Below are 57,671 nucleotides of genomic sequence, written 5' to 3'. Positions count from 1 at the left end.
TTCCTCGTCAACAGTCTCATCCGGACTCTTTTCAAGAATAGCTCTTGGCGGCTGCTTTTCCAGCTCGGCACTCTCTTTTTTACGCTGAGCTTCGCGCTCTTCATCCTCTTTTTGCGATTTTTCTACAATCTCATCAATAGAAGCCGGGGGCTGTTCACTTTCAGCCTGCTTTTTATCTTCCTCCGCTTTTTTCATTGCGGCATCAGCTTTTTGACGCTTTTTAATTGCAGCTTTCTCCTCTTTCTCGCGTTTTTTCTCCGCTTTCTTCCGTTCCTTCTCCTTACGCTTCTGTTCACGTTTTCCCTTTAAGTCAGACTTCCAGCTCTGCAGCACCTCAAATGTTTTTTGCAGATCACGATCGGCAAGTATCAGCAACGATACAAACATCAGTACAAAGAGAAGGATGATAGAACCCAGACCCAGAATATTTTCCAGAATTCCCGCTACATAAATACCCGAGTTACCGCTCCATGACATCGAGTAAGCCTCAAACCGGTTGTAAAACCAACCAAATATTGTAGATGCCAAAACCATGACCCAAAGTCCGTAGGCTGCCGGCCATCCCAGTTCGGCCAAATCGTTCTGACGAAATACAAACCACCCAAGGGAAGCGATAATTATTGGAATGATGATACTGGTGTATCCAAACAGGGTGTGAACCAACGTGTAGGAAATGTACGCCCCCACTACACCCAGCCAGTTACTTATACGAAGTGCCGGACCCTGATCTATCTGAAACAGGGAACTTGAGTTCAGGGATTTAACAACAGCGTAATCCTCCGGATTGTATGAGGCGATACTCAGCAATAGCAGTCCTGCAACTGCCATAATTAAAATCCCCGCCACCTCCATTTTTCGGGAATAGTTGAAATTGCTGAAAAAACCGTTCTGCTTTTTTTTAGCCATATTATGTCGAGATAATTCCGTCGTGCAAAATAGGTAATTGGTCGGTAATGTCTGTTTGGCAACAGTAGTCAATGTCGTCGGTTCCCACCACATCCTTCAACCTTTGAGCATGATTCGACTGAAAGACTACCGACTTAATATCATCGGAATATTTTTCGTAGAGACCAAATGCCACTTTAGCCCCATCATTTGCTTCATCCGATAACTGAGCATCACATAAATTGTAGATTATATTCCCGGCAAGCAACATATCCTCCAATGCCAGCCTGCCTTTCCATCCGGCACATAACAGCACGATCTCATTTTTTTCCACACTGAGAGCCTTCACAATCGTGCTTAAATTCAGAAATGAGGCGATATAAATCGTTGCCGATCCAAGTGATTTTTTTATCGCCTTAGTGCCGTTGGTTGTATTGAAAATCAGGGTTTTACCCGATACCGTTTCGCGAGTATACTCGAGTGGCGAGTTTCCAAGATCGTAGCCGTCAATTTTAGCTCCGTCTTTCTCACCGCAGAGCATATAATTATCCGAATCCACACTTTGGGAAATCCGGCTGGCCTCACCCATATCCTCCACAGGAATTACGCCTTTCGCGCCATTCATCATGGCGGTTACTATGGTTGATGTTGCGCGAAGAACATCGATCACAACCACCGATTTATCCCTCAGCTCATTCTCCTGAAACGACTGTGCTGAAAAAAATACGTCTATATTCTTTGTACTGCTCATACTTCTTATTTCTTGTAAAATGGCGGCTTTGTAACCGTCGCTTTTACTTCTTTTTTCCGAATTTGAATTTGTATGGCTTCACCCTCATTAGCGTGATCCACATTTATATAACCCATCCCAATACCTTTATTCAAAGAGATGGATTGTGTTCCACTTGTTACAAAACCGATCTCATTTCCATCATTGTCAAGGATTTTATATCCCGAGCGAGGTACATTTCTGCCCTCATCTATCACAAATCCGGTCAGCTTTCGGCTTCTTCCCTTCTCTTTTACCTCGGCGATAGCTTCTTTACCAACAAAATCACCTTTATCCAATTTTGTAAGCCAACCCAGGTTTGCTTCAATAGGATTGGTCTCTTTTGTGATGTCATTTCCGTAAAGGGCAAAACCCATTTCCAAACGAAGAGTATCTCGTGCACCTAGTCCGGCCGGTTCAAGGCCAAGATCTTCACCCGCCTTCAACAGTTCATTCCAGATTTTTACGGCATCTGCTTTCACGGTATCGATATAGAGTTCAAAACCTTTTTCACCGGTATATCCTGTAGCGGAGATGATTACATCATCCTCACCGGCAACTTCTCCCTGCTCAAACGTATAGAATTTAATAGCGGAAACATCGCTATCGGTCAGCTTTTGCAGGATTTCGATTGAATTTGGCCCCTGAAGCGCGAGCAGTGCATATTCATCAGAACGATTCTCAATTTCAGCTCCAACCGTATTGTGCTTTTCGATCCAATCCCAGTCTTTTTCGATATTCGAGGCGTTCACCACCAGCATGTACTCTTCACCAGACAGCATATATACCAGCAGATCATCCACAATACCGCCATCTTCGTAGCACATTGCCGTGTACTGAGCTTTACCGGGCACCAGCTTCGAAGCGTCGTTGATTGTTACTTTTTGAATCAGATCCAGTGCTTTGGGTCCGCGGACAAAAAATTCGCCCATGTGGGATACATCAAACAGTCCGGCTTTTTCCCGAACGGCCATGTGCTCCTGCTTGATTCCTTCGTACTGAACAGGCATATCAAACCCGCCGAAATCAATAATTTTTGCTCCCAGTTTTTCGTGCTCCTGATGGAATGGAGTTTGTTTAGACATAAATTTTATAAACTGTTTCTCGTTATAAAGTTCCTTCGTTCACATTAACTGAGCTTTGAACTGATATATGAATTCATATTTAATTAATGAATTCCACGTACCTTAATCAGTCTTAGCCGTCTCTTTTCAATTAATCGTTTAAATTAGTCCTTATTCTGTTTATTTTTGAAAGGTAACAATTTCAAGCACGTAAAACATTTATGTCTATCCATAAAGAACAAATTAAAAGCGCCCTTTCACAGGTCATCCATCCTGAATACGAAAAAGATCTAATCACGCTGGATTTGATTCAAGATCTGATCATTCAGGATAAATATGTAGCCTTTACTCTTGAGCTGCCAAAAAAAGACGACAGCCTTACAGACTATCTGAAAAAGGAGTGTACCAAAGCCATTCACAAATTTGCCGATAAAGAGGCCATTCTCGATATCACGGTTGGAATTAACATTTCAAGACAGCGCGAACTGGACGGGGATGATGCTCCACAACAGGGGCAGCAGCAAGAGCAGCAACCTGAAAAGGAGCCGGTATTAGCCGGAGTTAAAAATGTGATCGCCGTTGCATCCGGAAAAGGCGGTGTAGGTAAATCAACAGTAGCTGCAAACTTGGCTGTAGCACTGGCTCAAACCGGGGCAAGAGTAGGCCTGCTGGATACCGATATTTACGGACCAAGCATTCCCACCATGTTTGATGTGAAAGAGCGGCCTAATATAACTACTCAGAAAAAATTGATTCCAATTGAAAAGCATGGCGTTCATCTCGTGTCCATGGGTTTCTTAGTGGATACCGATCAGGCCATGATCTGGCGCGGCCCCATGGTTACCAGCGCCGTTAAACAGTTTATGCAGGAAGTAGAGTGGGGAGAGCTTGACTATCTGATTCTGGATCTGCCTCCGGGAACCGGCGACATTCAGCTTACAATTGTACAAACCGTTCCGTTAACCGGAGCTGTTATTGTATCAACTCCACAAACGGTGGCTTTGGATGATGCACGGAAAGGTGTGGCGATGTTCAGCAAGGTAAATGTGCCCGTACTGGGAATCGTCGAAAACATGTCCTACTTCGTGCCTGATGATATGCCTGAAAAGAAATACTACATTTTTGGAAAACACGGTGCCAGAAATCTTGCCAAAAAACTTGAAGTTCCATTTTTGGGTGAAATACCCCTAAGGGAACAGATTCGTGAAACAAGCGACTCCGGTACTCCTGTTGTAGCTGCTGATCCGGCGTCTCCAGCCGCAATCGGCTTGAAAGAGATTGCCAACCGGGTTCAGCAGATTATCTCCATACAGAATCAGAGCGGAGATTCGGGAAGTAAAGTGGATATCAAGATTCGACCGTAAGATATCTCCTCACACAAATCCTTTACGCTGATAAGCCGGAGCAATATGCTTCCGGCTTTTTAGTTATGGACTAAAACTTTTGAAATGACAGAAAAAGAAGAAAAAGCTAAAAAGCGCAAGCGGTCACTCATTGAATGGGGAGCCATCATTGGGGTAATCGCGTTTCTATATTTCACAGGCCTTCACACTACGGTAATTGGGACACTTCAAAAAGGATTACTGGCAACCGGACTGATTAAGCCGTCCATACCGTCTGTTACGGATACATTTCCTGAAGCAAACCGGGATTTTTATATGGCTGATGAAGACGGACAGGTGATATCACTTGCCCATTTTGACGGTGAGGTGGTCTTTATGAATATCTGGGCTACCTGGTGTCCTCCCTGCATCGCCGAGATGCCCTCCATCCATAAGCTGTATCAAAAGTTTGAAGACTCCGACAATGTGAAGTTCGTACTTGTTTCGATGGATGATGAGTTCGACAAGGCGAAACAGTTTATGGAGAAACGCGGCTTTGATATGCCGATATACCACTATCGGACAAAGGTGCCCGGAACCTACGAGAGCAATGTAATCCCTACCACGTACGTGATTTCAGGCGACGGTAAGCTAATGATGGAGAAGCAGGGTCTGGCAAAATATGACACCCCGGAGTTTGAGCAGTTTTTGAGAGATCTTTCGGAGATTTGATATGGAGGTGTACTGACTTGCTTTAAACTTGGTTGATATCTAGTCCAACCTCCCCTTAATCCCCTCCTTATCTAAGGAGGGGAAATTCTTATACCAGCCTTTCGTATAACTTTCCCTGACCCCGCTTATTTAACCAGCAGGAATCTTTTTACAAACACGTTGTCGTTTACAATCAAGCGATAGAAGTACATTCCGCTGGCTAAACCACTGGCTTCAAACGGCTGATTATATCTTCCCTCGGGCTGCTGACTATTCACCAATGTCTGAACCAACTGGCCGCTTACATTGTAGATATCCAGGCGAACATCCGATGTCTCCGGCAATACATATGGAATGGTTGTAGTTGGATTGAACGGATTTGGGTAGTTATCCTCAAGCCGGGCAATTTCATCTTCACGAAGAGATTCACCAGTCAGATTAATGGCAAGGGGACTTGCAGCATTATTGGCGTTGTGCGTAATTCTTGCAACACCCTCATGAATTCGGTCATTTCTGGGAATGTATCGAATAATCACATTCACATTTTCTCCGGGTTCAAGATTACCTGTAGCCAATCCTGCCGGTGAAACCACAAAACTATTGCTATCAATTGTAATGCTGTATGATAGCGGATCTTCGGAGTTTACATCATTGCCAATACTTATGGTTCGCTCCACTCTGTCGCCAACATTGGCAACCCCAAAATTCAGGCCGCTCTCTGTGGCCTCATTGCTAAGTACAATCTGAGATTCACCGCCTACCAGCTCAAGACAGCTGCTTCCCAGCGGCCAGCCCCAATCGCTTAGCATACCGCAGAAAACCGGACCCGGTGAGTGCATTGCAAACTGACGGTCTATCCTTGGGCGCATCAAAGCACTGTTTAAGTTTTGGCTTTGAGAGAAAATATTTTGGTCTAAGTGTGAATATGAAGATCCTCCGTTCCATTCAGACGGAGCATAAAGGGGAACAAGCTGTCCACCAAAAACACTTCGTGCATCAATTCCGTTAAAGTAGACACCGTCTCTCTGACCGGTCAGAGCTCTGTAAAGCTCAACAGAGGGATTTGGAAATTCTGCTATATTTAATAGTTCGTTGCCAAGCCCATCTTCAGCAAATCGATCATAAATGAATGGCCAGTTGGTGCTAGGAATTCCATAGCTTCCTGAAGAACCATTACTTGCATCCATTGAGCCAATGAATCCAATACCATGACCAATTTCGTGAAGCACAACGGTCACAAAATCAATGAGACCGGCCGGAGTGTTTGCATCCGTTCCAAAATACCAGTCATCAAAGTTGCAGTTCATATTGATGTTGATATCATTCTCCTCTTCAAAGCTATTTCCTTCTAACTGATCTTCGCCGGACATCGCACTTGCCTGAGCTATCGTATACCAGGTATCTTCTTCACCATTTGATGGTCTCGCAACCAAAGTTGGCCCGGCACTGCCTAATACATTACCGTCTCTTTCGATCCAGCTCGCATTAATACGAATTGGAATTTCTGACTGCAAATAGGTCTCCCAAATACCCATAGCATACTCAAAAGCAGTTTGAGCCTCTGAAGGCCATTGACTGCCATCACTGCAGCTGTTTACATACGTAATTTCAAAGCTCGCAGATCGTGTTTCATTGTTCGCTTTTCTATATCGCTCTTCTGCCTTTTTAAAATAGTTTCTGTTGATATCTGTTGGCGGAAGCTTACAGATTTCTCCCATTTCCGGTGCTTCCATCAGAATGTACTGGTCGGATTGAGGAACAGTTTGTTGTGCAAACCCTGAAACAGCTGATCCAAAAATGATGAAAAGCAACAAGTAGAGAGGCTTGATTAATTTGGCAGACAATTCGGTTTTAACGTAACTTTGATTCATAGATATAGCATTACATAGTGAATAGTAGAGTCTAAGTTTAAGCAAAACATATCAATCATACGCAATGAAATTTTGTTAACCTTTCTTCAACGCAAGACGTGAATTTTTATTTATTAATTTTCTAGAGATATGAAAACCCTAAAACTTTCTCTCCCCGTTCAAATTACGGGTCTGATTTTATGGCTGGCCCTCTGTTACTTTGTCGCCTGGACCGGCGCGCAGGTTTCACCCGGAATTGCTTCGCCCGAATGGTATAGCTCTTTGAACAAGCCTGATTGGAATCCGCCGGCATGGCTCTTTGGCCCTATTTGGACTCTGCTTTACACCATGATGGCGATCGCGGCCTGGTTGGTCTGGAAAGACTTTGGGTTTAAAGCAGCAAAGATTGAACTGAGCGTATTTCTTGTTCAGTTAGCTCTGAATGGCTTATGGTCTCAAATCTTTTTTAACTTTCAGAATGTTGGATTAGCCCTTATTGAAATCCTCTTTTTACTGGTCGCTATTTTTATCACCACCTACCTTTTTTATCTGAAAAAAAGAGCCGCCGGATGGCTGATGGTTCCCTATATCCTGTGGGTAAGCTTTGCCACCGCACTCACGGCCGCAATTTGGGTATTGAATTGATTGGCTAGAAGCCAGATGCTAGATGCGAGTTAATAATTTTTTGTAAGGGAGTTTGGTTTTTTCGCTCTTATAATTAACCGCTAACATTACAATCAAATTCATCATGTTAAATTTAAGCCATAAAAAACTAACCGTTTGGGAATTTAGTACTGACCTCGTTGCTGAAGTTTACTTATTAACCGATAGCTATCCATCCAATGAACGATATGGATTGATTTCACAGATGAGAAGGGCTTCCATATCTATAGTATCAAATTTAAGTGAAGGAGCATCCAGGAAATCCAAGATTGAGAAGAGCAGATTTTATGAAATAGCAAGATCATCACTGGTAGAGTTAGATGCTCAAATTGAAGTATCGATCAAGCTTAAATTTGTACAAAGATCAGATTTAAGAACTTTATCAGAGAAAATGAACTCAACATTTTCACTACTAACAGGCTTAATCAAATCTTGCCAGTAAACTTCCAATCCGGTATACGTAAAATGGCATCTTACATCTGGCGCCTAACAACTAGCTTCTTGCATCTTTCTTCTAGCCAACAAAATTAGTCTTGCTTATATTTGAATAGATTCTCCGCACCTACTTTCTCTTCGGCCTGGCTCAGGGCATATGCACTTTCAAACAGAACAATCGGATTCTCTTCCATATCCTTGGTTACATGCGTAGAGTAGCTGCTCTCCAATTTTTTAATGATTTCATCTGATTCCTGGGGCAACCAGCGAGCTGCGTGGTAATTTACCGGCTGCATGTGGAGCTCAACACCATATTCCCCCTGCATTCTGTGCTGAACCACTTCAAACTGAAGAACACCAACCGTTCCTAATAAAAGTTCATTTCCAACACCGTTCGGCACCTCAAACACATGAACCACACCCTCTTCCGAAAGCTGTTTCAAACCTTCGCGCAGCTGCTTCCGCTTAAACGGATCTTTGGTAGAGACTTTCATAAAGTGCTCCGGCGTAAACAGCGGAATAACGTTGTAACGAATGGGTTTATCAGCATACAAGGTCGATCCTATCCTGAAAAATCCCGGACTAAAAAGCGATACGATATCACCCGGATAGGCTTCTTCCAGAATATTCCGTTCATCCCCCATTAAAGTATGAGGTGTGGACATTTTCACCTTTTTGCCGGTTCCTTCGTGAGTCACATTCAATCCGCGCTCAAACTTGCCCGATGTAATTCGAATGAACGCCGCACAATCCCGGTGATCCGGATTCATATTCGCCTGCAGCTTGAAAATAAATCCGCTAAACGGTTCATCAAGGTTACGCTGTTTGCCATCTGCATCTGAATATATTTGCGGTGATGGTGCCAAATCAGGGAAATACTTCAGGAAAACATCCAGGCCAAAGTTGTTAAGAGCTGAACCAAAGAAAACGGGAGAAGCTTCTCCGATCTGAAATTTATCCTGATCCATATCTGCAAACATATCCTCGATCAGCATCACCTCTTCTTCGAGCTGCTCTTTTTCCTGGTCAGACAGGTTTGTCTCATCCAAACCCTCTTCGAGAGAGAAAACTTCCATTTCTGCTTTTTGCGCACCATGCTTGGATTTACGATAAAGATGAAGCTCCTTGCCGATCAGATCATAAATACCCTGAAACTTCTGTCCGTATCCCACCGGCCAGCTTGCGGGAATCGCCTCAATACCCAACTTATTCTCTATATTGCTGAGCACTTCCAGCGGATCCATACCCGGACGGTCACACTTATTCACAAAGGTGATAACCGGCACTTTTCTCATCTTGCAAACTTCGAACAGTTTTTCGGTCTGCTCCTCAACTCCTTTTGCAACGTCAATCACCATCAGGCCACTGTCGGCAGCCACCAGGGTTCGCAGTGTATCCTCAGAGAAATCCTTGTGACCCGGAGTGTCCAGCAGATTGTATTTGATGTCATCTTTCTCAAACCGGAGAACCGATGACGTTACGGAAATCCCTCTGTCCTGCTCGATGGACATCCAGTCGGACGCGGCATGACGGGTGGCTTTACGGGCGCGAATGGATCCCGCCTCGTGCAGAGCGCCTCCATAGAGAAGCAGTTTCTCGGTCAGAGTTGTTTTACCGGCATCCGGGTGAGAGATGATGGCAAACGTTCTCCTGCGCGCTGCTTCCTGTTCGATGATATTTTCCTTGGTTTTGGTAGCGGCTTGTGACATATCCTGATATAAACTTCAATTTTTGAAAGACTTGTAATATAACGAATTCAACGTTTTTCTTCACTTATTTGCTTTCTGATTCTTCAATAATCTCATCCCGAATATTTTATACAATGTTTAACTCAATGAATCGAACCCAATTCTATACGGTCTGACAGGAAAATTATTTTTAAACGATGTTAAAAGAAGGCGAAAACAGGCCTCTATAGTCAATCAACAAGGATTTTAAGTGATACTCATAAAATATCATTCCCTCTGCCGCTTATAGTTTGAGACTCAAATCAAAACTTCACTCAGCCTCTCCACATCCTCTCTTGTATTATACACGTTCAGCGACACTCTCACTGCCTTTCCACGGACAGACACATGAATATTATTCTCTGACAATTTTTTATGAACCTGTTCCGGCTGAATCTCCTCCGGAAGATGAATTCCAAACAGATGGGCTCCGCGCCACTTTTCATCCTCAATTCTGAATCCCTGTTTTCTGAGTTTTTGAATCGCCTCTTCGGATATCTCCCTGCAATACTCCTGAATATTGGCCGGACCCCACTCTAAAATCTGCTCCAAAGCCTTTGCCATCATCGGCATATTGATGAAGTTGCTTCGCTGTCCCACATCAAACCGCCTGGCGCCGGATTCGTACTCCTCTTCATAATCCACAAGCGCGGCAAAATCACGGCTGTTTTTCCTGACAATCCATCCCTCTTCCAGCGGGGTTCCGTCTCTCAGTTTTTCACCAAAATATCCCAGTGCCGTTCCGTACGGACCCATCAGCCATTTGTAGCCGGCACAGATCAGCGCGTCGGGCTGAACCTTTTGAACATCAAACGGCAGTGCGCCCACCGACTGCGTCCCGTCAATCACAAACCAGGCATCCCGGCTCCTGGCAACTTCTCCGATTTTTTCGAGGTCAAATAAAGTACCGTCCGTCCAGTGCACGTTGGCCAGCGCCACCAGAACGGTTTCACCGTCAATCGCCTCTATTATCCGCTCATTCCAGACTTTCGCACGATTCTCAAATTCCTTGGGTGCTTCTACTGATTTTATATCGCACCTGTTCTCCTTGCAATATCTCATCCAGGGATAGACATTGCTTGGAAACTGATCTCCCGCCACAACGATATTCCCTCCTTTTTTGACCGGCAGATTCTTCGACACAATTCCCATTCCATACGAGACGGACGGCAAGATCGCCACGCTTTCAGGGGTTTCGGCATGAACCAACTCTGCAAACAGTGACCGAACTCTTTCAGAGTCCTTAAAAAAATGATCCGGAGTTACTTCCCACGGACGGTTTTTCATTTTCACACCGTCAATTCCGGCTTGTTCAACCGTTTTGAGCAGCGGCGAAAGAAAGGCGCCGTTCAGGTAGTGGTGATTTTTATCGAGCTGAAACAGGTGTTTCTGACACTTCATATCATGAAAAAAGTCCGAGTTGTTCATCTTTTTTATCGATCGGCCACGCCGGCATTGGGTTGAGCTCAATCAGCTTTGAGAGCTCATTGTGAAAGTAGCGGGCCAGTTTTGGAGCGTAAAGCGTGTCGGGAGAGTGAATAAAAATGTAAGGATGCTTGCCCTCGCGGATCCAGTCGGCCGTAATAATCGCCCACTCCTTCAGGTACGATTCGTTATTCAGAATATCATTGGCTCCCACAAAACGGATAAACGGCTTGTTTCCGGTGGTATCAAACCGGACCGGCATCTGCGGCTTTTTACCCTGAGCTGTCTTGATGGACGGATCATCACTTTTCAATGAGTGAAGCCTGCGCGTATCAAACACCACGCGATCAATCCGGTAGCTTTTCATCAGATTTTCCAGGTGATGTTCCTTCCGGCCCTTATCGTAAAAGTCGGGGTGGCGAACCTCAAGGGCATAGTGATGGTGCGGCGGCAGATTTTCAATCATCGTCTCCAGTTTTTCCATCTCGTTGTAGGAGAACTGTGAGCTGAGCTGAATGTGAAAAGGGCCGAGATTATTACGGATCGGATCAAACAGATCCAGAAAGGAGTTTACCTCATCTTCCACATCCTTCAGTCGCTTATAGTGGGTAATGGATTGCGGAAACTTGAAGCAGAATTTAAATTCATCCGTAACCTGCTCGCCCCACTTTTTCACCGTTTCAACAGTTGGTGCACGATAGAACGTGGTATTCCCCTCCACCGAGTTGAACACAGAAGCGTACTGCTTCAGAAACTGATCCGGCTTGGCATCATCCGTAAAAAAGTTGCCCTTCCACTCCTTGAATCCCCACTGGGTAAGTCCGATATGATATTTTCTGATCGCCATATTACGGTCGTTTATCCTTTACTGAGTCCAACCTGAATGGAATAAACAAAATTCCGATGGAAGATGTGGGGGATCAGAATAAATTTTCGGGCTGTTGTATAGATAACCTGAACACAGACAGTTATAATATATCCGGTTTCGGAGTTTACTCTGTAATTTTAAACCCCTGACGCTGACAGATCCGGTAGGTGCTGTCAGATCAAAACCTTTTACCTTTTCACTTTTCACCTAAACATTTGCTTTTCCCTTCTCATCTGCTAACTTCGAAGCTGTTAACATCATCAACCAAACAGTACGTTATACATGCCTTTCAACTGGCTCGATCTCACCGTTATTGCCGGCTACATCGCCATTATGGTTATTGTGGGCTACTACGCCCAGAAGCGCGGACAGGAAACTCTTGAGGACTATTTTACCGGAAGCAAAAATCTGCCGTGGTGGCTGATCGGTATCTCCATGGTGGCAACCACCTTCGCTGCCGACACCCCGCTGGCCGTTACCGGAATCGTGGCCAGCGAGGGAATTGCCGGAAACTGGATCTGGTGGAACTTCATGTTCTCCGGACTCATCACCGTGTTTCTCTACGCCAAGCTCTGGAAACGAGCCGATGTGATTACCGATGTGGAGTTTATAAGCATTCGTTACTCCGGCAAGCCTGCCCGCATTCTTCGAGGCTTCCGTTCGCTCTACCTCGCCTTCCCAATCAATTGTATTATTCTGGGATGGGTCACCGTGGGAATGGCCAAAATCATCACCGTGCTGTTTGGTGTGCAAAATCTTGTCATTGAAGTTGGCACTTTTAACCTGGCCGGTGAGTGGGTAATTATCCTGATAATGTACCTGATGATCGGAATCTATATCGCTTTCTCAGGACTTTGGGGTGTGATTGTGACCGACTTTATCCAGTTCATCATCGCCATGGGCGGATCAATCCTGCTGGCCTGGTTTGCCGTGGATCATATCGGCGGACTCGGCAATCTGAAAGCAGAGCTGACCGACATGTTCGGCACCGGTCATCACATGCTCTCTATTAATCCGCTCACAAGCCCTGACATTGCAATTGCAACGGCTCTGGTTTGGGTTGGGATGATGTGGTGGGCATCCTGGTATCCCGGATCTGAACCCGGAGGTGGCGGTTATATCGCACAGCGGATGTTCTCAGCCAAGGATGAGAAGAACGCGGTTGGCGGAACACTTCTTTTTAACGTCGCCCATTTTGCGCTTCGCCCGTGGCCTTGGATTTTGGTTGCCCTCGTGGCACTGGTGGTCTATCCAAACTTGGATGATCCCGAAACGGGCTACCCGCTACTTATGCTGGATCTGCTTCCACCCGGACTCCTCGGTCTGCTCGCCGTTGCATTTCTTGCCGCTTTTATATCTACAGTTTCCACGCACCTGAACTGGGGCGCGTCGTATGTGGTCAACGACTTCTACAAGCCGTTTTTGAAACCGGAATCTGAGTTTGAATCCAAAGAGAAAGCCCAGCTCCACTATGTGAAAATTTCCCGATGGGTCACACTGCTGATGATGGTTGCTGCGGCTCTTGTCTCCCTCATGTTTGATACCGTTCGCGGCGGATGGGAGGCGATTCTCTCGATCGGCGCCGGGACAGGCCTGGTCTACATGCTTCGATGGTTCTGGTGGCGAATCAACGCCTGGAGTGAAATTGCCGCAATGGCCGCTGCAGCCACCGGCTTTGCCCTTACCAAATTTCTTGGATATGACGACTTCGCCCAGCAGATGATTTTCACCACCATCTTCGCAACCATCATCTGGATCGCCGTTACGTTTCTGACCAAACCTGCCGACGAGGAAACCCTTCAATCCTTTTTTGATCGAGTCAAGCCAGGCGGACCGGGATGGAGCCGGTTTCAAACTGCAGGTGAGCAGACCTACTCACTTTTACCCGGACTGAGTTACGCCGCCATCAGTGCCGCATCGATTATCGCCATCCTGTTCGGGATGGGAGAGATCTTCTTTGGCTCAGGCTGGATGGGATCAGGATTCTTCCTTCTGGGAATGGGCGGATTGTGGTACGTGGTGAGGAAGATTTGATCTTTGGGTGAAACAGCAGAAGGCAAACGTGAAACATTGTCAAATAAATTGTAAGGATTGACAAAGATTCGTGTCATACAGATGAATCCAGAACAAAATCCAACATTTATGCTTAATCTAAATCACAAAAATTTAAAAGTTTGGCAACAAAGTATTATTGCCGTAAAAGAAACCTACCGACTAACAACTCGATTTCCAGATAATGAAAAGTTTGGATTAGTATCACAAATGAGAAGATCTGCTATATCAATCGCTTCCAACATAAGCGAGGGTGCAGCACGAAAGTCTAAAACAGAAAGAGCAAGATTTTACGAAATTGCAAGATCCTCTCTCGTAGAATTAGACACCCAATATGAAATATCTTTAGAATTAGGGTACTTAAAATCAACGGATCTATTAAGAATAGAGAATTCCCTAAACGCAACATTTGCTATGCTTAGCAAAATGATTAGCAGTACTTATTAATTTAAGTGATACATCATATTCTCCCGTGAACTATGTGAATCAATGTTTCACGTTTGCCCTTTCACTTTTGCCGTCTTTCGTTTTACATCTCACTCAAAACCGGAATCAAATCCTCCTCCAGATACCGAAACAGCGCCCGCTGGTGACCTCTCCCCTGAACCTGTGCCAAATTTGACGTAATCGCCATCACCACATCCAGTTCGGGAATCATCATGATGTACTGCCCGCCGTGTCCCCAAGCGAAGATTGCCTCGTAGCCATTAACCGGTCTGCGCCACCATAAATAGCCCATATCATACGGATTGTAATTGCTGCGGGTGTAGGTTTTTACTGAATCCAGAATCCATTCCTGCGGTACGATCTGCTCGCCCTGCCACTCTCCCATATTCATCATCATTCTGCCAATTTTCAACATATCAGCCGGACTCATCGCCATGTTGTTTCCACCAAAATAGTACCCCTGCGGGTCACGATCCCATCCGCCCAGGTTGATATCCATTGGATCAAAAAGATACCGGTTAGCAAAAACTCGCGTGCTCATTCCCGTAGCACGGGTCAGAATAACGGATAGCAAATGCGTGGAACCCGTGCTGTAGATCATTCGTCCGCCGGGCTCGGCAGTCATATCACCTTCGAGTACATATCGGTACCAGTTATCGCTCACCACCCAGCGACCGTAATTCCGAATACTCGTCGACTCCAAACCGCCCCGCATGGTTATCAGATCTCCAATTGTAATGGCTTCCTTTTCCGGATCGGGATTCTCAGAAAAATAGTCCTCAAAAAACTCCCCAATCGGCTGATCCACACCCTCCAGATATCCTTCTTCAATAGCGATACCTACAAGCAGTGAGACAATACTTTTTGATGCCGACTTAATATTTGTGGTTCGTTCCGGCCCCATCCTGCCCTCAAACTTCTGTGCAATGATCTCTCCATCTTTCTCAATCATCACACTTTCAACTGAACCGATCTCAAAAGCTGATTCCAGAACCCCATTCAGTTCATTGGCTGATTGGGCATTCACAACCTGAGCCGCGATAAGCAGCATTGGGATTACGAAAATTTGTTTAAAGTTGAACCGCATTTACTACAATTATTTAGTTTAAAACAATCTGCGAAACTTAGCGGAATTCTCAGCGAACCTCTGCGAGAAATACATTCCCTGAATTATATTGATGAACCATCTCAAAAACCGCCACTTAGGAATCTTCATTCCAAATCAACCGTTTCTTTTTTAAATATTTGAACCAGCCGACATAAAAATGAACGAATATCGAAACTCAATCGCACTTACGTTTACAATCATTTTCATCTTATTCATTTACGGCTGTGCCATGCCTGAAGGACCGATTCCCTTAAGCGGTGATGCTCCGGAAGCTGAAGGCTGGAAAACAGAAACCGTGATCGAAAACCTTGAACAGCCTTGGTCCATAACCTGGCTGACCGATTCCACTTTTTTGATTACCGAACGCAACGGAAATCTGCTCTACTTTGAGGACTACCAAGCTGAGCCGATGCAAATCAGCGGTCTGCCCGAAATCTACGTTGACGGTCAGGGCGGTTTGATGGATGTTTCCGTTCATCCTGCTTATCTCGAAAATCGCCGGGTTTTCCTTACCTATGCATCAGGTGATAAAGATTCCAACCGAACCGCAGTAGTCCGTGCAGTTTTAAATGTTGAAGAACAACGATTGGAAAATACAGAAGAGATCTTCAGGGTTACACCCAACAAAGACAGCAACCAGCACTTCGGATCCCGCATTGTCTGGACATCTGATTCGACCTTTGCACTCTCCGTAGGTGATGGCGGAAACCGTCCCGTTAAAACCGGAGATGTTTTGAGTCGCGAACATGCCCAGATGTTTGATTCTCATCTTGGAAAAATTCTGCATCTCACACAGAACGGTGAGCCCGCTGAAGAGAATCCGTTTTTGGATGATCCGGATGCGATGCCCGAAATCTGGTCGTACGGCCATCGCAATATTCAGGGTCTGGCATATGATGATGAGTCAGGCACTCTCTGGGCAAACGAGCACGGTTCACGCGGCGGCGATGAACTCAACCTGATCAAATCGGGAGAAAATTACGGCTGGCCTGAAGTTACCTACAGCCGGGAGTACTGGTATACAAAAATCACAAGTGAAACATCAAAGCCCGGCATGGTGGATCCCAAAGTAGTCTGGACTCCGGCTCAGGCACCCAGCGGCCTCCTGTTTTACACCGGCGATGCATTCCCTGAATGGCAGGGAGATCTCTTCAGCGGCGGACTTCAGGGCGAACAGGTCCGGAGAATTATTTTAGACGGAGAGTCAGTGATAGGCGAAGAAAAGATTCCAATTGGCCGAAGAGTACGGGATGTCAAACAAGGACCGGATGGATTTATCTACGTTTTAACCGCCCATGATGATGGAGAACTTATTCGGATTTTACCGGAATAGAAACTCCACATTAAATGTCTCAGAGAAACACCCCTCCCCGTCTCACGACGGTACTCCCCTCAAGGGGAGACTTTTTACTATCATATCCTGAAAAAAATCACAACACCCGATGCTCCAACGAAGGCAATTTTTTACGCACCTCTTTCAGATACTCCATATCCAGATCAGCGTAGATTACACCGGGTTCGGTTCCGGCATCCGCCAATATTTTGCCCCATGGGTCGATAATCATCGAATGCCCCCAGGTTTTTCGTTTTTCTCCATGCACTCCCGTTTGAGCCGCTGCAATCAGAAATGAACTGTTTTCGATGGCCCGGGTTCGCATCATTGGCTCCCAGTGTGCCTCACCGGTTGGCCGGGTAAAGGCAGATGGAATTGTAATGATTTCCACACCCTCATCTGCCATCTTTCGATAGAGCTCGGGAAAGCGAAGATCATAGCAGATCGACAGACCGATTGCAGGGAGATTATCAGATTTGTAAACCACCGCTTCACGCTTTCCTGCCTGTACCGTATCCGATTCCCTCCAGGTCTCCTCATCCGATATATCCACATCGAACAGATGGATTTTATCATAGGTCGCAACAATTTTGCCATTCGGATTCACCACAATCGAACGGTTATAGATTTTACCGTTGCCGGCCTGCGTGGGATATCCACCCCCGTTGATAGTCACGCCAAATTGCTTTGCCAGCTCCGGCAGTCTCTTTTCAACCTGTTTAGAAATTTCGGCAGACTGTTTCAGTTTTTCTCGCTCGTCACCCAGAAATGCAAAGTTCTCCGGCAGGCAGATTAGTTTCGCCCCGGCTTCTGCCGCTTCCCTGACTCGCTTTTCAACTTTGTTCAGGCTGACATTTACATCAGGCTGGCTATTTAATTGAATGGCCGCTGCTTTGATTTTCTTCATTATATAATCCTCTTTTTAATGCTGTCTCAAAACCAAGCTTAAATTTTTTGGTTCATAGAAATGCTGAAAATAAGCCTCCCCTCCTTGCAGTGCTCTTTTGCGCTGGAGGGAGGGGCAAGGGGCTGACATTACTCATGTAAACAAAACTTTATAATGTTCGATTGAATCCGCTTGAAATAGAATTCCAGTCTTCTTTACTTAAAGAACGAAGACTCGGCCTTGATGGTGAAGATCACTGTTTCCATCAGATACGAGAGGGATATAAAATCGCTCCTCGAAATTATGTTTTAACGCTCATTTACCCTAGGATCTCACTTCTTGGAAAGGAGGCAAATTTACACTTCAATATCCATCATAACATACTAATCATGTTAAGCCTATATGGGATTTTAGAGGGGTGAGTCAAATCTCATTCTTCAGGAATCGAAGTGGCCTGCCAGGCTATCACTTTCCAGAGGCCGTCTCTTTTCACAAACGTACCGGTGTTATAAAAGTAGAGGGTTGATTCATTCGGATCTTCAAACTCAGCCACCAGCTTAAAAGCCACAACCGCAGTATCATCAAACAGCATGATCTGAATTTCATCTGCCGAATACAGGGTTTCGGGTTCTTCACTTCGATCAGGATTTTCATTCACACCGCTCATGATATCCGATTTAGCAATACGGTTCCCATTTGATCCGGTGTAGATCAGATCCTCCGCCCAAAAACGATCATGAGTGGCAGCGTCGTTGTAGGATGCACCTTCCAGAAATTCATTCAGGAGTTCAGTGAGGGTCTCCCGCTCTTCCTGTTCAGTTTGGCCCAGAAGTGTTAAAGGAGTGATAAAAATCAGAAATAACAGCAGGTATCTTTTCATAATGAGTTGTTTTTGAATGTTGATTTATTCAAGTATAGGTAAACTCAAACCAATCTGACAACATCTGAATATTAACCGCAGAGGCGCGAAGGGCGCTGTGAAAGGCAAAATTCAAGAATTCTTACACCTTCATTATTCGACATTCTTCTGTTCATTATTCAATATTCAATCAACCCTCATCCCTTTCTGCCATTTCCAGCCATATCATCGACTTTTCATCGATCTCATCTGAAATCTCTCCATACCGTTCTGATTTTTTCTGAAGCTCTTCCGGATCAAGCGAACCGCCTGCCATCTCTTTTTCGAGCTTTGTTTTCTCCTCTTCGAGCTTGGCGATCTCTTTCTCGAGCTTGTTAAACTCCTTACGCTCTTTATAGGTCAGTCCATCAGACTCTTTCTTCTTCGGCTTTGGCTTCGCCTTTTTGTCCTCTTTTTTGGGAGATCTCTTCTCACGTTCAATACGCCGCTGTTCTACATCCTCGGCATCCTTCAGTGCCCGATATTCCATATAGGTACCGTGATGATCCCGAATCTCACCGTCTCCTTCAAACACAAAATAGTGATCCACCAGTTTGTCCATAAAAAACCGGTCGTGCGAGACCACAATCAGACAGCCGCCAAATCCCCTTAAGAAATCTTCAATTTTCTGCATGGTGGTGAGATCCAAATCGTTGGTAGGCTCATCCAGAATCAAAAAGTTGGGATTTTGTATCAGAACCATCATCAGGGCGAGACGCCGCTTCTCTCCACCGCTAAGTTTTCCAACCGGAGTGTACTGCAGCGAACCCGGAAACTGAAAATGCTCCAGAAATTGAGACGCCGAGATTTGCGAACCATCCGACATCTGAATAACCGAGGCGACCTCTTTGATCACATCAATCACCCTCTTGTTTTCATCAAAATCCACATCCTGTTGACGATAGTGACCAAACTGAATCGTCTGCCCTGTGTTGATATCACCTGAGTCCGCCTCCTCTTCTCCGGTAATAATTTTCAGAAATGTACTTTTCCCGACTCCGTTTTTACCGATAATTCCAATTTTTTCACCGCGGTTAAAGGAGTATGAAAAATCATCCAGGATCACGAGATCATCATACGATTTGGAAATATTCTCCATCTCCAGAATCTGTCCGCCCATCCGCTGCATCGATACGTCCAGTTCCAGCTCACTCTCATCACTGTTTTGGTTTACTTTCTCTTTTGTCTTGTGAAATGCATCAATCCGGGATTTCGATTTTCCGGTCCGGGCTTTTGGCTGTCGACGCATCCACTCCAGCTCCTTCTTGAAAAGCTGTCCCGCCTTTTTCATCTCCACCCTCTCCTGCTCTTCGCGCTCAGCCTTCTTCTGCAGATAATAGGCGTAATTCCCATTGTGATTGTAGAGCTTTCCGGCATCCATCTCCAATATGTGATTACAAACCCGATCGAGGAAATAACGATCGTGAGTCACCATCAAAAGTGTGACCGAGCTTTTAGCCAGGTAATCTTCCAGCCACTCAATCATATCCAGATCGAGGTGGTTTGTCGGCTCATCCAATATCAACAGATCGGGATCATCCAGCAGTACAAATGCCAGGGCCACCCGCTTCTTCTCACCGCCCGATAGCGTATTAATTGATCTTTCAAGATCGTGAATATCAAGCCGGCTTAATATCTGCTCCAGCCGCTGCTCATAATCCCATGCGCCGGCAGCATCCATCGCGGCACTTGCCCGCATGTACTCTTCCTGATTTTCTTCATTGAAATTTTCAGCCTGAGCCTCTACCGCTTTTTCATACCGCAACACAACATTGGCCAGATCTGTATGCCCTTGCGAAATATACTCCTGAATGGTAAGATCCGGATTAAGCTCAGGTTCCTGTTCCAGATACCCAATTTTGATATCACTTTGAAACATCACTTCACCGGTATCCTGAACCTCTTTACCGGAAATAATTTTTAACAGCGTAGATTTACCGGTCCCGTTTGGGGCAACCAACGCCGTTTTATCCCCTTTCGAAAGGCCGAAGGTGATCTTTTCAAACAGAATTTTTGTGCCGAAACTTTTAGATAGGTTTTCAACAGTCAGATAGGTCATGCGACGAGTCAATCAATTTTCAATGCGATTCAATCCTGAGCACTAGTGATTATTTATGAACGTATAGGGCTCCCCTCCTTAAGAAGGATTGGAGCGGTTATCAGTTAAAATTTTCGACTTCGATTTAAACTTAAATGCAATACTCAACCACCCCTTAGTCCCCTCCTTAAAAAGGAGGGGAAATTTGCTGCTACACGATTTATTTAAGATAAACCGCCCTCAGGTTTTCAGGACTGAAAATAAGGTTTTTTCCGTCCAACCTCGCCATCTAATAAATATAGAAATGTTTATTTAACTGCCTGTCTGATAGACCGGCTCTCCCTCTGCAATCATTCCATCTTTTAGATGAATAATTCGGTTGGCGTACTCTGCATCAATTGGTGAGTGTGTGACCATTACGATTGTGGTGCCCTGTTCGTTGAGCTCTTTCAAAAGCTCCATTACCTCTTTTCCATGACCCGAATCGAGGTTCCCGGTTGGCTCATCTGCCAAAATTAATTTGGGCTCTGTAACTACGGCCCGCGCAATTGCAGCCCGCTGCTGTTGGCCACCTGACAGCTGTTGTGGAAAGTGATTTTTACGGGACATCATTCCAATTTTATCCAACGCCTTCTCCACTTTTACTTTACTTTCCGACGCTTTTAATCCCAAATATTGCAGAGGCAGATCTGCATTTTCAAATACCGTCAGTTCATCAATCAGATTAAAGCTCTGAAAAATAAAACCTACATTTCCTTTTCTCAGCCTGGCCCGGTCCCGCTCGGAGTAGCCGGATGTTTCCTCTCCCAAAAACCGGTAGCTTCCATCTGTTGGACTATCCAGCAATCCCATAATATTCAGCAGTGTAGATTTACCACAACCGGACGGCCCCATGATCGCAACAAATTCACCTTCCCGAACCTCCAGATTCAGACGGTTCAACGCCGTGGTCTCAATCTCATCGGTTCTGTAAATTTTTGTCAGGTTTTCTGCTTTGATCATCTTCTCTGGTATTACTTTATAGTTATTTCAATCCTCAAGGATCAGTACATCAGCCTGCTGAAAGGCGTCATAGCTGGACGTAATGACGTCCTGGCCGGGTTCCAATCCTTCAATCACTTCAAAAAAGTCGCGATTGGATCGGCCTAATCGAACGGCATGTTTTACTGCGCGGTTTTCTCCTTCATCCATTACAAAAACCCAGTTTCCGCCGGTCTGCTGAAAAAATGGGCCTCTTGGAAGTAAAAGCGCCATTCCGGAGTCGCCAAGCTCAAGCCGTATCCGTACCGACTGCCCGCGGCGAAGAGTCTGCGGAATTTCTTCAACGAACTGAAAGTCGACCTGAAATTGTCCATCCTGAATAACCGGGTAGACCCGTTCAACAACAACATTGTATGTATCGCCTGCAAACTCAAAACTTCCGGATTGGCCGGGAGCTACCCTTGCCAGGTAAAACTCATCGATTCCGGCCCGTACTTTAAACCCATCCAGCTGGTCAATCTGCCCAATCCGTTCGCCTTGCTGAATGGATAAACCGGGATCGAGCTCCATGGTTGACAATTGCCCCGAAATCGGTGCGGTAACAATCAGATTGTCCAGAATCTGCTGAACCCCATCCAGACTGCGCCACATTCGCTGCTCAGATTGATTGAGCTGAGAAAGCTGCTGGTCCATCTGAACGGAATCGCGCCTGAAGGATTCGTAATTCAGGTCAAATCGGCTTTTCTGAAATGCATGCTCCAGTTCAGACTCTTCATATTCTTGCAGTGAAATCAGCTCCTTCGTAAAAAGAATACTGTCGCGTTGATAAGCTGATTTAGCCAGCTCAAGCCGTGTTTTCGAATCCGACAGCTCTTTTTGCAGATTGAGATGATTCTGCTCCAGATTCAGCCGTGAATTCCTCACGTTGTTGATTTGATCGTAAATTCCGGCTTCCTGCTGAAGCACACTGAGCTGAAGAGAAGAATTTGTCAAAACTACAACCGTATCCCCCGCTTCCACAATCTCTCCCGACTCCGCAAAAATCTGCTGCACAACTCCACCCTCAACTGCATCAAGATAGGTTGTACGAATAGGCTGAACAGTACCGGATACATCAACAAACTCCTGAAACACTCCTTCGGTGACTTCAGAAATCATCACCCGCTGCCTGTCTACCGTAACTGACGATCCCTTATCACTGCCAAAGTAGTTGTAAAGAACAAACAGAACGATTGCCGCTATCAGAATATATCCTGCAATTCTGATGGGGGATGTTTTCTTTTTTTCAATTTTCTTATCCATGAAACGACGTTAACTAAAACTACAATTATTCATTTTTCAGGCTTTCAGCCGGATTGAGCAGAGCCGCCTTGACTGATTGAGTACTGATCGTCCCGATACTGATCAATAGGGATATGACTAAACTCATTACAAAAGTGATCATTAAATAGTACATCAGCTCTATACGATACGGGAAATTCGCCAGCCAGCCGTCCGCGGCAAAGTAGATGACAGGCAGTGCAATCAAATGCGCTATCACAATAAGCATCACATAATCTTTTGAAAGCAGATAAAACACACCCGGAGCTGACAGGCCCAAGACTTTTCGTATCGCCACCTCCTTTTCCCGAACTTTTACGGAATATGAAGCCAGGCCAAGTAATCCGATACTGCCCACAAAAATAGCGATCAGCGCAAATACTCCCATTACCGAGGCGACTTTCTGCTCAGGCTCATAAAGCTGGTTCAGGCGGTCATCAACAAAAAAGTAATCGAATGGGTGAGTTTGATCCAATTCAGCCCAAATGGTTTGAAGGTGTTCGATGGCGTCAGACGGATTACCCGGTGCCAGGCGCACTTTCATGTATTCAATATTCGCTATAAGCTGAGTGGTATTTGCAGGAAGATCAAGAATTAAAGGCTCCAATTCTCTTCGGAGATATGTGTGATTAAAGTTCTCGGTAACACCCACTACTGAGTATCGCTCTCCATTTGGATCTCTGAACGTTCTGCCGATAGCATCTTCCGGATCGCCCCACTCCATATAGTCGACCATCTCACGATTAACCAACAGAGCCTGCTCTCCGTCTGTTGAAAAATCTTCGGAAAAATCACGGCCGGCAATAATATCGATGTCCATTGTCTCCAGTATATCATGGAGAACAAAAAGTTTGCTGAAAGACGGGGCGTCTTCACCGCCTGTATCATCCGGGGTATAATCATATTTCCAAAAGTTCGAACTGCCAAACAGTGCTTGAACACCCGAAACCTGGAGAATTGAGGAGTGAGACAGAGCTCGCTGTTTTAGTTCATCGTAAGACCATATTGCGCTTGTTAAATAGACCGGTACGGCAATTATCTGTTCCGTATCAAACCCAAGATCCTTCTGCTGGAGATGTTGATGTTGAAAGTAGACCAGTGAAGTACCGATCAGCAGGATTGCCGTAATGGAGAACTGAACCAGCACCAGTGCTTTTCTTACCCGTGTGCCTTTTTTTCCTTTCGATTGTTTGCCGCGAAGACTTTCTATCGGATTAAATGAAGAGAGAACCGCGGATGGGTAAAACCCGGCCAGAAGTGCAATTACAACGATAAATACAGAAATGGAAAAGACAATTTCCGGAAGATCCAGGTTAGCCGACATTAGCTCTCTTCCTGTAAACATTTCAAAATAGGGAAAAGCAAGCCATCCGATTAGAATCCCCACTAAAAATGCCGCAAATGTAAAAATGATGGATTCAACTAAAAATTGACCGGCTATTCCGGAGCGCTCGGCACCCAGTACTTTTCGCACTCCAACTTCTTTCGACCGTCGCAGGGCAGAGGCTGTAGAAAGGTTTATGAAATTGATACATGCCAGGGTTAAAATGAAGATGGCCACAAGACCGAATAGATAAACATTTACTGAATTACTGACCGGTTCAATTTCCGAATCGAGGCCAGCTGTTAACCAAATATCCTCAAGAGGCTGAAGAGCTAAGTCCACGGATTCTGAACCGGTAAAATACTCATCGTAAAACGGATCCGATATCTCAACAATACTTTGTTCAAGTTGTTGATCGTCCACGCCGGGTTCAGTAAGTATGTAGGTCCAAACCGGGTTCCATCTCCATCTGGAAACCAGCTGTTCATAATTTCCCCATAGATTTCGAAGGGTAGAAAACGGGGTTAAAAAATCAGCTTTAAAGTGTGAGTTTTGGGGCCAGTTTTCCATCACACCTGTTACGGTCAGGGCAATCCTGCCCTCAAAGTGAAATGTTTTACCCATTGGATCCTCATCCCCAAAGTAGATCGATGCCACATTTTCTGAAATGACAACGGAATTCGGTTCAGATAAAACCTGGCCTGAATCACCTCTGATCAGGTTAATATCAAATACTTGAAAAACTTCCGGATCCGTGAAGAAAAACCTGTTTTGACGGATCACAACATTATTTTCGGGATTTTTGATGGAAACACTTTCGCTTTCCAAATCAAAAAATCTTACCGTTTCGGCTACGCTGCCCTGCAGTTCATTGTCTATAACACCTTTTAACGGGAAAGGAGTAGAAACTGACCGCCCGTCATCTTCACCGTTATTTAGAAGGGCCTGAGTAACACGGTAAATTCTGTCACTGTTTTCATGATACTCATCATATGATAGCTCATTCAGCACATAGATACCTATAAGGAGGCAGCTTGCAATACCTACCGCCAGCCCTAAAAGATTTACAATGGAAAAAAGAGGTGTTCTTCTCCAGTTCCTGAATGCAATCTTTAAAATGAATAATAAATTTATCCTGTGCGCTCCCATACCTTTATCCGATAGTCCTAAAGCCGTCCTTACTTAATCAAGAGTAGCGAAGCAGCAGGCTGTTACAAAAAAGATATTTTTTAACATTTATTTAATTATACGTTGATCCTTAACACTCTCTTTGCAAAGATTTCCTACATTGAAGACTGTGTTGAAATGAGTCCAAATTATGTTTGATCGTACTTTTTTATATAAACTCGTGGTTGCCAAAATGCCCTTCGGGCAATTTAAAGGCAGAAAAATCACTTCACTTCCGGTTCACTACCTGGAGTGGTTTCATAGAGAAGGGTTTCCCGGTGGCGTTTTAGGGCAGCAACTGGCAACTATGTATGAAATAAAAACCAATGGGCTCGATCACATTCTTGATCCAATTAAAAAAGAGATAAATCATCAACAAAATAACTATTAAGGAAATTAGACATGCTGGTACTAGTCATTAACTGCGGAAGTTCATCTGTTAAATACAATCTGATTGAAACCGAAGAACAGCGGGATGTTTGCAAGGGGATGGTGGAGAGGATCGGTGCTGTAACTTCCATAGTAAAGCACGAGCCTGATGATAAAAAGCATACGAAAACCACAAAGGTCATTGCCAATCACGAAGAGGCTCTGCAGGAGATCATGAACTACCTGCTCAATGAAAAAAATGAGATTATCTCTTCTCCTTCAGATATCAAAGCGGTTGGACATCGTGTTGTGCACGGTGGCGAGATGTTTAAAGATTCCGTATTGATTAATGAAGATGTTACACACGCCATAGAGGAGGCCTTTGACCTGGCTCCGCTTCACAATCCCAATAATTTAAAAGGGATTGAAGCTGCAAAAAAACATCTCCCCACAATTCCACATGTGGCCGTTTTTGACACGGCATTTCATCATTCACTTCCCGCAAAAGCTTATCTGTACGGAATTCCGAATCGTCTCTACCGGCGATACAAAATTCGTAAGTATGGATTTCACGGGACATCACATTACTACGTCAGCCGGCAGTATTTTAAATTAACTGACAAGCCCGTTGAAGATACAAAAGTGATTACCTGTCATCTTGGTAACGGAGCTTCTATTGCTGCAATTGATGGCGGAAAGTCCGTCGATACTTCTATGGGTTTCACGCCACTTTCGGGCCTCGTAATGGGAACACGAAGTGGCGACCTCGATCCTTCCATCCTTTTTTACATCATGGAGAAAGAAGAGATTACAATGAATAGCCTCCACGCGCTCCTGAACAGACACAGCGGACTGCTTGGGCTGAGCGGCTATGCCAGCGATATGCGTGATCTGCTTGAAGAAGCCCGAAATGGAGACCGGCGATGCCAGCAGGCTGTGGATGTCTTCTGTAATAAAGTAAAACAGTATATCGGATCGTATATCGCCACTCTGAACGGTTGCGACTCCATCATTTTTACAGCAGGAATAGGAGAGAATTCTGCTGAAATCCGAGAACGTGTACTGTCCAATTTAGACTTCATGGGCATAAAAATCGATTCCGAAAAAAATCAAAATGCAAAAAGAGGTGAAATTCAGAAGATCAGTGCCGATGACTCAAAAACCGACATCTACGTTATTCCAACCAACGAGGAACTGGTAATTGCCATTGACGCCGCTAAAATTGCACAGGCAACGCATCAAAGTCCGTGGTTGTAGATTTTAACCTCCCCTCTTGAGAGGGGATTGAGGGGTGTGTTAGTCTAAAGTGAAATCTAAAATTTCACTTTAGACTTTTAAGAACAACATGTTCTATAACACGAAGAACATTATCAATATCATTGAAAACTTCCTCATCCCAAAAACGTATAATTTCAACTCCAAGGCTTTTTAATTTTTTCTCTCTTTTTATGTCATAGATTGATTTTTCTTCAAATAGATGACTGTATCCATCGAGTTCAATTCCTAAATAAAGTTCCTGACAAAAGAAATCGATAATAAAATTGTTAACGGGTTTTTGACGATGAAAGTCATATCCTAACATTTGATTGCCTTTCAGATATTTCCAGAGAATTCTTTCACTTTGAGTAGAGTTATTACGTAACTCTCTGGCTCTTTCTTTCAATTTGGGATTGTATGGTATTATTGGTCTTTTCATGTCATATATATGACACGAATTAATCAAAATACTTACAAAATTTACACACCCCTTAATCCCCTCTCAAGAGGGGAAACCTGACGAATACTCTTTCAAACCTAACCCCTCGGCACCAGCATCGCGCTAATTACTTCGTCCTGGCGTGTACGAATGTTTTGCAGCACTTTCTCAGTCGGTTCTGCATCCAACTGAATGGTACAGCAAGCGGCCAGTTTTCGATCAAATATTACATTCTCAAGCTCCTGAGCGTTTATTTTTGCCCTCTTCAGCTCGTTCATCACGTTCGCTATTACGCCGGGCTTATCATAGTGGCGCACTACCAGCTGCCATGGTGACTCTGTATGCTCACACCGGTTCAGCCAGTTTCGTACTTTTCCTTCCTGAAGATATCCGCGCACAATATCCACGGCATCATCGGCAACCGCCATTTGAGCCTGATAGGTACTGGCTCCAATGTGATGCGTGATACACACGTTATCTAATCTCTGGAAACGGCTCTCAAACTCCCCTTCTTTAAATTCCGGTTCATCGCTAAATACATCCAAACCTGCTTTTAATCTTCCACTTTTCACCTCATTGTACAGAGCATCCTCATCTACAACACCGTCTCTTGATGTATTGATGAACATTGCTCCGTCTTTTAAAGCAGATAAAATCTCTTTTGAAATAATTCCCCTGGTTTCCGCATTCATCGCAAGGTGAACACTCAGAATATCGGATGCTTTTGCAGTTTCCTCAATAGAACTCGCGTATTCAATTTCCATCTTATCTGCCATCTTAGGAGTTAGAGACCTCGACCATGCCACTACATTCAGGCCAAATCCCTGAGCTCTCTTAATCACTTCCTGACCAATCATACCCGTGCCAATAATGCCTATCGTTTTACCAAACAGGCCATCCGCTTTTGAGTATGCGGCTTTATTCCATTTTCCGGCATTAAAATCGGATACATTCTGTGGAATAAATCGGTCAAGAGACAAAATCAGCCCCATGGTTAGTTCCGCAACAGCAATTGCATTTTTTCCCGGACAGTTGGCAACATAGATTCCCTTACCGCTTGCAGCTTCTATATCAATATTGTTTACCCCTGCGCCGGCCCGGATAATCAGGCTCAGCCTTGGGCTTTTTTCAATACATTCACTGTTTACAACCGTTGATCTGACCATTAAAACTTGCGCATCCGGCAGTCCGTTTTCTAGATCTGTTTCTTTCAGTCCCGGATTATTGTCCACTTTCAGCCCCATCTCTTCCAGCTGTTTAACCGCTTCATCCGGCAATTTATCTGCTATGGTAACATTCATAATCTCATCTCTTTTTTAATATGATTGAATTTTATCTAAATGTACGTAAAGGCTTTTTTTCTACAAAGAAATCGGCTCTTATTTTGGAGTTCCTGAAACACCGGCTTATATTCTACTAAATACTTAGTACTATGAAATACATTGCTCTCGTTGTCTTGTTATTTTTGGTTGGTTGCGCACTTTTCAAGCCCTCCCTTCAGTCTCAGCTTAAACCACTAGACATGACCCATGTAGAAGGCGGTACTTTTATGATGGGTGATGTGATTAAAGAAGAAAATGACGACTCGCTACCGCTGCATGAAGTCACCCTGCCCGATTTCTATATCGGCACCTTCGAAGTCACCTACCGGCAGTATGACGCTTTTGCAAGCGCAACCGGAAGAAAACTCCCGCGCGATGACGGCAGAGGGCGCGGAGAAAGAGCCGTTATTTACGTGAACTGGTACGACGCACTTGATTTCTGTAATGCGTATGGATATCGATTGCCAACTGAGCAGGAGTGGGAATATGCGGCACGTTCGGGTGGTAAAAAAGAGATATACGCAGGCACTTCAGACCCCGACAGCCTGGATCATGTTGCACGCCATAAAAATAATAGTGGCGGATACACTTTTCATATAGGCACCAAAGAACCTAATGGTTTGGGACTTTTTGATATGAGCGGAAACGTTGCTGAATATATAGGTGATTACTACCCATTTTATAAAACCGAACCCGACTCCATCCAATACTATCCGCTTGACGAACGCGCAATGCGTGTTATTCGCGGAGGGAGCTTTAATCAGCAAGATAACGTACTGCGAACGTATTGGAGGGTTGGAGTATTAGCAGAACTCGAAGACCACACGATAGGGTTCAGATGTGTCGAATCCGCCTAATAGATCAACCTTTTGCAACTACGCTTCTGATCGCATAGGGAATAGCTTCCAGGCGTTCCTTTTGAATCGGCTCACCGGTGTCAATACATATTCCATAGTTACCGGTCTCCATCCGGTCTAGCGCCACAATAATCTGATCCAGTTTTTCTTTCTGTTTCTCAATCCCTTTCAAGATCGTTGCTTTTCGATTCTCCTTTGTGCCTAAATCGGCCTGATGATGGTCTTGTGAAGATTGCACATCATCTGAGGTGTTATTCAGTGAATCAAAACTGTCTTTGAGCTCCTGAATCTGAGCTTCGGTCTCTTGCTTTTCCTGATCAAGTTTTTCTTTAAAATGATCCAGCTCTTTTTCAGTTAATGAAGTGTTATTTACCGGTGTTTTTTGAGTAGACATAATAAATCATTGTTTCATTTAATCTTCTAATTATAACAATGATTTTGAGGCACAATGAGTTTCTTAAGATAATGTGAGTCCGCCAGTATGTGGATCAAAGGTTTACTGATCCCTCTCAGTTAGCCAGTCGTAAATTATCAATGAGATTTCACGGCCAACATCCCGGCCTCTGTCTTCATCGGGCAGCTCTTTAGACAGAAAAATAAGAACATAAGACTGTCCGTCGGGCAGATAAAATATTCCCGAATCGTGACGAACACCTGTAATAAAACCTGTTTTGTTCGCAGCAACCACATCATCCGGCAGATATTCAGGCAGCACATCCTGATAATATTGATCTTTCAGAACCTCAATCATTAAACTGTCCATTTCTGCACTGACTGCCGTACCGTTTGCAATATGTTCGTAAATGATTCCCAGGTCCCTTGGTGTTGTCCGGTTGCTCAATCCCCGATCAAATGCCTTCAAGTCTTCCACCCCTCGAAGTACCTGAATATTTTTAGCTCCAAGTTCACGCATGGTTTCCGTGGTCTCCTCTGCTCCAACGAGCTGAATAATCAGGTTGGTTGCAATATTGCTGCTGTAGGTAATCATCGCGTGATTCAAATCGTAAATCGTGGCCATTTCGCCTTCCCGGCGTTCAAACGGATCATCACCTTCCGGGTCGAGTGTCAGCTGAAACTCAGAACTATCAACAATGCTGTAGAATCTGTTTTCTACTTTGATGGAGTCCGACAGATCAAATTCCCCGGCTTCAGCCCGGCGAAACAGTTCAATCATTACCGGTGTTTTCATCGTGCTTGCCGCATGAAAAAGAGTATCTGCATTGATAGCGAAATGCTGGTCCGGATTCTGCAGATGCTGAAACCAGATTCCAAAAGTTCCCTCTTCATCCTCGATATGGTTTTCAATGTCAGCCTTTAGCTGATCAACAGATTCAGGAGATGAGCATGCTGAAACGAACAGTAGAGCAATCAGTAGATATTTATACATAACAGAATTTGTAGTCTAAAATTTATCGTAACAGAAAATATGAAAACAGGAGAACTTTTCCGGTTAATTCTTATTTGAATGCAATTGATGTTAGATTTTCAATTTTTCACAAATTCTCCCCTTGAGGGGAGTGCCGTAACAGAGTGAAGGCGAGGGGTGTTCTTCCCCCTTTGAAGGGGGAGAGCGATCCCGATCCCGAAAGCTTTCGGGAGGAGAGCAGGGGGTTGATTAGCTGAATTATGGATTAATTTTAAATGTTTGTAGCACAATTTCTTCGTGCTGCTTCGTGTCCTTGAGTCTTCGTGGAAAAACCAAGCACCAGAGGTGCCTCATGTCCGTAGCCCATGGTCAGCGCAAAGCGTTGGCCATGGGGCAAAAGGCGAACCCGAACATGGAAGCACCGTAGGTGCGGAATATATGGGTTGATTTTACAATTGAGATTGAATTCAGAATTCGAAACATGCCGCACCTACGGTGCTTCTTTGAATATTCGGCCTCTTCTCTACCCCACAGATTCACGTTGTGAACCTGTGGGGCTACGGATATGCCGCCCCGAAACGGGGCTGGTTTCATCCCTTAAAAGGTGAACGCCATTCATTTTGTGTACAAATTGCTGCTTCAAAACATACTAAAGAATGAATGACCGGCAAAAAAAAGGTTTGCATCTAAAAAGGGATGACATGAACTATTTTAATCACTTTTAAATGAAACTTATTTTGTAGCCACTACACCTCCATTTTGCGGAACTTGAGTTAAATAATTATGGTATCCCTTTATCAAATGCACCTTTTGGGAAAACCTCGGAGTGGTGGCCATTCTCTGTATACCCTTCTCAAATCATTTTTTAAAGTGAGTTTCATGTTTTGTCATCCCCCTAACCCCTTCGAAGGGGGAAGTTGACAAACTAATTATTGGATCGAAAAAGTCTCCCCCGGCAGGTAGATATCTAACTGAATATTCCTTGCCCCAAGCTTTCCGTTTTGAACCCCGGCCTCGCCGGATCGATTTTGATACACCAATACCTGTGAATTCCCTACCACTTCTGCACTGTTCCCCTTCACCAAAATCGCAGTTGACTCACTGATGCCTATTCCTTTGTGATCGGGGTACTCCATCACGGCCGTTAGCAGTCGATTATTCCTGGCCCGCTCAACAAAGTGCTGGTCCACAATCACGCCTTCAATCAACCCAAGTCCCTCGGCGGTTACCATGTTGTCTTTTTCCAGATGATAAAACGTTGAAGTGTATTCCGGGTAGTTGGCCTGATCTCCCGTAATCATGATTTTACTCATAATCGCTGCCCCGGCACTGGTCCCTGCAATCATCGCTCCGGTCCGATACGCATTTTCAATGGCTCCCGCAATTTCAGGAACGGCATCTACAGCTTCCATAAACCGGGATTGCGATCCACCGGTTATGTAGATCAGAGCCGCATTTTTGAGTGAATCCGCAGCTGATTCTGAAAAAGAGTCTCGGCGTTCAAAATCATACGATCGGATATTTTCAACTCCCTTCTCCCTGAACTGTCTCTCACCATAATAACCCGACGTATCCGGGTTAAAGCCAGACATGGTTAAAACAATCGCATAATTCTCACCATCATCAAGACCTGTCTCTTCAATAATCCGGTCGAGCATCACATCAGGTCGGCTGCCACCGCCAATGATTAGCAGAGACCCTTCCGCTTCAACTGTAGCTTTTTCATCTTTATTTGAGTCACAGGCAATCAATCCTGTTGATATAATCAATAATAAAATTAACAGTAAATTTTTCATCTTCTCTTAAACGATCGTTTAAAATTAAAAAAGCACCGAAACATTAAGTTCCGGTGCTTTGTGAGATCATAGATCACAAACTAGCCTAACATGCAGGTCCTTGATAGGAAGCGTTTTGGCAAAGCTCAGGGTTTACATTCAGTTCCCGCTCAGGAATTGGAAGAACCAATTTAGGAGCGTTATACTGCAATGGACCTACGTTGCGTTCTGTTCTTTTGATATCATGAAGCAAATTGCCCTCAAACATCAATTCCAGTTTACGTTCCCGCAAGATATCATCCAGGTCAAAATCTGTTGGAAGTACATACAGCGGAAGATTAACTCGATCTCTGATTTCATTGAGATCATTTAAAGGAGTGTCTCCCTCAACCTCACCCAATCTGAAATTTGCCTCTGCACGAGTCAGATACATTTCCGCCAATCGAATTACATTTACCTGGTCATCAGTCGCACGATTCCACTTACCGGATCGAACGGTTACCCCATCATCCGGATCAATATAGAACAGATTTAGACGATCATCATTTGCCTCGTACTCGTCCAAGTGATCCTGACTGATATCAATATCGCCACGACTGCTGGCACTGTAGTAGGTATAAAAACTGTTAGTACCATCCTGAGCGCTATTCTGCATTGCAAAAATATCTTCAGATGTATTTTCAGACTGGTTGAAGACATCGGCAAATGTTGGTTGCAGTTGATAAAGTTCAGATTCAATTACCCGACTCGCTTCATCGCGGGCTTCCTCATATTCACCTCGTTGAAGGTGCACTCTTGAAAGTACAGCACTAGCTACCATAGAGTTTACATAGTAAGGTTCTACCGGATTTACATCATCCAGAAGATCTCTGGCTTCCGTTAAATCTTCTAGGATCTGATCATAAACGGCATCAACAGATGCTCGCGGAACATTGGCTTCCTCATTAATTTCCTTAGTAGGGGTTAATATCAAAGGTACTCCTGGTTGATTGTTTGCCTGACCCGCTTCGTATGGGGCTCCAAAAAAGCGAACCATTTCAAAGTAGATCATTCCACGCATCAACCGGGCTTCACCCTCTACTCTTGATCGGTCGGCTCCTTCAAGAAGATCGAGAGCAGACATCACATTATTGAGTATGTTGATTGTTTCGTACGAAGATTCCCATGTATCCGCTATGAAGGAGTTATCATAAAGAATGTTCTTTTGGATAATCTCTCGTGGCTGGAAAAACGTACCGGAAAATGTGAATTCATCATCTGCAGCTAAGAAATCAGCTGTCATTTGATACCAACCACCATATAGGTCGGCTGATCCCAATCCGTCATATCCTCCTATCAATACTGACTTTACGTTATCCGCATTGGTCAGCGCTAGTTCAGAATCTAAAGATTGCTTCGGTTCCACATCAAGCAAACCATCGCAGCCCTGAAAAAGCAACAAGGCCACTGCTAATGCGCTTATATAGATTTTTAGTTTATTCATAATAGTAGATTTAAAAACTTTTGGATTTACAATGACTTATTTGGATTAAAAGCCAATGTTTACACCGAATGAAATAGTGCGGGCCTGCGGTGCGGAATAGAAATCGTTTCCGATGTTCAGGTTGTTAGAGTTATCATAGCTATCTGTATTTACCTCTGGATCCCAACCTGTATAATCGGTAAATGTCAACAGATTAACTCCTGTCACATACAACCGAACACGTCGTAGTCCCATTCTATCCAATGCGCTCTGTGGTAAAGAATAACCAAGAACTACATTTTTCAGCCTCAAATATGAAGCATCAGAAATATATCGTGATGATGGATTTGAACCATTTGCATAATACAATCTTGCTTCAGGAACATCTGTAACATCACCTGGCTCTTGCCACGCGTTCAACTGATCCCTGGTTTGATTATCCAGAAAATCACCATTCGCTGACTGATATCGGCCACCGCCATTATAAACGTCGTTTCCGTACACGAACTGAAGCAGTACATTCAGGTCAAAGTTTTTGTAATTGAAACGGTTACTTAAACCACCTATAAAGTCCGGATTCGGATCACCGATTACCACGTTATTTGCTTCTGAATAATCGTTGGTTGTTCCGGCATCGTAATCCTTTCCATCTTCGCTGTGGAGGTAGTAGAGGGCATCTCCGTTATCAGGATTAACACCTGCATACTCTTTACCCCACATCACGGCAATCGGTTCGCCTTCTACGGCGCGGTTCAAGAAACCACCTTCAATAATTTGGCCATCCAAATTAGTAATCTCATTCTTGTTAAACGCAATGTTAAAACTTGAGGTCCATTGGAATTCACCAACCAGATTGTGAGTATTCAAAACAAATTCAAACCCTTTGTTTTCCAGTTCACCAACATTTCTGAGCTGAGATGTAAAGCCGGTTGTAGATGGAACATTTACATTTAGCAGAAGGTCATCCGTTTTCTTAACGTAGTAGTCGATCTCACCACTGATGCGATCTCCAACCAGTTCGAAGTCCAGTCCAAAGTTGTATTGAGCCGTTCTCTCCCATTTCAGATCGGGATTAGGCGTTTGACTTGGAGCCAATCCGGATGTACCGGCGTAACCTGTTCCTGAGAATAATCCCCTGGATGGAAAGTTACCGATATTCGCATTACCCGTCAGACCATAACTGGCTCTGAACTTCAGGAAAGAAAGGAAGTTTATATCCTGCATAAAATCCTCGCGTGATATAATCCATCCACCTGAAACAGATGGAAAGAATCCATATCGCTCATTTACACCGAATCGAGAAGAACCGTCAACTCGTGCACTTGCAGAGAAGAGGTAGCGATCTTTAAAGGTGTAGTTCGCACGTGAAAAGTATGAAAGGAATCGATACTCAGAGAGTGAAGTTGAACCGCCTGTAATTTCCGCAGCACTTTGCAGTTTTTTAAAACTATCGGTAGGAAAGTTTGTACCGGAAACATAGGTTAGATAACGATCGGAAGCCTCAAAGCTCATACCTGCAATCGCCGTCATTTTATGATCTTCCGCAAATTGTGTATCCCAAGACAGATAGTTGTTCAACGTGTAGTTAACATTTTGAACCATTCTGGAATCTCCAAAACCATTTGTGTCTTCACCAGTACTGGTATTTCTATCTGCATAGAAATCTTCATTTGAGAAATAAAAATCTACCCCCAGTTCACTTCTGAACTGCAAGTTTGGCATAATAGAATAGTCTGCGAAAAGATTGCCCACATTTCTAAAAACAGTTTGGACACTATTTACACCCTCAACATGTCTCAGAAAGTTATAGTACAACGTATTTCTATTGGGTTGATCAGTATATCCAACCAGATTACCATTCTCAAACTGTGGTGTGTAAGGAGGTGTAATAGGAGCCTGTGCAACTGCCTGTAATGGCGTCGCAAACGCATTATCGTTAGAAATACGGCTATTTTCTGTTCTGGTTAGTCCCAAATTCATACCAACGGAAAGTCGGTCTGATGCTTTATGATCCAGATTTATTCGACCGTTCATTCGATTAAATTCATCAGCTCTTACAATGCCTATTTGATCACTAAAACCACCGGATATGAAAAATCGGGTATCCTCATTACCTCCACTCACCTGTACTGATAAATCAGTATTACTACCATCTTGAAATGATTCATCCTGCCAGTTAGTGTCAACTTCACGATTGCGCCAATCTGTTCCAGTCGCCAAATAATCAAGCCAATATCCTTCTACCCAAGCTACTTCGCCATCGTATGCTTCTTGTTCGGATGAGTAGCCGTAAGAATTGCCATCTCTGTTAAAATTATAAACACCTGCACGTCCGGAAGCATCCCGGAAATACTCGATATATTCGTCAGCATTCATGAACTCAACACGGTTTGTTGGTGAACTGACTCCTCGTTCTAAACTAACATTCACTTGAGTAGCACCGGCCTGGCCTCGTTTCGTTGTTACAAGAACAACACCATTCGCGGCACGTGAACCGTAAATGGCGGCTGCCGCGGCATCTTTTAGTATTTCTATAGATGCAATATCATCAGGATTAATGTCTGTAAGCGGATTCGTATCACCGTATGCAGTACTCGACTGACTTTCTGACGTTACAGGAATACCATCAACCACATAAAGAGGCTGACTGCTGGCAGAAACTGATGAGGTACCGCGAACTCGAATATTAATTCCCTGTCCCAATTTTCCGTTTCCTTTTTGAATAAATACACCGGAAGCTTGTCCCTGAAGTGCTGATTCAAAACTGTTAACCGGTATCTCTTCGATTTCTCGAGATGAAATGCTGGTAATATTACCGGTCATTTGCTCGCGTACAATAGAACCGTAACCGGTAACAACTACCTCAGAAAGACTCTGTTGGTCCATCGATAGAGATAAGTTCAGGTTCAGATCCTGATTTACATCGATGCTTCTTTGAAGCGTAACGTAACCCACAAAAGAAATTCTCAGGGTGTATGTTCCTTCAGGAACATTTGTAAATTCAAAATATCCGTCAGCATCTGTTGCTGTTCCGTAATTCGTATCAACCAGAATAACCGTTGCCCCGGGTAGTGGAGCTCCGTCACTTTGATCAGATACCGTACCTTCGACTGTATATTGCGCAACGGCTGCCGAGCTGAAAACAGCTACTAACAGAACCGAGCCAATAATAGAAAGTATCTTTTTTAGCATATAAGCCTCTTTTATTGATTTTTGTTAACAATTTGGCACAGCCAGAGAAGTGTTTGAGCTTTTTTTTAGTTTTTGATTTGACAAATCGACACTTTTGTTACCACACCAAACTTGGATTTGTATCTACAGATAGCACAATTTCCCACTAAAATCAACGAATAAATTAAACCGAAAGCGCTTTCAGAGTATTTTGTTATCAGATAATGCCTTTTAATAAGTATTAACATTTAAGCTTTTTTACTGAGCAGAATCTTGTCTGTCTCACGGATTTCAGTCACCCTCAACTCTATCCCGAAGATAGCTTAGACCCGGTACCCCCGGAGACCCCAGGTGGGTAAACTCTTTTAAAACATGGGGTACAGTCCATTCAACTCTGGATTCTATTTCTTTTGCAATAGTTTGATAAGCTTCCCGAAACGCCACGCCTTTTTCTTTTACCAGTTTATTGGCAGCCTCAGCTGCAAAAAGTTCTTTTGTAATGGCTTGCTCAAGATTATCAGAGTTTGGAGTGATACCTGAAATCAGTATCTGGACTGCCTGCAACAGGGTCAGTGTCTTCTTGACTGATCGAATCACAGGCTCTTTTGTAAGCTGCAAATCGCGGTGATAACCGCTGCCCAGATTTGTGGTAATTGTCTGTAGAGTGGCTGCCGCGCCGGCAACTTCGGCATGACCTGCCCTTATCAGTTCGGCCACATCCGGATTTTTTTTCTGTGGCATAATAGACGAACCGGTACAAACCGCCTCATCAAGGTCAAAGTAGGGATATCCTTCACTGCTGAACTGTATCACATCAGAAGCAAACCGGTTGAGTACGGAGGTGATTCCCATCAGATACTGCACCAGCTGGAGCTCTGCCCATCCACGCGAGAGCTGTGCCGTAGTTGAACAGATAAGCGGCCCGGAAAAACCAAGCTCTTCCGCTTCAAATTCGCGGTCTATATCAAATGTAGTGCCAAATCCGGCTGCCGTACCGAGCGGACAGCGATCGATCAGGGCTGCGATGCCGGCCGATGCCTCTATCTGCAGGATCAGCATCTCAGCAAATCCCCCGGCCCACAATCCCACACTGCTGAGCATCGCTTCCCGGGTATGGGTATATCCCGGCATGGGCAACTTCTCATGTTTTTCTCCAAACTCTATCAAAAGTAATGCGAATGCTTTTACTTCATTCAGAACGCTCTCAAGCGAATCCTTTTCATAAAGCCTCACTGCAGTCAAGACCTGATCATTCCTCGATCGGCCGGTGTGGATTTTTTTGCCCAGTTCACCGAGCTTGGCAATCAAAAAGTTCTCGATGGCTGTGTGCATATCCTCATCCTGAACAGTGATTGTAAACTCGCCCCTCTCCCAGCTTTCCATAACCTGCGAAAGAGCCTCGGTCAACTTCTCCAACTCTTCATCCGATAATATACCGGCCTTATTCAAAGCCCGGGCGTGAACTTTTGACGCCCTTACATCATACGGAACCAGCACTTGATCCAGTTTGTAGTCGTTTCCCACCGTAAAGGCTTCTACTTTTTTGGCGATATCAGATTGGGTATCGGTTGTTGATTTTTGCCAGAGTTTGGACATGGTGTTTAACTTGTGGTTTGAATTTAGGTTAAGTCGTGAGTGAAAAGGCAAAACGCAAAAGTGAAAAAGAATTACCATGGATATATTGGAGCTCCCATTGACAAATATCCTCCGTAGGATTCAGATCTCCTGGCTGTATCGGGCCTGACTTTTCACTTTTCACTTTTCACTACGCGGACAAGCTGTCCGCGGTACTTTTTACCACCTCCTTCTTCAGCTGATAGGCTGTTTTTTGCGGCAGATTCCAAAGCTCAATGAATCCGGCCGAAGCGTTCTGGTTGAAAGCGGCTGATTTGTTGAATGTAGCAAGGTTTTCATCAAACAGCGAGTAGGGCGATGATAGCGCGACCACATCGCAATTCCCCTTATACAGCTTCAAAGTCACTTCACCGGTCACTTTTTTGTTCTGTTCGTTGATAAAAGCCCGGATGTTATCCATCACCGGTTCAAAATACTTGGCGCCGTAAATCAGATAGGCCCACTTCTGGTCCATAAACCCTTTCAGCTCATTTTCTTCCCTCGTGGAAACCAGCTGTTCCAGATTTTTGTGCGCCTGAATCAGGATTGTGGCAGCAGGATTTTCGTACACTCCCCGCACCTTCAATCCCACAACCCGGTCTTCAATCAGGTGAAACACACCCACCGCGTGCTTCCCTCCGATCTCATTCAACAGCAGAATCAGGTCTTTTTTATCATAGTTGATCCCATTCAGCGACACCGGCTCACCTTGTTCAAAACCGATTTTTACGAATTCCTCTTCGTCCGGTGACTGTTGCGGGGTATTGGCCCATTTCAGAATATTCTCCAGCGGTGGAATCAGTTCCGGGTTTTCGATTTCTCCGCCTTCGCCGGTATTGGCCCACATATTTTCGTCGTATGAGTAGGGACTTTTTTGAGTCTGATCTACCGGAATTCCATTTTCAATGGCATAGGCAATCTGTTCATCCCGTCCCATACTCCACTCTCTTACCGGTGCAATGATTTTTAACTCCGGATTCAGCGTGGTGATATAGCTTTCAAATCTTACCTGATCATTGCCCTTGCCGGTACAGCCGTGAGCAATTACCTCGCAGCCAAATTCGGCGGCAAACTGTACCGCAAGCTGAGAAATCATCACTCTTCCCAGCGGACAACCCAATGCATACCCGCCCTGATAATCGGCGTTGGCTTTTACGGCTTCCGCGCAGAGCTCGGCAAATTCATTCTTCGCATCATAGACGATGGCGTCTTTTGCTCCAAGATTCAATGCTTTTTGCTTGATGGCTTCGAGATTGTCAGCCGTCTGGCCGATGTTCACAGTCAGAGCAATCACCTCGCATTCATACTCCTCCTGAATCCATTTCAGCATCATGCTTGTATCGAGCCCGCCCGAGTAGAGCAGTAAACAAGTTTTAAAGGTTCCTTTTTCAGCTTCGTGTGACGCTACTTTTTTATATGTGGTTTGATTTTTCATAATTGGACTCACCCCCTGTCCCCCTCTCTATACGAATAGAGAGGGGAGACTTCGTAACTAAGTCAGGGGTTTAATTAAGGTTTATGTTTGTTTTGTAGTTTGGTTGTTGATGGTCCCCTCTTGAGAGGGGAAAAGTGAAGCGGCAAAGGGTTTAGCCGTTTGACGCGAGCGAGGGGTGTGTTCATGGCTTGTATTGCGGCACTGCTAACACACCCCTAAATCCCCTCTCAAGAGGGGACTTTTTGGACTCCATTCATTGATACACTTTCCAATTGATTATCACCCGCCAGCAGCGTCGCAAATACTCCCTTCGACACAATCATCCGGTTTTTGGCCTGCTCGTATACCCAGGAATTTTCGTGGTCGATTACCTCATCTGTCACTTCCACACCCCGGTGAGCAGGAAGGCAATGCATAAAACCTGCTTCAGCTTTTAGCCTGCGAAAAGAGTTTTCCATTGACCTGGTAGGGCTCGAAGTGCTTGATCTTCTCGTCATAAAGATGCTCTTCTCCCATGGATATAAAGGTGTCGGTGTAAACCACATCCGTCTCATAGACAGCTTCAAATGGATCATGGGTTTGAATAAACGTACCGCCGTGTTCAACAGCTAGCAGTGAAAAATATCCGAGCTGATCTTCATTCCAGGAATATTCAGAGGGCCCGGAAAATTTAAGCGTATGGCCGAACTTTAAGCCGATCTCAATCAAAGAAAAAGCTACATTGTTGGCGTCTCCTACGTATGAGATTGTGAGCTCCTGATCCTTTCCGAATTTTTGTTGTATCGTATATAGATCAGCAAGAGCCTGCATTGGATGGTGTAAATCACAGAGTGCGTTTACTATTGGAATGGATCCATACTCTGCCATTTTTTTGAGTGTACTATGAGAGTAAACTCTTGCGAAAACAGCATCACACCATTGCGAAACATTGATCATGGCATCTTGGAGTGATTCCCGGCAGCTGAACGGGACAGCCTTTCCGCTCGAAAGAATCAGGTCTGATTCAACAGAAATCACATTCCCGCCAAGGTGATTGATAGCAGCTTCAGTTCCCACTTTGGTTCTGAGTGACGGTTTTTCAAAAATAAAAGCGATGTTCTTTCCCTTTAGTACCTGCTCAGAAGAGTCCTGTAGAGTATTACTTAGGTCAAGAATGGATTGAATTTGATCGGGTTCAAGTTCACCGATCGTTAATAAATGGTTCATGGATATATACAGTTTGGTTGTTGGAATAATATATTGTCGGGGGTTGGGTAAGGACAGGTGAGATACTTACAGAAGCTTCTTATCGAAACTCATAAGCATAAAAAAACCCACTCAGCAATTAAGTTGAGCGGGCGGGATAAGTCCTTAGTAGTATAAACTACACACAGATATCACACGCCCAAAGGGCGGCGACGGCGAATAGAAAGGAGTTCTGTGTGTTTTGATAATTTCATTGCCTTAAACTTGCAACTATCTAAAATAAGATCCAAATAATTTTTAGAGCTCTTTTTACAGACCTAAACTTTCTTATTTTTCAGGCATGAAAAGCAAAGCCGGCAGCCATTTTCCCCTTATTGTATTTGATAAAAACAAGCCCATACTTTTCAATCCTATCCTGAAAAAGCGGTTCAAAAACCGGCCGGAAGAGCGTGTTCGGCTTAAATGGGTAGAGTACCTGATCCATCAAACCAATTGGCCTAAGTCCCGGATTGGATTTGAAGCGCCGGTCAAACTTCAGCAGGTAAAAAACACCCTGCGTGCCGACCTGATCCTATACAGCAGGGAGATGAAGCCGGAAATTCTGATTGAGTGCAAGGCCGAATCCGTTAAACTTACAAATGCCGTAGCCGAACAGGCCGCAAGGTATAATCAGGCCGTCGGGGCACCATATATCTGCCTTACCAACGGTATCACCGATTTCTGGTACAAAGTTGAAAACAATTCGATTTCAACCATAGAGACGGATTCAGACCCGGACTTTCCCATCAAAGCCGCGAAGAGTTTCTCTGAGCTTAATCGAGATATCACCTATTGGCGAGATCGTGGATTTTGTGCGGGAAAATTCAGTGCTCCTGATGAAGAGATACTTTTGAAGTCGATCACACACTTCTGGAGCGATGCCATAGACTGGCAGAAAACTTATCTCGATTTTCCCGGCTCACCCTTCAAGTTTGGCCTGCAGCAGTACTACAGAATTCCGGTTGTCGATAACGAACAGAAGTTGGCCATCTCATTCATCGGAACACCGGACGGATCAACACAGCTCATTGCAATTCTGAATAAGAAAGGTCAAAATCACGGTATTTTATCGATCAACTTAAATAAGCTTTCGGAACAGCATTCCGGCTCTGCCAAGCTTTTTCATTCCGGTAAAATCGAGGAGATCAATGCTGAACAGCATCTTCCTTTTTTCAAACACGGGTTCAGCGAAAAATTGATTGAGCAGCTCCCCCACTACCTGATGAGATTTTTCGTTTAATCTGCCGAAACTGTAAATTGAATACCTTGATTTAACATTCCTCCAACAAAACAAAAAATCAGAATCTATTTACCATGTCTACAAAATTGCATCGCGAAAAACTGCTATCACTATTTGAAGAAAATCAAGAAGGCGTTATCTATTTGAAAGGCGCTGATATTATGTACCGTTACGGCACAGATTTTGAATTTCCATTTCGCCAGGAGAGTAACTTCTGGTACCTGACCGGAGTCAACGAACCGGAATATCATGCGGTACTGGATATTAAATCAGGTGATTATCACCTCTTTGCTCCGGAACGTGATGCTCAGTTTGCTGTTTGGCATGGCAAGATCAAAAGCAATGAACAAATTCAGGAAGAATATACACCGGATCATTTGCATCGCGCGAACGATATTCTCTCCGTATTAAAGAACCTGAAACCTTCGGCTATCTATTGCCTCGACGAGGAACAGGCTGAGTTTATTGAAGATTTAAATCGTGAGTTTAATGTTGAAACCGATACCCTTCAGGATGCGCTAACCTTTTGCCGGTGCATCAAAACGGATCATGAACTGAAACAACTGAGAGAAGCGGCTCGTGTCAACAATATCGCTCACCTTGAGGCGATGAAAGCGCTGAAACCGGATATGCACGAATATCAAATGAAGGCCGTATTTGATTACCATCAAACAGCAAACGGACTGCTCCAGCCTGCGTATACAGGAATCCATGCAGGTGGTACCAACAGCGCCATTCTGCATTACGTTGAAAACCGGGATAAAATTAATGAAGGGGAGCTCTATCTGATTGACGCAGGATACGAATGTGAAGGATATGCATCGGATGTAACCCGAACCTATCCCGCTAATGGGCGTTTTTCGGATGATCAGGCAGCTATCTACCAGATTGTTCTGGACGCCCTCAATCAATGTATCGACAATGTAAAACCCGGTGTAAAAATGGAAGATCTTCATATGGGAGCCAGCCGGATTATTCTGCAGGGCCTGAAGGAGATCGGGGTTGTAAAAGGCGATATAGACGAGATGATGGAGAACAACATTTTTGCCCTCTTCTTTCCGCACGGCCTGGGCCACTTTCTCGGACTCGACACACACGATGTGGGAGGCTATCCTCAAGGCGTGGAGCGAATTGATCGGCCTGGAGTCAAGTTTTTACGCGTTCGCCGGGAACTGATGCCGGGAATGGTTATCACCATCGAGCCGGGTATCTACTTCATCCCCGCCCTTCTGAAACCGGCGCTGGAAAGTGCAGAACAGGCCAAATATCTGAACAAAGAAAAGGTTGAGTCGCTCCTGAACTTTGGCGGCATCCGGATTGAAGATAACCTCATCATCACCGAAGACGGATACGAGAATTTGACGGATGTGCCGAAAGAGATCAAGGATATTGAGGAAGTGATGAAGTAGTATGATGAAATACGGCGAGTACTCGTGGCACGCCTCAAAGTCGTGCCACGAGTTTTAAACACCCATATAATGGAAGAAGAGACCTTATATCACATTTATAATCAGGGAAATAACCGAGAAAAAATCTTTTTTGAAAAAAGAAACTATCTCTTCTTTTTAAAGAAAGTTCGAATCCATCTATTGCCTCATCTGGAGCTTTTGGCTTATTGCTTAATGCCTAATCATTTTCACTTTCTTGCTTACACAAAATCCAATTTTGATTACCAAAAATACATAAATGATCTTCGCACATTTTTAAGTTCTTATACAAAAGCCATCAACAAACAAGAAGAACGAAGTGGCTCTCTTTTCAGACAAAACACTAAGTTCAAGAATATTTCAGATGCGAATGAAGAATACTTCTACGGTCAATACTGCCTACATTACATTCACCAAAACCCACTTCGAGCCGGTTTAGTCACTGATATTGAAGAGTGGAGATTTTCGTCTTATCCTGATTACATTAAGATTAGAAACGGCTCTCTTTGCAATAAGAAATTAGCTGTAGAGTTACTTCAACTTCCGGTAGGTCCAAAAGAATTTATCAAACTATCAAAGGAAACAGTTCCTGATAATGTTCTCAATAATTTAATTTAATGCATTAAACCACTCGTGGCACGACTTTGAGGCGTGCCACGAGTTAAAACAAATACAATTTGTAACCCATGCAATTTCACTTTCAAATATCCTCCACCCAGCAAAAATCGAGAGAACACCAGGTTTTAACTGCACTTTTGGCATTGGTTACCGGCGCGCTTGTTCTCATGTATCCAAACTTTCTCTATCTGATTGCCGGCGGCTACCTGGTTGCCCTCGGTTTGATGTTTATGTATGCCCGGGTCCCCGCTTTCATCTCGGGATTTCCAATTGTAGCCGGCGTGTTGATTTTCATCTTTCCGGAACTGATCCCCTACACGTTTGCTCTCTTCCTCGGTTTTTTCGGGCTGATTATGCTGATGGGCTTTCAGTTTGCCATCATGGGATTTTTAACCCTTATTATTGCCGTTCTGATATTGATGAATCCGGATTCCATAGCCTATTTCATCGCGGCGTTTATGCTGCTATACGGTATTTCCAACCTGATTCGGCTTTTTCAAAATAGAAATAATCAAGGGCGGGATGACGATCACGATCCGGATGTGATCGTGCATTAACTTCACCAGCTTCACCGCAGAGGCGCGGAATTTTTATATGGCGTACCTAACGGCACGCTGAGAATTGTGGGGGATTCTTATTCTACCCATGTTATGTCCCTAACGGGACATGTTCAGCTCGAATTAGAGCAGTTGAATCAGTCACTTGAAAAAGATTCTTTTTTCTACCCATGCTATGTCCCTCTGGAACATGGAATAAATAAAAATTTCCGTGCTTTTCCGTGATTCCGTGGCAATAAATTTCAAGGACAGATCTATATCTTTTGTGATTTGCATCAACTTTCATTCGTCCCGTTAGGGACGAAATATGGGTAGAAATTTCTTCTTAAATATCCACCGTGCCGTAGGTACGGAATATATTTATGTTGCTCTAGCATGGAACACCCCTCGTCCCATCACAAATCTTCCAAAATCTTGGCGGCCTCTTCCTTGAGTTGCCCCTCATTCGGCAAAGTCACATCCATCCCGGTTATCTCTTCCAAAACTTTTTTTGCTCTCTCTTCATCGTCAACTTTTAGATAGTGTTTTGCCAAGTCGAGACGGAAAAGAATGCTTTCCGGCATCATCTCAATCGCTTTTTTGATATACTCTTCAGCCTTCTTATTACTGGCGTCCGGAACACCTTTTGAAATCAGATTTGCCGCAAACTTCTCTGCCCCGCTTATGTTGGCTACATCGGAGTGAAAAACGCCATAAAGATGCCAAACCGGAGCGTAGTTGGGAATCATATCGGCAGCTTTTTCTACATTTTCTTTAATCTTATGAGACGTTTTTATTCGGGTTTCGGTATCCTGAAGTTCACCCCAACGGCCAAGAGCTACCGCTTTCACATAGTACGAATGCCCCTTATCGCCGTGATGCTCAATTGCCTTATCCGCCAGATCCAGAGCCTCATTATAATATTCAAGCTGCTTTTTTTCTTTATCGTCCCCAAGCTGATAACCAAGCCTTGAATTGATCAGACTGGCATTCCACAATGCGTCATAATGCGTTGAATCACGTTTGAGGATCTCCAAATACAGATCAAGGCTCTCTTTTTCATCTCCCTCATTAAATTTCTCTTCTGCTTTTGTTTGCAAAGAATCGATTTCGGACTCAGACTGAGCCAAACTGTTAACTGACATCATCAAAAACAATATGACGATCAAATAAATCAATTTATCCATTTTAATCGGGATTTAAAGAGTGTTGAGTAATGAGGTAATCTTCAACCGGCTCACCGCCAATCAAATGCTCCTGAATAATTTTTTCTAAAACTTCCGGTGTGCAGGAGTGATACCATGTTCCTTCGGGATAGACCACGGCTATTGGCCCTCGTTTACATATTCTCAGGCAGTTTGCCTTCGTCCGGTAGATTCCACCGTCTCCGTCAAGGTTGAGTTCTTTCAGTCGATTTTTTAAGTATTTCCACGCTTTAAGGCTATCTTTGTGTTTACAGCATTTGGGGTTTGTTTGATCCGCACACAAAAAAATATGTCGTTTAATTTTGTCAACATGCAGCTCCTCTGCTTTTTTCTGAAGTCTTTTTAGTCGTTTGTTCATCCTACCATCAATCTCAATTCATTTTGCATACCAACTTTCCGGTCTTTTTGGAATATCGGAAGCCATTAGCAATGCAGTTATTAAAACAATATGGGTAACAATATCATTTACAATCTAAAGTATTTAAAAAAACCACTTATGATCTTGTCCCGGCAGTAACAATTTCATTTTAAAGTGTTGACAAAACAGCACAGTAAAATCTTTTATAAGATCTACTAAGAGATTTGGTATAATTGTAAACAAATCAAATGTAACAAATTAAGAGCGGCCTCCTTGTAATGGGGGATATTCAATTCTAAATTTTATATTGAATAAGAACTACCTACAAAAGTATATCAGCAAACACTACCCAATACCATGTATTCTTGTTTAATAGAAAAATCACCACTACAAATCACACAATCATGAGCCGCATACCCACACTATTATCCAGTTTGACCCTATTCTTTTTGATGTTTCTGTTTTCATGTACAAGCGAAACTGAGGAGATACTTGGTGAGCCCGAGGTTATAACAGAAGGTTTTCAATTTACGGAGGGACCCTACTGGCATCCCGATGGATATCTTTTATTTAGCGACATTCCGGCCAATATTATCTACAAGTGGGAGCCTGGTAACACGGAATCTGATGTTTATATTCAGCCGAGCGGTAACTCAAATGGGATCACCTCCTCACCTGCCGGAGCTATATTGCTTGCCCAGCATAGCGGGAAAGTTTCACAGATCAATGAAGATTCAACCTTTACCGTTTTGGCGGACCAATACGATGACAAACGTCTCAATAGCCCGAACGACATTGTAGCCCGGTCTGATGGGAAAATCTTTTTCACCGATCCGCCATTTGGTGTTTCTGATGAAGACCGTGAACTGGATTTTAGTGGAGTATATAGGCTCGATCAGGATGGAACACTAACGCTGCTTTTTGATGGATTTGATTATCCAAACGGTATTGCTCTTTCACCGGATGAATCGACGCTTTATGTAAATGATTCCGCTACCGGACAAATTTTTCAGTTCGATCTGCTCGAAGACGGCTCTGTTGAGAATCAGTCACTATTTGCCAGTGTAGGCGAAAGAGATGATACCGGCGCGGCAGACGGTATGAAAACAGATTCTGAAGGCCGGGTTTACTCAAGCGGACCGGGAGGATTGTCCGTCTTTGATACAGAAGGGAACCGTATTCAGATCCTGGGCTTTGATGAGCGCATTACCAACCTGGCATGGGGCGGGTCCGATTACAGCAGTTTGTATGTAACAGCGCCAAATTCTGTGTACAGGGTTCAGACGAATGTTTCCGGGCGGTAGAATAATATATCGCAGATTGTATTTGAATAGTCTAAACCTGACAAAATTATATTGCGTACCTACGGCACGCTTTATGTTTTTTACGGAATAAATTTTCTACCCATATTCGGTCCCTAACGGGACCGGTTTTTTCCTCCATTCAATGAGTTTCACATACACTGCACCGGCATTTATTAATTTAAGGTTTTGTCCCGCTTAGGGACAAAATATGGGTAGATTAAGAGGGAAGCTTGTAAAGTACCGTACCACAGGCAGCGTCCACCTCTGAAGAATACATAACATCAATGGTCGATCTTCAAATTTTCTGTTTTTGAATATTTGCCACGGAAGCACGGAAAAGGCACTGAACAGCTTTATTTTATCTGCCTTCTATACTTCCAAACACCTACTACTACCAACTCTACCACAACAGCCATAGACGGTAACAATGCTCCCGCCGCAACCCATTGATATACATTCGCGGGCTGCCATGCCGGCGGCCACAGTCCGCTGATAATGACTAGTGTGGATATCAGCACAATAACGGATCCAAGAAAAAGATAGATTCCTGCCCTTGAACTACGAGCGTTTACGGTATGATAAGCAGCAAAAAACAGTGTACTCACAAAACCAAGTAGCAGAAGGTGCAGATATAAAACCCGTAAACCATGTTCACCCAGCCATAAGTAGGAAGGTAGGACTGCAGCACCAAATTGAACCGCGATTTTCAAACCAAAAAACAGAAGAACCGCATTCCAGAACCATCTTAAAGTGATCGGTTTCAAACGAATCATCAGAAACAGATTCACCATCAAACCGGCCGAAACCAGAACAGAACCGAACCTCGCAATCCATAACAGACGGTCACTTAATAAATCCGCAGATAATCCGAATGGAAACATCAAGGGAGCACCCAACACGATCGGGGCAATCAGCCAGTTTTTATCAAATGGTAAGGAATAGTTCTGCCCGGATAGATCGTAGAATATTCCGATTGCCGCCAAAACGCACCATCCTTCCGTGAAAGTAGTCAGAAAAAAGTGCGTCAGAGCGCCGGAGATCAAATTGTTGTCGACATTTGCGAACTGGACTACAGCCACACCCCATGCCCCGAGAGAACTGATTACCAGCATAACCAGTGCTCCATCATAAAAGAGCTGCGAAAGAGAGGAATCTGCCTTTTTTCTATACTTCAGATAAATCAACCCAAACCAGTACCAGCAGATCATCACCAGACCGGAGAGCATCACAGAAAATGGCAGCTCAGCCGTTCCAAGCGGAACAGGATGATATCCATACACCAAAAAAAATGGATAGGATAAAAATCCAATCACCATAATAGAGCCAATACACCATTTAAAAGAGTGGTAGGCTTCAGGGGTTTTCTTCATTAACCGATAGGCGATGAACGCCATGGGAACCGGTGTCACCCAGTTGAAGAACATAAGGTGAGAGTGAGCATGGCGAACATTAGACAACCTGAGTCCCAGAATATCACCACCGATCAAACCCCACCGGTAGACAAAGCCCGTTAATGCCGCAAGAAGAAAGAACAACAAGCTCCATAACCACACCTTTTGCAGAAGCTGATCTTTCTGTTCCATATCGGAAAAATTATAAAGTTGTCTGAACCCTGTTTTGCCCGATGCTGTATATTCCCACTAATATAGTCCCTACAAGCAATAGAGCCACAAACTGATGCAGAACAGCAAGGCTAACTTGAACATGAGTTATCAGAGTAAATACACCTAAGGTATACTGCACTAAAACCAGCGCAAAAATTATTCCGCCCCAAAGCTTGGCGGATTTACTGGTAGGCACCGTAAATAGCCGAACCCAGTAGCCGATTGCCATCAGTCCAATCAATGCGGCCAGCGACCGGTGAATAAACTGTACCGTGGATGAGTTTTCCGTGAAATTCTGATACCAGGGTTCTAATGCCATAATTTCGGGAGGCACCCAATACTGATACATTTTCGGAAATGTATTATAAACGTGCCCGGCATCGAGTCCGGCCACCAAAGCCCCCCAGGCTACCTGAACTACAACTACACCGAACATAATTTTCAGCCATCTGCTCAACTCCCGTTTCCTCGGTTCAGATTGCGAGTTAAACCTGGTTAGATCAGCGGCATACCATACGCAAAACGCAAAAATCGTAAACGCGAGCATCAGGTGTGCGGTAAGCCGGTATGGATTTACGTAGGGCACATCCACCAGGCCGCTCTGAACCATATACCAACCCATCAATCCTTGCGATCCACCTAAAATGAGCAGCCAAATCGATCGCCTCAGCCATTTGGCATTCAGTTTTTTCTTTGCAACAAAGTATAGAAACGGCAATAGGAATACGACGCCTGTCAAACGCCCGAGCATCCGATGAAGATATTCCCAGAAGAAGATGTATTTAAATTCAGAGAGTTCCATCCCCCGGTTGATCTGCTGATACTCCGGAAACTGTTTGTACTGATCAAACGCGTCATTCCATTGCGCATCGGTGATTGGCGGGATTGCACCCAAAATGGGTTTCCAATCGGTCATCGACAAGCCCGACCCGGTTAACCTTGTTATTCCGCCCACAATCAAAATGAGTGTTACCAGTACGGCCCCACTTATAAACCAGGCGCGAAGCCATTTTCTATCCTTTGGCTGCATCTCCATATTTCCCATTATACTGTTTTTGAATAGCGTTGAGTCTGTTTCTCCGGAGAAAGATACGCATCAAATACCATCGCAATATTTCTCAAAAATAGTCTGCCCCGTGTTGTAATCTGAATTTCATTGGCCAGCTGAATAATCAACCCGTCATTCTCCAGCTCATCCAAGCGGCTCCATTCATCCGAAAAATACTCTTTTGGGTTTACTCCCCATTTTTTTTCGAATTCATCAAACTTAACCCGCGGTTTACACATCAGCCCGGAGATCCAATCGCGCCGGATTCTGTCATCTTCACTTAAAATCATCTGTTTGATAACCGGCAGATTTCCTTCATCAAGCTCTGTGTAGTAGGCGTTCAGATCTTTCGTGTTCTGATAGTAGATGGAGTCAACCATCGAAATCCCCGACATCCCAAGCGCGTACATATCCGTATTGGCGTGCGTACTGTATCCCTGAAAGTTTCGCTGCAGAGTCCCTTCCTCCAGCGCTTTGGTGAGCTCATCGCCCTCTTTCGAAAAGTGATCCATCCCGATATAGCGATAACCTTCATTCTCCAGCGTATCGATAGCCAGCATCAGCATCGACAGCTTCTCATCCGGAGTTGGAAAATCCTCTTCGTGAAGTAATTTCTGAGACGGCATCAGGTTCGGAAGATGCGCATAGCTGTAAACCGCAAACCGATCCGGACTCAGGGTTTGAACATCCTTTAGCGTCTGTTTAAACGTTTTGATCGTCTGCTTGGGCAAGCCATAGATCAGATCAAAACTGATGGAGTTAATCCACGCCTCACGCAGCCAGCGGGTTACCTGCTCGGTCTGTTCAAACGGCTGAATTCGATGAATGGCTTTCTGCACCTCCTCGTTTGTATCCTGCACGCCAAGAGATGCACGATTTACCCCGATCTCTGCCAACGCCGCCACATGTTCCTTCGAACAGGTTCTCGGATCGATCTCTACACTGAACTCAATTTTAGGATGATACTGAAACCTTTTCTTGATTTCACCACCTAATCTTCGAAGCTGATCCGGCTTTAAAAACGTTGGCGTTCCTCCACCCATATGAAGCTGAATCACGTTTGATTCAGGGTGAAGCTGCTCTTTTATCAGATCCATCTCTTTGGTGAGATAGTCGATATAAACATCTCCGCGGTCGGTATTTTTGGTGATAATCTTTGTACATCCACAGTACCAGCAGAGCGAAAAGCAGAATGGAACATGGAAATAGAGTGAAATATTTCCGGGCTTGCTGTTTCTCTTTTTCAGGGTTTGAATGACTGATTTGGTATTGTCAGTTTCCTGAAACTGGACCGCTGTTGGATAAGAAGTGTAGCGTGGACCGGGAACGTTATATTTTTGTATCAGATCTTTTTCAGTCTGCATATTAACTAAATCTTAAAATAGGCTGAGTTCCCCAAGATCTGCATTAAATATGAAGACTTGGGGAATACTCGATTTGCGCCTCTCTAAAAATCTTTCTTTTTAAATACGCGTAGTCCTCCCCATGCCGGAAAAACCAGCCAAAGTGATAACATGCCAAATGAGGCTAGTGTACCCAAAGAGGTTCCAAAGAATTTATTGAAAATGGCTCCGGTATAGCCCATAAGTGCAGAAATATCAAACTCAATCAGTATTAAAATTCTGGCTAGATCCATCGGATTAAGCATGGTAACGGCAATAATACCTGTCTCGAGAGGATAATCGCCAAACATGAAAATGATCACCATAATAAGCCCATCGTAAATGACGGCCATGAATAGCCAGATTACAATGGAGAAGCCGAAACCTTTTATCTTGTCATCATAAAACCACAACCCCATTAAGAATCCAAGACCCACAAATATAAATGTGAGCATAGATCCCAGTCCAAGCACTAAAAAAAACTGCGAAGCCGAATCTTCAGTAAGACCGCCGTGCCAGCCAAGCGGCAGAGCTGAGCCAATAATAAAGGCCACCGTTAAGGGAGCGGAAATTCCGGTGTAGAGCCCCCAGAAAAGGGTGGTTCTGTTAACCGGCTGCGTGAGCAGCAGCTCCAAATAATCGCGTGACTGATAAATGTAAAGAATACCGTAAATGAGACTGATGATAGGAATAAGCAGCAGCATAATGTTGCTTACGCTCACCCACACCTCAGTTCCTCCACCGGCAAAACGGAACAGTGTATCTGTGAGAAGAAGAAAGATAAGGCCGTAGCCGAGCACCCATTTTGCACGGAACAGAGTTTGAAATTCGTTTCGAAGTATTTGCCAATAAATTTTCATTATCGTGAGGGTTCCTCCATCAGTTTAGCAATGGCGCCTTCGAGCCTTTCTTGCTGGTTATCTTTGAGCAAATCATCAATTCTGCCATAGTATTTTATTTCACCCTCGAGAATAAAAATTACATGATCCACAAGCTGCTCAAGCTCACTCATAATATGAGATGTAATGAGCATGGTTTTACCGGCTTCTTTCTCTTTTTGAATGCGTTCTTTAAAGATAAAACTGGAGCGAGGATCGAGGCCTGCGGTTGGCTCATCAAAAAAGAGAATAGACGGGTTGAACATCATGGCAAGGGTAGCGCCAACCTTTTGTTTGTTCCCCCCCGAAAGTACCCGAAGCGGTTTATTAAGCTCTGGTTCAAGATTAAACTCATCGATCAAATCCTGCTTGTAAACGGGTTCTTCTTCACGCAGATCTTCTATAAAACTAAAAAGATCAGAAACAACCATTTGCTCGGGGTAACGTGCCTGCTGCGGCATATATCCGATTTGCCGGCGATAATCGTAGTTACCGTTGAGGTGGATATCATTGATAATAATATCTCCAGAATCGGATTTCACGAGGCCCAAAATTGTTTTTATAAGCGTGGTTTTACCGGCCCCGTTAGGCCCAACAACTCCAGTTGCCTGCCCGGCCGGAATAGTCAGATCGATACCTTTGAGTACCTGATGGTGACCAAATGCCTTTTTTAATTTATTTATTTGAATCATTGAATAGGGTTCATTGCAGGTTTTGGATCAACAAGATTTTTGGGTGTTAGCACGGGAAATACCCGCTCGGCAGTATCCAGGAGGCCGGCCATCATGCTTCGCAACATAATGAGTGACAGCGGCTGACGCTCGGCAAAGAGTGAGAACAGGCGCACAGGCCTGTGCTCCACATCGCCCACCCCATCACGATCCAGATCATAGCCCTCATATTGGCTCCAATAGTTGCCTTCGTAATGGTTAGGGTTTATCCGGCTGTTAGTAGACACCTCAAAAACGTTGCCGATAAAGTTATTTCTTTCGATTCGGTTGTCCACTCCGTTAGCCATAATACGGAGTGCTGTTCCGTTGTTATAAAATTCGTTACTCTGAATCTCCACACGGTTCGAAGCCTCACTGTATATTCCCACAGAGTTGGCTTCAAAAATATTATACTCTACTACGCTGTCATTTATCTCTTTCAATAAGAGGCCGTATCGATTTGCTCCCCAATTTTGAATAAAACGATTGTGCCGCATAACCACATCGTCGGTGTACATAACGGCAACTCCTGAAATATTGTCTCGGAATTCATTTCCAATATAGCTGCAATCGTCCGAATACATAAAATGAAGGCCATAGCGAATGTTGCTATAAACGATGTTACCGGAGATCATACTTCCCTCAACAAACTCAAGATAAATACCATCGCGGTGGCCCGTAATTTCATTCTGATGCACTTCCACATCTTTACTGTACCAAATATGAACAGCGTTACCCGATGTGGTTTGCCGTTCGGCATTCGAAATGATAGTGTTATTCGAAACCTCGATTTTTTCACTTTTTGCGACAAAAATCGCGAAGAAATTATTGGTAAGCGTCAGATTCTCAATAAGTATATTTTTACTGTCCTCCACAAGAATGGCCGCAAAGTCATCCATAAAACCAAAACCTGAGTCCTTTATTTCAAAATTTTGCAGAGTGATGTTTTCTCCCATCACAATAAGACCAAAGCCTTCGCTTCCAATGTCTAGCACGGCACCGTTTTGTCCGTCTATGGTTACGGGTTTTTCAATCAGCAGTTCATTTACGGCATATGTTTTAGGCTCCAGGAAAACGGTATCGCCGGAGTCCGCTTTTGCTATTAACATGGCAAGTTCAGATAATTCTGAACTCTCAGTATCCGATGACGGGCTTTGAGCAGCTGCCATCAGCGGTAATAAAAACAAGCATAATACGGATAACAGTGATTTAAGATGCGATGTCCTAAATAGATTTGATAAAAACGAGTCCATCATCGTTTTACGTCCCATTGGTCTACTACATAATTAATTGTCTCATTCCAGCTCATTTTCTCTGCATCAGTTATTTCTGACGGTACGGGATCCTGTTTAGGCAGTGCAAAAATAGAAAGGCCCATGGGACTCGGTACGCTTTCTGCACGATAAATATCTGCATTATCAATCAACAGCCAATTTCCCTTTTGGGTATAATCTGCTGCATAAAGTTTTGCATTTTCGGCCATATCCGGGTTTTGATATTCATACGCCGCCATGCACTCGATGCTATCGAATGGGTATGATTTACCCTTATCAGAAACAAGCTGAGAAGCAAACTGCTGATCAGAAACAACCATTTTGCAATAGGCGCATTCGTCCGTATGCAGGTTTACCTCTTTAGGTTCCTGATTAATGCATGAACTCAGTATTGTTAATGCCAGTATTGAAAAGACTAGGCTTTTTTTCATCACAACTCTCCAAATTGATTATTTTATGTTTATTTGCTTGACCAAAAGGCGTACGAACCCAGCCCCATGCTTACCAATGAGATATAAAATCCAATTCCCGGCCAGGACGAGGCCGTGATATTCAGCAGCTGTTTTGTTCCGATTATCGGTGGCTGATACGTCATGCCCGGCACTACAATAGCGGCGTCTTCACTCAGATTATGTCCGTAGTCGTAGCTCCAAAGGTAGAAATCCACAAGTCCGGCAATAGCCAGCAGAATGAATAGAATGATCCAGATCAACAGAGCCGTCCGGTTTCCCCATATAGCAATTCCAAGACCGGATACGATTAGAAACCCAAAGATATAGGGCATAATTTTAAGCTCTGGAATAGATTCGGGATTAATTTCCTTCATACCAATATAGTGGTTCAGGCCATTGATGTTTTGAAGGTCGTTTTTATTCTTTCCCTCTATTTTATTAATTGAAATTTCCATTCCGATACCTTCAGGATATTGCGGGGCATCCATATCAATCGTCCAAATTGGGAACAGAAACACCAGGCCCAGCAACAGAGACGCCACGGCCATTATCACTTTTTCTTTTATTTTCATATTTACCTCTCTTTGAGTGGAATATTCAGTAAAGAGAAAAGGGCTGTTCAGAACCCTTTTCACGGTATATTCTTTCTATTAGTCTTCAGTACCTGTTCTGTAGGAAATTTCTACATCTGAGTCTTCGGGTGAGACTCTTACGTACCCTTGCATCTCTTGGTGAAGGGCCGAACAGAAGTCGGTGCAGTAGAATGGGAAGACTCCCGGTTTTTTTGGATGCCACTCCAGGGTTCTGGTTTCGCCCGGCATCACAAGAAGTTCGGATGTTTGTGCGCCCATCACAGCAAATCCGTGAGGTACGTCCCAATCCTGTTCTATGTTCGTGAGATGGAAATAAACGGTATCGCCAACTTTTACACCTTCAATGTTATCCGGTGTAAAGTGACTTCGAATAGAAGTCATATAAACATGTACGTTGTCGCCATCTCTTTCAACTCGGGCTTCACTTTCAGTTTTGGTTGCATCAGGATGGTTATTTTTCTCAAGCTCGTAGAATCTGATTTGATTATCTACGATAAGGTCAGCCCTGATACCCTGTGCATAGTGAGGCTCGCCGTCGGTTGGGAAATCGAGCAACAGCTCCATTTTATCTCCCGAAATATCGATAAGCTGTGCTGAGTGGAACAGCTCCGGTCCGGTTGGCAGATAGCGATCTTTGGTGATTTTGTTGAGCGCAACCAGGTACTTGCCTTCCGGGTTACGAGTATCACCACCGGGAATCATTAAGTGACCGGGTGAATAATAGGTGTCAATCCGGTCTACAACCTCAAATGTTTCAAGGCTCCATTTTACAATCTCTGACGAGATAAAGGCCGTTGTATAAGCATAACCGTTACCGTCAAATTCTGTGTGAAGCGTACCGATACCGGCATTTTCAACTTCTGCCTGTACAATGGATTCGTAGTTCAGTACGGGAATTCCGTCAATCTCTCCTTCGTAATCCTCATTCTCGATAGCCTGCTGAATTTTCTCAAATGAGTGAACAGGAAGTACGGAAGAAAGCTTACCGCCGGCTACAATGTATTGTCCGGACGGGTCAACGTCTACACCGTGAGGAGATTTTGGTGTTGGCAGGTAATAAATGATGCCGGGGTGCTCGGAAGGATCCAGCACACGAACCGTCTCAATCAGTTCTGATTTTGCAAGCTGTTGGTCGTGATCCATATAGTTTCTGTAATGCTCACCGGGAATATCTTCGCCGGCGCCTTCAGCAACGAGATCGGCAGCTTTTCTCCAGTTAATAGCCGCAATAAAGTCCTTGTCATTTCTTGATGCATTTCGCTCAAGTAGCGTGTGAGCCTGCTCACTATTGTAACTTGTAAAGAAAGCCCAATCTTCAGAAGGACCTTTACCCGCGTGTGATAGATCGTAGTTAAACCCGGGGACCAAAATTTGAAAGTCCACGCTCATTTGCCCTTCATCACCTACTTTAATAAAAGAGATGGTTCCCTTGAAATTTTCTGCATACGATGAGATAGGAACGTCCATGTTTTCTAAAT

General features: G+C 44.2%; 51 protein-coding genes (2 of these 51 running past the window's edge). 15 read left to right on the top strand and 36 right to left on the bottom strand.

From position 1 onward, the window contains the following. The 3 genes in view from U5K35_RS01115 to gcvT are tightly spaced (at most 5 nt apart) and all read right to left on the bottom strand, a layout consistent with a single transcriptional unit that may run on beyond the window. Positions 1 to 906, bottom strand: the 5' end (the start) of a protein-coding gene (locus U5K35_RS01115; RefSeq protein ID WP_322569629.1) for a DNA translocase FtsK. Its footprint begins 1,584 nt before the window's first position; only the first 906 of its 2,490 coding nucleotides appear in the window; the start codon lies at positions 904 to 906; the stop codon falls past the left edge of the window. 1 nt (position 907) lies between these two features. Continuing rightward, positions 908 to 1,636 carry a 2-phosphosulfolactate phosphatase gene (locus U5K35_RS01110; RefSeq protein WP_322569628.1) on the bottom strand — a complete coding sequence of 243 codons (729 nt, stop codon included), beginning with the start codon at positions 1,634 to 1,636 and terminating at the stop codon, positions 908 to 910. Between the two features lie 5 nt (positions 1,637 to 1,641). After that, positions 1,642 to 2,739, bottom strand: coding sequence for a glycine cleavage system aminomethyltransferase GcvT (gene gcvT, locus U5K35_RS01105; RefSeq protein ID WP_322569627.1), 1,098 nt, complete (start codon positions 2,737 to 2,739; stop codon positions 1,642 to 1,644). 200 nt (positions 2,740 to 2,939) lie between these two features. Between gcvT and U5K35_RS01100 the strand changes: the two genes are divergently transcribed. Together U5K35_RS01100 and U5K35_RS01095 are read left to right on the top strand one after the other, a co-directional pair. Further along, positions 2,940 to 4,082: an Mrp/NBP35 family ATP-binding protein gene (locus U5K35_RS01100; protein ID WP_322569626.1), complete on the top strand. Its 1,143-nt coding sequence runs from the start codon at positions 2,940 to 2,942 to the stop codon at positions 4,080 to 4,082. Between the two features lie 84 nt (positions 4,083 to 4,166). After that, positions 4,167 to 4,772, top strand: coding sequence for a TlpA disulfide reductase family protein (locus tag U5K35_RS01095; protein ID WP_322569625.1), 606 nt, complete (start codon positions 4,167 to 4,169; stop codon positions 4,770 to 4,772). A 125-nt stretch (positions 4,773 to 4,897) separates the two neighbouring features. Here the strand turns inward: U5K35_RS01095 and U5K35_RS01090 are convergent, their stop codons facing one another. Further along, positions 4,898 to 6,595: a T9SS type A sorting domain-containing protein gene (locus U5K35_RS01090; RefSeq protein WP_322569624.1), complete on the bottom strand. Its 1,698-nt coding sequence runs from the start codon at positions 6,593 to 6,595 to the stop codon at positions 4,898 to 4,900. 156 nt (positions 6,596 to 6,751) lie between these two features. On the opposite strand from U5K35_RS01090, the gene U5K35_RS01085 reads away from it, so the two are divergent. Together U5K35_RS01085 and U5K35_RS01080 are read left to right on the top strand one after the other, a co-directional pair. Continuing rightward, on the top strand, positions 6,752 to 7,246 hold the full coding sequence (locus U5K35_RS01085; RefSeq protein ID WP_322569623.1) for a TspO/MBR family protein: 495 nt from the start codon (positions 6,752 to 6,754) through the stop codon (positions 7,244 to 7,246). 103 nt (positions 7,247 to 7,349) lie between these two features. Then, positions 7,350 to 7,706: a four helix bundle protein gene (locus U5K35_RS01080; RefSeq protein WP_322569622.1), complete on the top strand. Its 357-nt coding sequence runs from the start codon at positions 7,350 to 7,352 to the stop codon at positions 7,704 to 7,706. Between the two features lie 85 nt (positions 7,707 to 7,791). Here the strand turns inward: U5K35_RS01080 and U5K35_RS01075 are convergent, their stop codons facing one another. The 3 genes from U5K35_RS01075 to U5K35_RS01065 all read right to left on the bottom strand — a co-directional run bounded on the left by U5K35_RS01075 (position 7,792) and on the right by U5K35_RS01065 (position 11,698). After that, complete coding sequence (locus U5K35_RS01075; RefSeq protein ID WP_322569621.1) at positions 7,792 to 9,408, bottom strand: peptide chain release factor 3; 1,617 nt, start codon at positions 9,406 to 9,408, stop codon at positions 7,792 to 7,794. A 276-nt stretch (positions 9,409 to 9,684) separates the two neighbouring features. Continuing rightward, entirely contained in the window at positions 9,685 to 10,827 is a 1,143-nt protein-coding gene (locus tag U5K35_RS01070; protein ID WP_322569620.1) for an aminotransferase class V-fold PLP-dependent enzyme, read from the bottom strand. A gap of 1 nt (position 10,828) precedes the next feature. After that, positions 10,829 to 11,698, bottom strand: a complete 870-nt coding sequence (locus U5K35_RS01065; protein WP_322569619.1) for a DUF72 domain-containing protein — start codon at positions 11,696 to 11,698, stop codon at positions 10,829 to 10,831. Between the two features lie 303 nt (positions 11,699 to 12,001). Here U5K35_RS01065 and U5K35_RS01060 point away from each other — a divergent pair, with 303 nt between their 5' ends. Both U5K35_RS01060 and U5K35_RS01055 read left to right on the top strand, forming a co-directional pair. Then, positions 12,002 to 13,753: a sodium:solute symporter family protein gene (locus U5K35_RS01060; RefSeq protein ID WP_322569618.1), complete on the top strand. Its 1,752-nt coding sequence runs from the start codon at positions 12,002 to 12,004 to the stop codon at positions 13,751 to 13,753. Positions 13,754 to 13,834: 81 nt separating this feature from the next. Further along, complete coding sequence (locus U5K35_RS01055; protein ID WP_322569617.1) at positions 13,835 to 14,218, top strand: four helix bundle protein; 384 nt, start codon at positions 13,835 to 13,837, stop codon at positions 14,216 to 14,218. Positions 14,219 to 14,300: 82 nt separating this feature from the next. Here the strand turns inward: U5K35_RS01055 and U5K35_RS01050 are convergent, their stop codons facing one another. Further along, on the bottom strand, positions 14,301 to 15,269 hold the full coding sequence (locus tag U5K35_RS01050; protein WP_322569616.1) for a serine hydrolase: 969 nt from the start codon (positions 15,267 to 15,269) through the stop codon (positions 14,301 to 14,303). Positions 15,270 to 15,483: 214 nt separating this feature from the next. Here U5K35_RS01050 and U5K35_RS01045 point away from each other — a divergent pair, with 214 nt between their 5' ends. Continuing rightward, positions 15,484 to 16,659: a PQQ-dependent sugar dehydrogenase gene (locus U5K35_RS01045; RefSeq protein WP_322569615.1), complete on the top strand. Its 1,176-nt coding sequence runs from the start codon at positions 15,484 to 15,486 to the stop codon at positions 16,657 to 16,659. Positions 16,660 to 16,756: 97 nt separating this feature from the next. Here the strand turns inward: U5K35_RS01045 and U5K35_RS01040 are convergent, their stop codons facing one another. The 6 genes from U5K35_RS01040 to U5K35_RS01015 form a co-directional block, all read right to left on the bottom strand. Further along, the gene (locus tag U5K35_RS01040) at positions 16,757 to 17,566 is read right to left on the bottom strand and encodes a carbon-nitrogen hydrolase family protein (protein ID WP_322569614.1); all 810 of its coding nucleotides are present in this window, start codon (positions 17,564 to 17,566) and stop codon (positions 16,757 to 16,759) included. Positions 17,567 to 17,975: 409 nt separating this feature from the next. Beyond that, entirely contained in the window at positions 17,976 to 18,425 is a 450-nt protein-coding gene (locus tag U5K35_RS01035) for a nuclear transport factor 2 family protein (protein WP_322569613.1), read from the bottom strand. Positions 18,426 to 18,594: 169 nt separating this feature from the next. Then, the gene (locus U5K35_RS01030; RefSeq protein ID WP_322569612.1) at positions 18,595 to 20,502 is read right to left on the bottom strand and encodes an ABC-F family ATP-binding cassette domain-containing protein; all 1,908 of its coding nucleotides are present in this window, start codon (positions 20,500 to 20,502) and stop codon (positions 18,595 to 18,597) included. A 291-nt stretch (positions 20,503 to 20,793) separates the two neighbouring features. Further along, positions 20,794 to 21,483 (bottom strand): ABC transporter ATP-binding protein, encoded by a 690-nt coding sequence (locus tag U5K35_RS01025; protein ID WP_322569611.1) that lies wholly within the window; start codon positions 21,481 to 21,483, stop codon positions 20,794 to 20,796. A gap of 27 nt (positions 21,484 to 21,510) precedes the next feature. Next, positions 21,511 to 22,764: an efflux RND transporter periplasmic adaptor subunit gene (locus tag U5K35_RS01020; RefSeq protein WP_322569610.1), complete on the bottom strand. Its 1,254-nt coding sequence runs from the start codon at positions 22,762 to 22,764 to the stop codon at positions 21,511 to 21,513. A 25-nt stretch (positions 22,765 to 22,789) separates the two neighbouring features. Further along, complete coding sequence (locus U5K35_RS01015) at positions 22,790 to 25,255, bottom strand: ABC transporter permease (RefSeq protein ID WP_322569609.1); 2,466 nt, start codon at positions 25,253 to 25,255, stop codon at positions 22,790 to 22,792. Between the two features lie 169 nt (positions 25,256 to 25,424). Here U5K35_RS01015 and U5K35_RS01010 point away from each other — a divergent pair, with 169 nt between their 5' ends. Beyond that, complete coding sequence (locus tag U5K35_RS01010) at positions 25,425 to 25,664, top strand: DUF3820 family protein (RefSeq protein ID WP_322569608.1); 240 nt, start codon at positions 25,425 to 25,427, stop codon at positions 25,662 to 25,664. 11 nt (positions 25,665 to 25,675) lie between these two features. Then, positions 25,676 to 26,899, top strand: coding sequence for an acetate kinase (locus tag U5K35_RS01005; RefSeq protein WP_322569607.1), 1,224 nt, complete (start codon positions 25,676 to 25,678; stop codon positions 26,897 to 26,899). Between the two features lie 64 nt (positions 26,900 to 26,963). On the opposite strand, the gene U5K35_RS01000 is transcribed toward U5K35_RS01005, so the two are convergent. Both U5K35_RS01000 and U5K35_RS00995 read right to left on the bottom strand, forming a co-directional pair. Further along, the gene (locus tag U5K35_RS01000) at positions 26,964 to 27,338 is read right to left on the bottom strand and encodes an endonuclease domain-containing protein (protein WP_322569606.1); all 375 of its coding nucleotides are present in this window, start codon (positions 27,336 to 27,338) and stop codon (positions 26,964 to 26,966) included. Between the two features lie 98 nt (positions 27,339 to 27,436). Further along, positions 27,437 to 28,639 carry an NAD(P)-dependent oxidoreductase gene (locus U5K35_RS00995; protein WP_322569605.1) on the bottom strand — a complete coding sequence of 401 codons (1,203 nt, stop codon included), beginning with the start codon at positions 28,637 to 28,639 and terminating at the stop codon, positions 27,437 to 27,439. A 131-nt stretch (positions 28,640 to 28,770) separates the two neighbouring features. Here U5K35_RS00995 and U5K35_RS00990 point away from each other — a divergent pair, with 131 nt between their 5' ends. Beyond that, complete coding sequence (locus U5K35_RS00990; protein WP_322569604.1) at positions 28,771 to 29,517, top strand: formylglycine-generating enzyme family protein; 747 nt, start codon at positions 28,771 to 28,773, stop codon at positions 29,515 to 29,517. 4 nt (positions 29,518 to 29,521) lie between these two features. On the opposite strand, the gene U5K35_RS00985 is transcribed toward U5K35_RS00990, so the two are convergent. From U5K35_RS00985 to U5K35_RS00945, 9 genes are all read right to left on the bottom strand, one after another. Further along, complete coding sequence (locus U5K35_RS00985) at positions 29,522 to 29,911, bottom strand: TraR/DksA family transcriptional regulator (RefSeq protein ID WP_322569603.1); 390 nt, start codon at positions 29,909 to 29,911, stop codon at positions 29,522 to 29,524. Positions 29,912 to 30,013: 102 nt separating this feature from the next. After that, positions 30,014 to 30,904, bottom strand: a complete 891-nt coding sequence (locus U5K35_RS00980; RefSeq protein ID WP_322569602.1) for a serine hydrolase — start codon at positions 30,902 to 30,904, stop codon at positions 30,014 to 30,016. 908 nt (positions 30,905 to 31,812) lie between these two features. Continuing rightward, on the bottom strand, positions 31,813 to 32,679 hold the full coding sequence (locus U5K35_RS00975) for a cyanophycinase (protein WP_322569601.1): 867 nt from the start codon (positions 32,677 to 32,679) through the stop codon (positions 31,813 to 31,815). A gap of 85 nt (positions 32,680 to 32,764) precedes the next feature. Further along, the gene (locus U5K35_RS00970) at positions 32,765 to 34,141 is read right to left on the bottom strand and encodes a RagB/SusD family nutrient uptake outer membrane protein (protein ID WP_322569600.1); all 1,377 of its coding nucleotides are present in this window, start codon (positions 34,139 to 34,141) and stop codon (positions 32,765 to 32,767) included. 45 nt (positions 34,142 to 34,186) lie between these two features. Continuing rightward, entirely contained in the window at positions 34,187 to 37,312 is a 3,126-nt protein-coding gene (locus U5K35_RS00965) for a TonB-dependent receptor (protein ID WP_322569599.1), read from the bottom strand. 270 nt (positions 37,313 to 37,582) lie between these two features. Further along, the gene (gene argH, locus U5K35_RS00960) at positions 37,583 to 38,887 is read right to left on the bottom strand and encodes an argininosuccinate lyase (RefSeq protein WP_322569598.1); all 1,305 of its coding nucleotides are present in this window, start codon (positions 38,885 to 38,887) and stop codon (positions 37,583 to 37,585) included. 169 nt (positions 38,888 to 39,056) lie between these two features. Then, entirely contained in the window at positions 39,057 to 40,340 is a 1,284-nt protein-coding gene (locus tag U5K35_RS00955) for an argininosuccinate synthase (protein ID WP_322569597.1), read from the bottom strand. Between the two features lie 227 nt (positions 40,341 to 40,567). After that, positions 40,568 to 40,756, bottom strand: coding sequence for a hypothetical protein (locus U5K35_RS00950; protein WP_322569596.1), 189 nt, complete (start codon positions 40,754 to 40,756; stop codon positions 40,568 to 40,570). Between the two features lie 10 nt (positions 40,757 to 40,766). Further along, positions 40,767 to 41,546: a hypothetical protein gene (locus U5K35_RS00945; RefSeq protein ID WP_322569595.1), complete on the bottom strand. Its 780-nt coding sequence runs from the start codon at positions 41,544 to 41,546 to the stop codon at positions 40,767 to 40,769. Between the two features lie 319 nt (positions 41,547 to 41,865). Between U5K35_RS00945 and U5K35_RS00940 the strand changes: the two genes are divergently transcribed. The 4 genes from U5K35_RS00940 (at position 41,866) to U5K35_RS00925 (ending at position 45,406) form a co-directional block, all read left to right on the top strand. Then, complete coding sequence (locus U5K35_RS00940; RefSeq protein WP_322569594.1) at positions 41,866 to 42,804, top strand: type I restriction enzyme HsdR N-terminal domain-containing protein; 939 nt, start codon at positions 41,866 to 41,868, stop codon at positions 42,802 to 42,804. 74 nt (positions 42,805 to 42,878) lie between these two features. After that, positions 42,879 to 44,213 carry an aminopeptidase P family protein gene (locus U5K35_RS00935; protein WP_322569593.1) on the top strand — a complete coding sequence of 445 codons (1,335 nt, stop codon included), beginning with the start codon at positions 42,879 to 42,881 and terminating at the stop codon, positions 44,211 to 44,213. A 69-nt stretch (positions 44,214 to 44,282) separates the two neighbouring features. After that, positions 44,283 to 44,849 carry a transposase gene (locus U5K35_RS00930; RefSeq protein WP_322569592.1) on the top strand — a complete coding sequence of 189 codons (567 nt, stop codon included), beginning with the start codon at positions 44,283 to 44,285 and terminating at the stop codon, positions 44,847 to 44,849. Positions 44,850 to 44,917: 68 nt separating this feature from the next. Further along, positions 44,918 to 45,406: a DUF308 domain-containing protein gene (locus U5K35_RS00925; protein ID WP_322569591.1), complete on the top strand. Its 489-nt coding sequence runs from the start codon at positions 44,918 to 44,920 to the stop codon at positions 45,404 to 45,406. Positions 45,407 to 45,801: 395 nt separating this feature from the next. Here U5K35_RS00925 and U5K35_RS00920 read toward each other — a convergent pair whose 3' ends face one another. Further along, positions 45,802 to 46,572, bottom strand: coding sequence for a tetratricopeptide repeat protein (locus tag U5K35_RS00920; RefSeq protein ID WP_322569590.1), 771 nt, complete (start codon positions 46,570 to 46,572; stop codon positions 45,802 to 45,804). Between the two features lies 1 nt (position 46,573). Next, on the bottom strand, positions 46,574 to 46,948 hold the full coding sequence (locus tag U5K35_RS00915) for a hypothetical protein (RefSeq protein ID WP_322569589.1): 375 nt from the start codon (positions 46,946 to 46,948) through the stop codon (positions 46,574 to 46,576). A 404-nt stretch (positions 46,949 to 47,352) separates the two neighbouring features. Between U5K35_RS00915 and U5K35_RS00910 the strand changes: the two genes are divergently transcribed. After that, a complete protein-coding gene (locus tag U5K35_RS00910) occupies positions 47,353 to 48,252 on the top strand; it encodes an SMP-30/gluconolactonase/LRE family protein (RefSeq protein ID WP_322569588.1) in 900 nt (299 codons plus the stop codon). 353 nt (positions 48,253 to 48,605) lie between these two features. Here U5K35_RS00910 and U5K35_RS00905 read toward each other — a convergent pair whose 3' ends face one another. From U5K35_RS00905 to nosZ, 9 genes are all read right to left on the bottom strand, one after another. Next, on the bottom strand, positions 48,606 to 49,835 hold the full coding sequence (locus U5K35_RS00905) for a hypothetical protein (protein ID WP_322569587.1): 1,230 nt from the start codon (positions 49,833 to 49,835) through the stop codon (positions 48,606 to 48,608). Between the two features lie 10 nt (positions 49,836 to 49,845). Continuing rightward, positions 49,846 to 50,901 (bottom strand): COX15/CtaA family protein, encoded by a 1,056-nt coding sequence (locus U5K35_RS00900; protein ID WP_322569586.1) that lies wholly within the window; start codon positions 50,899 to 50,901, stop codon positions 49,846 to 49,848. Further along, positions 50,901 to 52,268, bottom strand: a complete 1,368-nt coding sequence (hemN, locus tag U5K35_RS00895; protein ID WP_322569585.1) for an oxygen-independent coproporphyrinogen III oxidase — start codon at positions 52,266 to 52,268, stop codon at positions 50,901 to 50,903. The genes U5K35_RS00900 and hemN overlap by 1 nt, the downstream gene beginning before the upstream one ends. Positions 52,269 to 52,351: 83 nt before the next feature. Then, positions 52,352 to 53,146: an ABC transporter permease subunit gene (locus U5K35_RS00890; RefSeq protein WP_322569584.1), complete on the bottom strand. Its 795-nt coding sequence runs from the start codon at positions 53,144 to 53,146 to the stop codon at positions 52,352 to 52,354. Then, the gene (locus tag U5K35_RS00885) at positions 53,146 to 53,856 is read right to left on the bottom strand and encodes an ABC transporter ATP-binding protein (RefSeq protein WP_322569583.1); all 711 of its coding nucleotides are present in this window, start codon (positions 53,854 to 53,856) and stop codon (positions 53,146 to 53,148) included. The genes U5K35_RS00890 and U5K35_RS00885 overlap by 1 nt, the downstream gene beginning before the upstream one ends. Next, positions 53,853 to 55,061 (bottom strand): nitrous oxide reductase family maturation protein NosD, encoded by a 1,209-nt coding sequence (nosD, locus tag U5K35_RS00880; protein ID WP_322569582.1) that lies wholly within the window; start codon positions 55,059 to 55,061, stop codon positions 53,853 to 53,855. The genes U5K35_RS00885 and nosD overlap by 4 nt, the downstream gene beginning before the upstream one ends. A 65-nt stretch (positions 55,062 to 55,126) precedes the next feature. Next, the gene (locus tag U5K35_RS00875; RefSeq protein ID WP_322569581.1) at positions 55,127 to 55,579 is read right to left on the bottom strand and encodes a nitrous oxide reductase accessory protein NosL; all 453 of its coding nucleotides are present in this window, start codon (positions 55,577 to 55,579) and stop codon (positions 55,127 to 55,129) included. 29 nt (positions 55,580 to 55,608) lie between these two features. Continuing rightward, complete coding sequence (locus U5K35_RS00870; RefSeq protein WP_322569580.1) at positions 55,609 to 56,172, bottom strand: hypothetical protein; 564 nt, start codon at positions 56,170 to 56,172, stop codon at positions 55,609 to 55,611. A gap of 78 nt (positions 56,173 to 56,250) precedes the next feature. Beyond that, positions 56,251 to 57,671 carry the 3' portion of a Sec-dependent nitrous-oxide reductase gene (gene nosZ / locus U5K35_RS00865; protein WP_322569579.1) on the bottom strand. It continues 562 nt past the right edge of the window, so only the last 1,421 of its 1,983 coding nucleotides appear in the window; its start codon lies off the right edge, out of view; the stop codon is at positions 56,251 to 56,253.

The sequence above is a fragment of the Rhodohalobacter sp. genome, assembly GCF_034521535.1.
In the GTDB taxonomy this organism is placed as follows: Bacteria; Bacteroidota; Rhodothermia; order Balneolales; family Balneolaceae; genus Rhodohalobacter.
The sequence above is the reverse complement of the archived record's forward strand: the minus strand, read 5'-3'. Positions and strand labels throughout refer to the sequence as shown.

Excerpts from the sequence above, each read along its gene's own strand:
- U5K35_RS01110 (WP_322569628.1), bottom strand. The coding sequence starts at position 1,636 with ATGAGCAGTACAAAGAATATAGACGTATTTTTTTCAGCACAGTCGTTT.
- gcvT (WP_322569627.1), bottom strand. The coding sequence starts at position 2,739 with ATGTCTAAACAAACTCCATTCCATCAGGAGCACGAAAAACTGGGAGCA.
- U5K35_RS01100 (WP_322569626.1), top strand. The coding sequence starts at position 2,940 with ATGTCTATCCATAAAGAACAAATTAAAAGCGCCCTTTCACAGGTCATC.
- U5K35_RS01095 (WP_322569625.1), top strand. The coding sequence starts at position 4,167 with ATGACAGAAAAAGAAGAAAAAGCTAAAAAGCGCAAGCGGTCACTCATT.
- U5K35_RS01085 (WP_322569623.1), top strand. The coding sequence starts at position 6,752 with ATGAAAACCCTAAAACTTTCTCTCCCCGTTCAAATTACGGGTCTGATT.
- U5K35_RS01080 (WP_322569622.1), top strand. The coding sequence starts at position 7,350 with ATGTTAAATTTAAGCCATAAAAAACTAACCGTTTGGGAATTTAGTACT.
- U5K35_RS01075 (WP_322569621.1), bottom strand. The coding sequence starts at position 9,408 with ATGTCACAAGCCGCTACCAAAACCAAGGAAAATATCATCGAACAGGAA.
- U5K35_RS01070 (WP_322569620.1), bottom strand. The coding sequence starts at position 10,827 with ATGAAGTGTCAGAAACACCTGTTTCAGCTCGATAAAAATCACCACTAC.
- U5K35_RS01065 (WP_322569619.1), bottom strand. The coding sequence starts at position 11,698 with ATGGCGATCAGAAAATATCATATCGGACTTACCCAGTGGGGATTCAAG.
- U5K35_RS01060 (WP_322569618.1), top strand. The coding sequence starts at position 12,002 with ATGCCTTTCAACTGGCTCGATCTCACCGTTATTGCCGGCTACATCGCC.
- U5K35_RS01055 (WP_322569617.1), top strand. The coding sequence starts at position 13,835 with ATGAATCCAGAACAAAATCCAACATTTATGCTTAATCTAAATCACAAA.
- U5K35_RS01050 (WP_322569616.1), bottom strand. The coding sequence starts at position 15,269 with ATGCTGCTTATCGCGGCTCAGGTTGTGAATGCCCAATCAGCCAATGAA.
- U5K35_RS01045 (WP_322569615.1), top strand. The coding sequence starts at position 15,484 with ATGAACGAATATCGAAACTCAATCGCACTTACGTTTACAATCATTTTC.
- U5K35_RS01040 (WP_322569614.1), bottom strand. The coding sequence starts at position 17,566 with ATGAAGAAAATCAAAGCAGCGGCCATTCAATTAAATAGCCAGCCTGAT.
- U5K35_RS01035 (WP_322569613.1), bottom strand. The coding sequence starts at position 18,425 with ATGAAAAGATACCTGCTGTTATTTCTGATTTTTATCACTCCTTTAACA.
- U5K35_RS01030 (WP_322569612.1), bottom strand. The coding sequence starts at position 20,502 with ATGACCTATCTGACTGTTGAAAACCTATCTAAAAGTTTCGGCACAAAA.
- U5K35_RS01025 (WP_322569611.1), bottom strand. The coding sequence starts at position 21,483 with ATGATCAAAGCAGAAAACCTGACAAAAATTTACAGAACCGATGAGATT.
- U5K35_RS01020 (WP_322569610.1), bottom strand. The coding sequence starts at position 22,764 with ATGGATAAGAAAATTGAAAAAAAGAAAACATCCCCCATCAGAATTGCA.
- U5K35_RS01015 (WP_322569609.1), bottom strand. The coding sequence starts at position 25,255 with ATGGGAGCGCACAGGATAAATTTATTATTCATTTTAAAGATTGCATTC.
- U5K35_RS01010 (WP_322569608.1), top strand. The coding sequence starts at position 25,425 with ATGTTTGATCGTACTTTTTTATATAAACTCGTGGTTGCCAAAATGCCC.
- U5K35_RS01005 (WP_322569607.1), top strand. The coding sequence starts at position 25,676 with ATGCTGGTACTAGTCATTAACTGCGGAAGTTCATCTGTTAAATACAAT.
- U5K35_RS01000 (WP_322569606.1), bottom strand. The coding sequence starts at position 27,338 with ATGAAAAGACCAATAATACCATACAATCCCAAATTGAAAGAAAGAGCC.
- U5K35_RS00995 (WP_322569605.1), bottom strand. The coding sequence starts at position 28,639 with ATGAATGTTACCATAGCAGATAAATTGCCGGATGAAGCGGTTAAACAG.
- U5K35_RS00990 (WP_322569604.1), top strand. The coding sequence starts at position 28,771 with ATGAAATACATTGCTCTCGTTGTCTTGTTATTTTTGGTTGGTTGCGCA.
- U5K35_RS00985 (WP_322569603.1), bottom strand. The coding sequence starts at position 29,911 with ATGTCTACTCAAAAAACACCGGTAAATAACACTTCATTAACTGAAAAA.
- U5K35_RS00980 (WP_322569602.1), bottom strand. The coding sequence starts at position 30,904 with ATGTATAAATATCTACTGATTGCTCTACTGTTCGTTTCAGCATGCTCA.
- U5K35_RS00975 (WP_322569601.1), bottom strand. The coding sequence starts at position 32,679 with ATGAAAAATTTACTGTTAATTTTATTATTGATTATATCAACAGGATTG.
- U5K35_RS00970 (WP_322569600.1), bottom strand. The coding sequence starts at position 34,141 with ATGAATAAACTAAAAATCTATATAAGCGCATTAGCAGTGGCCTTGTTG.
- U5K35_RS00965 (WP_322569599.1), bottom strand. The coding sequence starts at position 37,312 with ATGCTAAAAAAGATACTTTCTATTATTGGCTCGGTTCTGTTAGTAGCT.
- argH (WP_322569598.1), bottom strand. The coding sequence starts at position 38,887 with ATGTCCAAACTCTGGCAAAAATCAACAACCGATACCCAATCTGATATC.
- U5K35_RS00955 (WP_322569597.1), bottom strand. The coding sequence starts at position 40,340 with ATGAAAAATCAAACCACATATAAAAAAGTAGCGTCACACGAAGCTGAA.
- U5K35_RS00950 (WP_322569596.1), bottom strand. The coding sequence starts at position 40,756 with ATGCATTGCCTTCCTGCTCACCGGGGTGTGGAAGTGACAGATGAGGTA.
- U5K35_RS00945 (WP_322569595.1), bottom strand. The coding sequence starts at position 41,546 with ATGAACCATTTATTAACGATCGGTGAACTTGAACCCGATCAAATTCAA.
- U5K35_RS00940 (WP_322569594.1), top strand. The coding sequence starts at position 41,866 with ATGAAAAGCAAAGCCGGCAGCCATTTTCCCCTTATTGTATTTGATAAA.
- U5K35_RS00935 (WP_322569593.1), top strand. The coding sequence starts at position 42,879 with ATGTCTACAAAATTGCATCGCGAAAAACTGCTATCACTATTTGAAGAA.
- U5K35_RS00930 (WP_322569592.1), top strand. The coding sequence starts at position 44,283 with ATGGAAGAAGAGACCTTATATCACATTTATAATCAGGGAAATAACCGA.
- U5K35_RS00925 (WP_322569591.1), top strand. The coding sequence starts at position 44,918 with ATGCAATTTCACTTTCAAATATCCTCCACCCAGCAAAAATCGAGAGAA.
- U5K35_RS00920 (WP_322569590.1), bottom strand. The coding sequence starts at position 46,572 with ATGGATAAATTGATTTATTTGATCGTCATATTGTTTTTGATGATGTCA.
- U5K35_RS00915 (WP_322569589.1), bottom strand. The coding sequence starts at position 46,948 with ATGAACAAACGACTAAAAAGACTTCAGAAAAAAGCAGAGGAGCTGCAT.
- U5K35_RS00910 (WP_322569588.1), top strand. The coding sequence starts at position 47,353 with ATGAGCCGCATACCCACACTATTATCCAGTTTGACCCTATTCTTTTTG.
- U5K35_RS00905 (WP_322569587.1), bottom strand. The coding sequence starts at position 49,835 with ATGGAACAGAAAGATCAGCTTCTGCAAAAGGTGTGGTTATGGAGCTTG.
- U5K35_RS00900 (WP_322569586.1), bottom strand. The coding sequence starts at position 50,901 with ATGGGAAATATGGAGATGCAGCCAAAGGATAGAAAATGGCTTCGCGCC.
- hemN (WP_322569585.1), bottom strand. The coding sequence starts at position 52,268 with ATGCAGACTGAAAAAGATCTGATACAAAAATATAACGTTCCCGGTCCA.
- U5K35_RS00890 (WP_322569584.1), bottom strand. The coding sequence starts at position 53,146 with ATGAAAATTTATTGGCAAATACTTCGAAACGAATTTCAAACTCTGTTC.
- U5K35_RS00885 (WP_322569583.1), bottom strand. The coding sequence starts at position 53,856 with ATGATTCAAATAAATAAATTAAAAAAGGCATTTGGTCACCATCAGGTA.
- U5K35_RS00875 (WP_322569581.1), bottom strand. The coding sequence starts at position 55,579 with ATGAAAAAAAGCCTAGTCTTTTCAATACTGGCATTAACAATACTGAGT.
- U5K35_RS00870 (WP_322569580.1), bottom strand. The coding sequence starts at position 56,172 with ATGAAAATAAAAGAAAAAGTGATAATGGCCGTGGCGTCTCTGTTGCTG.